The 42,369-nt window shown below is 33.9% G+C and carries 40 protein-coding genes and 1 tRNA gene (1 of these 41 cut by a window edge); 27 read left to right on the top strand and 14 right to left on the bottom strand.

All coding sequences use genetic code 11. The features are described from left to right. The first annotated feature begins 96 nt into the window (after positions 1-96). The 5 genes from ACUSJC_RS11140 (at position 97) to dnaG (ending at position 5,753) form a co-directional block, all read left to right on the top strand. Positions 97-1,077: a polyprenyl synthetase family protein gene (locus ACUSJC_RS11140; RefSeq protein ID WP_449269637.1), complete on the top strand. Its 981-nt coding sequence runs from the start codon at positions 97-99 to the stop codon at positions 1,075-1,077. A gap of 168 nt (positions 1,078-1,245) precedes the next feature. Beyond that, entirely contained in the window at positions 1,246-1,815 is a 570-nt protein-coding gene (locus ACUSJC_RS11135; RefSeq protein ID WP_449269636.1) for an RNA polymerase sigma factor, read from the top strand. After that, positions 1,802-2,506: a hypothetical protein gene (locus ACUSJC_RS11130; RefSeq protein ID WP_449269635.1), complete on the top strand. Its 705-nt coding sequence runs from the start codon at positions 1,802-1,804 to the stop codon at positions 2,504-2,506. Before ACUSJC_RS11135 ends, ACUSJC_RS11130 begins: the two co-directional genes overlap by 14 nt. A gap of 70 nt (positions 2,507-2,576) precedes the next feature. Then, a complete protein-coding gene (locus ACUSJC_RS11125; RefSeq protein WP_449269634.1) occupies positions 2,577-3,677 on the top strand; it encodes a hypothetical protein in 1,101 nt (366 codons plus the stop codon). Between the two features lie 93 nt (positions 3,678-3,770). Next, positions 3,771-5,753 (top strand): DNA primase, encoded by a 1,983-nt coding sequence (gene dnaG / locus ACUSJC_RS11120; RefSeq protein ID WP_449269640.1) that lies wholly within the window; start codon positions 3,771-3,773, stop codon positions 5,751-5,753. On the opposite strand, the gene ACUSJC_RS11115 is transcribed toward dnaG, so the two are convergent. Both ACUSJC_RS11115 and nadE read right to left on the bottom strand, forming a co-directional pair. Next, positions 5,754-6,383, bottom strand: coding sequence for a response regulator transcription factor (locus ACUSJC_RS11115; RefSeq protein ID WP_449269633.1), 630 nt, complete (start codon positions 6,381-6,383; stop codon positions 5,754-5,756). It abuts the gene before it with no gap. 85 nt (positions 6,384-6,468) lie between these two features. Next, complete coding sequence (gene nadE / locus ACUSJC_RS11110) at positions 6,469-7,275, bottom strand: NAD(+) synthase (protein WP_449269632.1); 807 nt, start codon at positions 7,273-7,275, stop codon at positions 6,469-6,471. Between the two features lie 109 nt (positions 7,276-7,384). Here nadE and gldB point away from each other — a divergent pair, with 109 nt between their 5' ends. Both gldB and gldC read left to right on the top strand, forming a co-directional pair. Then, positions 7,385-8,341: a gliding motility lipoprotein GldB gene (gene gldB / locus ACUSJC_RS11105; protein WP_449269631.1), complete on the top strand. Its 957-nt coding sequence runs from the start codon at positions 7,385-7,387 to the stop codon at positions 8,339-8,341. Then, positions 8,341-8,673, top strand: coding sequence for a gliding motility protein GldC (gene gldC / locus ACUSJC_RS11100; protein ID WP_449269630.1), 333 nt, complete (start codon positions 8,341-8,343; stop codon positions 8,671-8,673). The genes gldB and gldC overlap by 1 nt, the downstream gene beginning before the upstream one ends. Here the strand turns inward: gldC and yihA are convergent, their stop codons facing one another. Continuing rightward, a complete protein-coding gene (yihA, locus tag ACUSJC_RS11095) occupies positions 8,674-9,297 on the bottom strand; it encodes a ribosome biogenesis GTP-binding protein YihA/YsxC (RefSeq protein WP_449269629.1) in 624 nt (207 codons plus the stop codon). 35 nt (positions 9,298-9,332) lie between these two features. Then, complete coding sequence (locus ACUSJC_RS11090) at positions 9,333-10,088, bottom strand: alpha/beta fold hydrolase (protein ID WP_449269628.1); 756 nt, start codon at positions 10,086-10,088, stop codon at positions 9,333-9,335. 364 nt (positions 10,089-10,452) lie between these two features. Here ACUSJC_RS11090 and mraZ point away from each other — a divergent pair, with 364 nt between their 5' ends. The 17 genes from mraZ (at position 10,453) to ACUSJC_RS11005 (ending at position 28,159) form a co-directional block, all read left to right on the top strand. Beyond that, positions 10,453-10,923 carry a division/cell wall cluster transcriptional repressor MraZ gene (gene mraZ / locus ACUSJC_RS11085; RefSeq protein WP_449269627.1) on the top strand — a complete coding sequence of 157 codons (471 nt, stop codon included), beginning with the start codon at positions 10,453-10,455 and terminating at the stop codon, positions 10,921-10,923. Then, positions 10,898-11,806 (top strand): 16S rRNA (cytosine(1402)-N(4))-methyltransferase RsmH, encoded by a 909-nt coding sequence (gene rsmH, locus ACUSJC_RS11080; protein ID WP_449269639.1) that lies wholly within the window; start codon positions 10,898-10,900, stop codon positions 11,804-11,806. Before mraZ ends, rsmH begins: the two co-directional genes overlap by 26 nt. A gap of 1 nt (position 11,807) precedes the next feature. After that, positions 11,808-12,167, top strand: a complete 360-nt coding sequence (locus ACUSJC_RS11075) for an FtsL-like putative cell division protein (protein ID WP_449269626.1) — start codon at positions 11,808-11,810, stop codon at positions 12,165-12,167. Then, positions 12,158-14,152, top strand: coding sequence for a penicillin-binding protein (locus ACUSJC_RS11070; protein ID WP_449269625.1), 1,995 nt, complete (start codon positions 12,158-12,160; stop codon positions 14,150-14,152). Before ACUSJC_RS11075 ends, ACUSJC_RS11070 begins: the two co-directional genes overlap by 10 nt. After that, entirely contained in the window at positions 14,149-15,609 is a 1,461-nt protein-coding gene (locus tag ACUSJC_RS11065) for a UDP-N-acetylmuramoyl-L-alanyl-D-glutamate--2,6-diaminopimelate ligase (protein ID WP_449269624.1), read from the top strand. The genes ACUSJC_RS11070 and ACUSJC_RS11065 overlap by 4 nt, the downstream gene beginning before the upstream one ends. 12 nt (positions 15,610-15,621) lie before the next feature. Beyond that, positions 15,622-16,839 (top strand): phospho-N-acetylmuramoyl-pentapeptide-transferase, encoded by a 1,218-nt coding sequence (gene mraY / locus ACUSJC_RS11060; protein ID WP_449269623.1) that lies wholly within the window; start codon positions 15,622-15,624, stop codon positions 16,837-16,839. 1 nt (position 16,840) lies between these two features. Then, a complete protein-coding gene (gene murD / locus ACUSJC_RS11055; RefSeq protein ID WP_449269622.1) occupies positions 16,841-18,172 on the top strand; it encodes a UDP-N-acetylmuramoyl-L-alanine--D-glutamate ligase in 1,332 nt (443 codons plus the stop codon). A gap of 2 nt (positions 18,173-18,174) precedes the next feature. Further along, positions 18,175-19,449 (top strand): FtsW/RodA/SpoVE family cell cycle protein, encoded by a 1,275-nt coding sequence (locus ACUSJC_RS11050; protein WP_449269621.1) that lies wholly within the window; start codon positions 18,175-18,177, stop codon positions 19,447-19,449. Between the two features lies 1 nt (position 19,450). After that, complete coding sequence (gene murG, locus ACUSJC_RS11045) at positions 19,451-20,569, top strand: undecaprenyldiphospho-muramoylpentapeptide beta-N-acetylglucosaminyltransferase (RefSeq protein WP_449269620.1); 1,119 nt, start codon at positions 19,451-19,453, stop codon at positions 20,567-20,569. Positions 20,570-20,612: 43 nt separating this feature from the next. Further along, entirely contained in the window at positions 20,613-21,971 is a 1,359-nt protein-coding gene (gene murC / locus ACUSJC_RS11040; RefSeq protein WP_449269619.1) for a UDP-N-acetylmuramate--L-alanine ligase, read from the top strand. Continuing rightward, the gene (locus tag ACUSJC_RS11035; protein WP_449269618.1) at positions 21,949-22,674 is read left to right on the top strand and encodes a cell division protein FtsQ/DivIB; all 726 of its coding nucleotides are present in this window, start codon (positions 21,949-21,951) and stop codon (positions 22,672-22,674) included. The genes murC and ACUSJC_RS11035 overlap by 23 nt, the downstream gene beginning before the upstream one ends. A 9-nt stretch (positions 22,675-22,683) precedes the next feature. Continuing rightward, a complete protein-coding gene (gene ftsA, locus ACUSJC_RS11030) occupies positions 22,684-24,057 on the top strand; it encodes a cell division protein FtsA (RefSeq protein WP_449269638.1) in 1,374 nt (457 codons plus the stop codon). An 11-nt stretch (positions 24,058-24,068) separates the two neighbouring features. Beyond that, positions 24,069-26,018, top strand: a complete 1,950-nt coding sequence (gene ftsZ / locus ACUSJC_RS11025; protein WP_449269617.1) for a cell division protein FtsZ — start codon at positions 24,069-24,071, stop codon at positions 26,016-26,018. 121 nt (positions 26,019-26,139) lie between these two features. Then, the gene (locus ACUSJC_RS11020; protein WP_449269616.1) at positions 26,140-26,589 is read left to right on the top strand and encodes a GatB/YqeY domain-containing protein; all 450 of its coding nucleotides are present in this window, start codon (positions 26,140-26,142) and stop codon (positions 26,587-26,589) included. Between the two features lie 69 nt (positions 26,590-26,658). Continuing rightward, a tRNA-Arg gene (locus ACUSJC_RS11015) sits at positions 26,659-26,732 on the top strand. A 103-nt stretch (positions 26,733-26,835) separates the two neighbouring features. Then, positions 26,836-27,645, top strand: coding sequence for a zinc-dependent peptidase (locus ACUSJC_RS11010; RefSeq protein ID WP_449269615.1), 810 nt, complete (start codon positions 26,836-26,838; stop codon positions 27,643-27,645). Positions 27,646-27,739: 94 nt separating this feature from the next. Next, positions 27,740-28,159: a CBS domain-containing protein gene (locus tag ACUSJC_RS11005; protein WP_449269614.1), complete on the top strand. Its 420-nt coding sequence runs from the start codon at positions 27,740-27,742 to the stop codon at positions 28,157-28,159. A gap of 108 nt (positions 28,160-28,267) precedes the next feature. Here ACUSJC_RS11005 and rpe read toward each other — a convergent pair whose 3' ends face one another. The 10 genes from rpe to ACUSJC_RS10955 form a co-directional block, all read right to left on the bottom strand. Continuing rightward, positions 28,268-28,930: a ribulose-phosphate 3-epimerase gene (gene rpe / locus ACUSJC_RS11000; RefSeq protein WP_449269613.1), complete on the bottom strand. Its 663-nt coding sequence runs from the start codon at positions 28,928-28,930 to the stop codon at positions 28,268-28,270. Between the two features lie 389 nt (positions 28,931-29,319). Next, the gene (locus ACUSJC_RS10995; protein ID WP_014389330.1) at positions 29,320-30,183 is read right to left on the bottom strand and encodes a sigma-70 family RNA polymerase sigma factor; all 864 of its coding nucleotides are present in this window, start codon (positions 30,181-30,183) and stop codon (positions 29,320-29,322) included. 115 nt (positions 30,184-30,298) lie between these two features. Next, complete coding sequence (locus tag ACUSJC_RS10990) at positions 30,299-31,921, bottom strand: hypothetical protein (RefSeq protein WP_449269612.1); 1,623 nt, start codon at positions 31,919-31,921, stop codon at positions 30,299-30,301. 10 nt (positions 31,922-31,931) lie between these two features. Continuing rightward, on the bottom strand, positions 31,932-33,140 hold the full coding sequence (locus ACUSJC_RS10985) for a DUF4249 domain-containing protein (RefSeq protein WP_449269611.1): 1,209 nt from the start codon (positions 33,138-33,140) through the stop codon (positions 31,932-31,934). 84 nt (positions 33,141-33,224) lie between these two features. Next, positions 33,225-34,376, bottom strand: a complete 1,152-nt coding sequence (locus ACUSJC_RS10980) for a DUF4249 domain-containing protein (RefSeq protein WP_449269610.1) — start codon at positions 34,374-34,376, stop codon at positions 33,225-33,227. A gap of 48 nt (positions 34,377-34,424) precedes the next feature. Continuing rightward, positions 34,425-37,172, bottom strand: a complete 2,748-nt coding sequence (locus ACUSJC_RS10975; protein ID WP_449269609.1) for a TonB-dependent receptor — start codon at positions 37,170-37,172, stop codon at positions 34,425-34,427. Then, positions 37,162-37,842, bottom strand: coding sequence for a hypothetical protein (locus tag ACUSJC_RS10970; RefSeq protein WP_449269608.1), 681 nt, complete (start codon positions 37,840-37,842; stop codon positions 37,162-37,164). The genes ACUSJC_RS10975 and ACUSJC_RS10970 overlap by 11 nt, the downstream gene beginning before the upstream one ends. A gap of 99 nt (positions 37,843-37,941) precedes the next feature. Further along, positions 37,942-40,113, bottom strand: coding sequence for a polyribonucleotide nucleotidyltransferase (locus ACUSJC_RS10965; protein WP_449269607.1), 2,172 nt, complete (start codon positions 40,111-40,113; stop codon positions 37,942-37,944). Positions 40,114-40,251: 138 nt separating this feature from the next. Continuing rightward, positions 40,252-40,521, bottom strand: coding sequence for a 30S ribosomal protein S15 (gene rpsO / locus ACUSJC_RS10960; RefSeq protein ID WP_449269606.1), 270 nt, complete (start codon positions 40,519-40,521; stop codon positions 40,252-40,254). Positions 40,522-40,613: 92 nt separating this feature from the next. After that, positions 40,614-41,069, bottom strand: a complete 456-nt coding sequence (locus ACUSJC_RS10955; RefSeq protein WP_449269605.1) for a GAF domain-containing protein — start codon at positions 41,067-41,069, stop codon at positions 40,614-40,616. Positions 41,070-41,133: 64 nt separating this feature from the next. Here ACUSJC_RS10955 and xrtF point away from each other — a divergent pair, with 64 nt between their 5' ends. The 3 genes in view from xrtF to ACUSJC_RS10940 are tightly spaced (at most 30 nt apart) and all read left to right on the top strand, a layout consistent with a single transcriptional unit that may run on beyond the window. Further along, the gene (gene xrtF / locus ACUSJC_RS10950) at positions 41,134-41,688 is read left to right on the top strand and encodes an exosortase family protein XrtF (RefSeq protein WP_449269604.1); all 555 of its coding nucleotides are present in this window, start codon (positions 41,134-41,136) and stop codon (positions 41,686-41,688) included. Continuing rightward, positions 41,669-42,106 (top strand): exosortase F system-associated membrane protein, encoded by a 438-nt coding sequence (locus tag ACUSJC_RS10945; RefSeq protein ID WP_449269603.1) that lies wholly within the window; start codon positions 41,669-41,671, stop codon positions 42,104-42,106. The genes xrtF and ACUSJC_RS10945 overlap by 20 nt, the downstream gene beginning before the upstream one ends. A gap of 30 nt (positions 42,107-42,136) precedes the next feature. Next, a protein-coding gene (locus tag ACUSJC_RS10940; RefSeq protein ID WP_449269602.1) for a restriction endonuclease crosses the window boundary here: on the top strand, positions 42,137-42,369 show its start. It continues 595 nt past the right edge of the window; only the first 233 of its 828 coding nucleotides appear in the window; it begins with the start codon at positions 42,137-42,139; the stop codon falls past the right edge of the window.

Raw genomic sequence — 42,369 nt, 5'->3', positions numbered from 1 at the left:
TCTTTTAAGATTAAAAGGAAAGGATTTAGAAATAGTTATAAAACTAATCTAAATCCTTTTTTTATGAAGTTAGTTTTGTTTATTTTTGAATCCTAAATGAAAATAGTAGAGCAGATAAAACAACCTATAGCCACTGAGATGGAACTTTTCGAAAAGAAGTTTCTAGAATCGATGTCTTCAAAAGTGGCGCTGCTCAATAGAATTACCTATTACATTGTCAACCGAAAAGGAAAGCAAATGCGTCCGATGTTTGTTTTCTTAACGGCAAAAATGGTTTCCGGAGGAACAATTAACGAAAGAACTTATCGTGGTGCTTCAGTGATCGAATTGATTCACACAGCAACATTAGTTCATGATGATGTGGTGGACGATAGTAATAAACGCAGAGGTTTTTTCTCAATCAACGCACTTTGGAAAAATAAAATTGCGGTTTTAGTAGGTGATTATTTGTTGTCCAAAGGATTATTGCTTTCCATAGACAATGGTGATTTCGATTTATTACGCATTATTTCATTAGCGGTTCGCGAAATGAGCGAAGGCGAATTGTTGCAAATTGAAAAAGCACGCCGATTAGACATTACGGAATATGTATACTACGAAATCATTCGTCAAAAAACCGCCACTTTAATTGCTGCTTGTTGTGCGCTTGGTGCTTGTTCTGTAGATGCTGAAAATACAGAAGTGATCGAAAAAATGCGCAAATTCGGAGAATTAATAGGGATGGCTTTCCAAATTAAAGACGATTTGTTTGATTATACTGATGATGCTATTGGTAAACCAACCGGAATTGATATCAAAGAACAAAAAATGACGTTGCCGTTAATTTATGCACTAAATAATTCGTCTGAAAAAGAAAAATCATGGTTGATTAATTCCGTTAAAAACCATAATAAAGACAAAAAACGAGTGAAAGAAGTGATCGACTTTGTGAAAAAACAAGGTGGATTAACCTATGCCGAAGAAAAAATGATTGCTTTTCAACAAGAAGCATTGGCTTTAATACAAGATTTCCCTTCATCTCCCTACAAAGATTCACTTACTTTGATGGTGAATTATGTTATTGAACGAAAAAAATAATTTTTTTTTCAAACTTCATACAACCATTTTATAACCCATCTCGTCTATACTAATAGAAAGCGGTTTAATAACAATTACAAGAGCAAAAATCAAATTCAACTTGGATTTAAATTTTAAATTGGACTTGTTTTTGATATTGAATTTTGAACTTGATATTGAATTTTGAAAATGAAAGTAATCAACTTACATAGAGACGAAAACAAAATCATTCAGCAGGCTATTGCAAACAATAGACAGGCACAGCGTTTGTTGTATGACAAATATTCGAAAAAGATGTTGAGTGTGTGTCGTCAATACATTAAAGATCTACACCATGCCGAAGATGTAATGATTACTGCTTTCATGAAAGTGTTTACTAATTTAAGCCGATACGAAAATAAAGGAAGTTTTGAAGGATGGATTAGACGAATTATGGTTCATGAATGCATCGATTTTCTAAGAGTGAAGAAAAATTTTATTTCACATGATGATGTTACAGAAATAATTTCTAACGAACAAGAAGCTAGTTTAGAATCACAAGATTTTTCGGTTGACGACATCCAGTTGTTGATAGATAATTTGCCCGATGGTTGCCGAACGGTTTTTAATCTTTACGGAATAGAAGGATATAAACATCAGGAAATTGCCCAAATGTTAAACATAAGCGAGGGAACATCAAAATCGCAATTGGCACATGCTCGCAAATTACTGCAAAACCAAATTAACCAATTAAAAGCTAATGAAAATGGAACCGAATAAATTTGAACAGATTGCAAAGGAAAAGTTAGCAAAAAGGGAAATTCAACCTTCAGTTGCTGCCTGGGATAGACTGGATGCCATGCTAACCGCTCAGGAACAACCTAAAAAGAAGAATAATCTTTGGTTATATATTGCGGCTTCTTTGTTTTTAGTGCTGGGAATTGGATTTTGGAATATGAGAAACGATACAAACTCAATCATTATTCCGAAACAAAAAATGGTAAATTCTGAGGAAAATCAGCAAAGAGATATTGATACTGAAAAGAATCAGAAAGTAATGCAAAGAGTAGATCAATCATCTGAAATTGCTTTTCAAAATAAGACAGAGAAAAAGAGTGGAAGACAAGTTGTTTTAGGAGAAAAGAATAAAGAGATTGAGAAAAAAAATATAATTCAATTAACGGATAAACAGCAGTTGTCTAATCTGGATAAAGAAGCACAAGTTGAGGAAAATAAGTATCAATATGTAACGCCAGAAGAGTTGCTAGCCTCTGTAGATCAAAAATATACCGGGAAAAGCGAAACGCAAAAAACAAGAATTAAAAGCAGCTTAAAAGTGAATCCGGATGAACTTTTAACAGCAGCAGAAGAAGATATAAAAGTAGAATACAGAGAAAATACATTAGATAAATTGCAACGAAATTATAGCAAAGTAAAGTCAGCATTGGCTAGTAGAAATTACCAGGAATAATCATCAAATTTTAATAATCATCAATCCAAAATGCTTATAGCATGGCGGAAAAATCAAAAAACGGACAGTTATGCAAAAAATTATTTTATACACATTAGTTGTGTTGCTTTCAGCAATAGGAAAGTTAAGTGCTCAGGAAACCGATTCGCTTAAAGTGGAATCAAAGAAAAGTTTTGAATTACAAGCTAAAGAAATTGCTAATAATATTCAAACCATTACAGCAGAAGAAAAAAAGGCATTAAAAGAAGAAGTTGCTGCTATTGACAAGCAAATTGAAGACGGAAAAATCTCCAAAGAAGACGGAGAAAAGTTGAAATTAGAAATTGCAAAAGAACGTGCGCAAAATATTGAGACTAAAGTTGCTGCTGAAGAATCAAAGCTTTCGCAATTGGTTCAAGATAAAGTAGATGGAAAAATTAAAGAGAATACAGTAGATCAAGACACAATAGAACTGAAAAAAGGGCGTCTTGTTATTAGTTATCATGCAAAAGCAGATAAGTCAAACAAGGAGCGTAAACCAAAATCTGAAAAAAGAACAACTACACAATTTGTTTTTGCAGCGGGTTTGAATAATGTAATTACCAAAGGGGAAAGCTTAAATGATTCTGATTTCAGGGTTTGGGGTTCGCATTTTTACGAATGGGGTTTGACCTTAAATTCACGAATTCTTAAAGATCATAATTTATTACATGCCAAATACGGTTTATCAGTAATGTATAACAATTTACGCCCAACAGATAATCGTTATTTTGTAAAAAACGGAGAGGTAACCGAATTGCAAGCAGGAGCTGTAGATTTTGACGAGTCAAGATTAAGAAATGTGTATTTAACCGCTCCGGTTCATTTAGAATTCGATTTTACACCGAAAAAAACCAATAAAGACGGAGAAAGTTATTTTAGAACACATGAATCATTCCGTTTAGGAATTGGAGGTTATGCAGGCGTTCGTGTAAAGTCAAAACAAATCTTAAAATACGAAGAAGACGATCAAAAAGTTAAAAACAAACAGAAAGGCGACTTCAATGTTTCGGATTTTAATTACGGATTAAGTGCTTATATCGGTTATGGAGAAATCACTTTGTATGCTAAATACGATATTAATCCACTATTTAAAAACAATGCGGTAGATCAAAACAATATCTCTTTAGGTGTTCGATTTGATTTCAATTAATATTTGGGTTGAGTTTATAAAAACCTGCAAGGATAAAATCTTGCAGGTTTTTTTATGGAACTTCGTATCTTTGAGCTTCTAAAAAAATCCGATTTGATTACGCAAAACACCATAGACAACGTTTTTGAAACTGCCCGAGTAGAGGAAGTAATTGGCGATTTTGTTCAATTGAAACGAGCTGGGAGCAATTTAAAAGGATTGAGTCCGTTTGTGAATGAAAAATCACCTTCGTTTATGGTATCTCCGGTAAAACAGATTTGGAAAGATTTTAGTTCGGGAAAAGGAGGAAATGTGGTGACTTTTTTAATGGAACACGAACATTTCAGTTACCCCGAAGCCATTCGATATTTGGCAAAAAAATACAATATCGAAATCGAAGAAACCGTTCAAACTTCAGAAGATGCAGCTGTTGCCAATGAAAAAGAAAGTATGTATTTGGTTTCCGAATTTGCGAGCCAATATTTTCAAGATGTTCTTCAAAATACGGAAGAAGGAAAAGCAATTGGTTTAACTTATTTTAAAGAACGTGGATTTACGAACGAAATCATCCAAAAATTCAATTTAGGATATTCGCCTGATGTTTGGGATGCTTTTACCAAAGAAGCGTTGGCTAAAGGATATCAACTCGAGTTTTTAGATAAAACCGGTTTGACAATTGTAAAGGAAGACAAGCAGTTTGACCGATTTAAAGGGCGAGTGATGTTTCCGATACAAAGTATGAGTGGACGTGTGCTTGGTTTTGGTGGGCGAATTTTGACCAATGATAAAAAAGCAGCTAAATATCTGAACTCACCGGAAAGCGAGATTTACCACAAGAGTAAGGTTTTATACGGAATTTATCATGCGAAACAAGCTATTGCGAAACAAGATAATTGTTATTTGGTAGAAGGATATACCGATGTAATTCAGTTCAACCAAGCGGGAATTGAAAATGTGGTAGCTTCTTCGGGTACGGCTTTAACTCCTGACCAAATTAATTTGGTAAAAAGGTTAACCAAAAACATGACGGTTCTTTTTGATGGAGATGCAGCCGGTTTGAGAGCTTCTGTTCGTGGTATCGATTTGATTTTGGAAGCTGGTATGAACGTTCGTGTATGTGCTTTCCCGGACGGTGAAGATCCGGATAGTTTTGCTAAAAAAACACCGTATGATGAATTGGTGTTGTATTTAGAAAATAACGCTAAAGATTTTATCCAATTCAAGGCTTCGCTTTTGATGAAAGAAGCCAATAATGACCCAATTAAAAAAGCCGATTTAATTAGGGATATGGTGGTAAGTATTTCTAAAATTTCCGATAGAATTAAGAGAGAAGTGTATATTCAGGAATGTTCCAGAATTATGGATATTTCTGAAGATGTGTTGTTTAATACATTGGCACAAATTGACAAGAAAGAAATTAGTGATGCCAGTAAAAAGTTTAATGCAGAGCAAAAAGAGAAAGCTTTTGAGGTTGTAAGGAATGAAAACTTTCAGCAGCAAACAAAAGTCGATATCCAATATATTTTGGAACAAAAAATAATTGAAATTCTATTGCTTTACGGAAATACAGAAGAAACTTTTGAAGATGTTTTTTTGAAGACTAATGAAGAAGGCGAATTTGTAGAAGTAAAAGAAAATAGAGTATATAAAGTATACCAACGTGTTTATATGAGTTTGCAAGAAGACGAAATTGAGTTAGCAAATCCTGTTTTCAGAGCAATTTATACTGATTTGATTAATTATTACAATCAAACGGAACATTTTCAAACGGAACAATACCTAATGCAATTGGCTCCGGAAATAGCAGGAGAAGTAACGTCTATTTTGATGAATGAAGAACGAGAAGTATTGCACAACTGGGAAGTGAAACAAATTTACGTAAAACAAAAAGATAAAGGAATTGGACAATACGTAACCGAGACTATCTTGTCGTTGCGCTGGTATTGGGTAAATAGTATTGTAGAAGATTTAAAGCAATCCATAGGTCATGAAAATGACAAAGACAATGTCGAAACATTGTCTTTGGTTATGGATTACTTAGGACTCACTAACGTTTTTGCTAAAAAGCTAGGTCGGGTAATGAGTCGCTACAGTTAATTAAATTACGTCTAAAGTCTTAGCTTTGTTTAATAAATCAACTAAGTTGGTTACATTCAACTTCGCCAATAAACGCAATTTGTAAGTACTGATTGTTTTTTCGTCTAAGCCTAAGATCTCAGCGATTTCTTTGTTTTTCTTACCGTCATTTAAATAACGTAAAACTTCAACTTCTCTAGCTGATAATTTTTTGAACAAACGATCACCTTTTTTGCCTTTGCTTAAAACTTCGATTTTCTTTTTAACGTCTTCGCTAACAATTACCTCTCCAGATTTTACTTTGTAAAGGATGTTTTCAAGTTCTTTTAGAGAAATGTTTTTAGAAACATAAGCAGAAACACCAGCTTTAACAGCAGTAGGAGCATACATTTTCTCAGAAACGCTAGTGTAAAGAACGATTCTTGATCCGGGATACTCTTTTAATAAAGCTTTAATGTCGCGAATACTCGTGATACCATTAAGTTCGATGTCTAATAAGATAACATCAATCTTTTTGTCTTCTAAAATGCTCACTAGTTCATCTAAATCAGATGCTTGAGCTACAACCTCGATATCCGCATTTTCTTTGAAATACGTTTTTAGTCCATAACGAACAATAGGTTGATTGTCTGCAGTACAAACTCTAATCATTTTTTAATAATTTGGTTAATAATAGTAAATAGTAGTGGTGCAAAGATAAGAAATAAAATGTAAATTCTTATAAATTAAATGGTTATTATTTCAAATTTTTCGGAATTTGACAAATTGGGATAGGAATCATCTTATGTTGATTCATAGTGTTTAGTCTTTTGTAAATAGCAAAAACATCAGCTAAACGCCCATTGAAATCGTTTGCGGACTTTCCTTGTTCCCCTTGTTCCATAGCCCATTCCAGTTCATCATAACTGGCGCCAATCTGATCTTCATCCGATAAATCATTTTCATATAAACCATCAGAAGGCTTTGCGTTTAAAATACTGTCAGGAACATTTAAGAAATGAGCCAATGCTCTTACTTCGCTTTTTACTAAATCAGCAATTGGACTTAAATCAACTCCACCATCGCCGTATTTAGTATAAAAGCCTACGCCAAAATCTTCCACTTTGTTTCCGGTTCCAGCAACTAGTAACCCTTTAATTCCTGCATGATAATATAAAGTAGTCATTCTTAATCGAGCACGTGTATTGGCTAATGTAATATCAAGTGTTTTACGTTCGTCGTTTTGTTCAACTTCGTTAGCAAAAGCATCAAAAACTGGAGTCAAATCCGTTTTAATACTGGAAACGTTAGAAAACCTCTTTTTTAATTGATCAATATGCTCAATAGCTCGGTTCACATGACTTTGATGTTGGTGAATAGGCATTTCCACACATAAAGTAGGTAAACCGGTTTGGGCACATAAACTAGAAGTTAAAGCACTATCAATTCCGCCGGAAATTCCAACTACAAATCCTTTTGCTTTAGCATTTGTAGCATAATCAGAAAGCCATTTTACAATATGTTCGTTTATCTTTTCTGCATTGAAATTTTTTGAGACACTCATTTTTTTATTTTTTATGTACGATAACTGTATATTTGTCGTTGTTTTTTAGTAGTATAAAAGTAGAAGATTTCTATACTAATTCAAAAATTTTAATAAACTTATAACTATCATGAAGAAACTGTTTGTTTTTTCCTTGTTTTTACTCTTGTTCTCTTGTAAAGAAGAAAGTAAAGTAGATCAGGAAGTTGCAGTAATACCTGTTGAATTTAAAATAGAACGATTTGATCAAATTTTTTACCAATCAAAACCTGAAGATTTAGCAAAAATTAAAGCACAATATCCTTTTTTCTTCCCGCCGGGAAATGAAGATACGGTTTGGACTAACAAATTAAGCGATCCGTTGCTGAAAGAGTTATACGCTGAAGTTCAAAAAAAATATGCTGATTTAGGAGAAGTGAACGAAGAGTTGAAAGATTTTTTTGCTCGTGTCCAATATTATTATCCGAAATACAAAACACCAAGAGTAATTACTCTAATAAGTGAAGTAGACACCGATGCAAAAGCAGTTTATGCTGATACTTTGGCGTTGGTTTCGTTAGATTGTTATCTGGGAGCAAATCACAGATTTTATGTTGATTTTCCGGAATATCAAAGAGTCCGATTCAATGAAGATCAAATTCTTCCTGATCTGGCGTTTAGTTTTGCGCAGCAAAAAGTTCCGGTTCCATCCGATAGAACACTTTTGTCGAGCATGATCTATTTTGGTAAACTATATTATATGGAAGATGCTTTATTACCAAAGGTGGCTGACGAAGCAAAAATAGGATATACTAAAGAACAAGTAGCATGGTGTAAAGAAAATGAAGCGCAAATGTGGAGTTATTTTATCGAAAATAATTTATTGTTTGATACCAACCAAAAGAACGAATTCCGTTTTATCTCAGAAGCGCCATTTTCTAAATTTTATTTAGATATTGATAACGAGTCGCCAGGAAGAACCGGACAATGGATAGGTTGGCAAATTGTGAGAAGTTATATGGGAAATAATAACGTATCTTTGCAAGATATGTTGGCAATGGATGCCAAAACAATTTTTGAACGCTCCAAATATAAACCTGCAAAATAATGACAAACAAAAGATCAGATATAAAAATCTCAGTTGAACTAGACGAAAATCAGATTCCGGAAAAATTAAGATGGACTGCAAAAGATGGCGGTGTTGATCAAGCTGACGCTAAAGCAATGTTGCTTTCTATTTGGGATAGTAAACAAAAAGAAACACTTCGTATCGATTTGTGGACCAAAGATATGCCGGTTGACGAAATGAAACAGTTTTTCCACCAAACATTAGTGGCAATGGCTGATACGTTTGAACGCGCTACAACCGATGAAAAGATGAGTGCAACTATGCGTGATTTTTGTGATTACTTCGCTGAAAAACTAGATTTAAAAGCATAATTATAATAAAGGAGAATTGCTTCCGAAAACGTCTTGATTCACTTGATCAATAAATTGAAGCAATTCTTCTTTTCCTGAAGAATCAAGTGAAGAGGTGATAAAATATTGAGGCATTTCTTCCCAACCGTTAGCTAATACTTTTTTGCGATAAGCAGCCACATTTTGTTGCGCTTTTACCTTTCCTATTTTATCAGCTTTGGTGAAAATAATGCAAAAAGGAATTCCTAATTCTCCCAAATAATTGATAAATTCCAAGTCAATTTTTTGTGCTTCTAGACGAATGTCAATCAAGACAAAACCGCAAACCAATTGCTCTCTGGTTTCGAAATATTCCGTAATAAATTTTTGAAAAGTAGCTTTAGTGGATCTCGAAACTTTGGCATATCCATACCCTGGTAAGTCTACTAAGAACCAATTGTGGTTGATCTTAAAATGATTAATTAATTGTGTTTTTCCGGGTTTTGATGAAGTTTTTGCTAAATTTTTTTGCCCGGTTAGCATATTAATAAGTGAACTTTTGCCAACGTTTGAGCGGCCAATAAAAGCGTATTCAGGAATAGGTTCATTGGGGCATTTTTTAGCATCTGAGTTACTTATAATAAATTCGGCACTGGTAATCTTCATCTTGTATAGAAAAATAATCCCCTTGCGGGGATATGTTATATTTTGTTTTTTTGTAACCAACCAAATAATAAATTGTTGAACTCGTCAGGGTGTTCCATCATGGCAGCGTGACCGCATTTGTCGATCCAGAACAATTCTGAATTAGGTAACAATTGGTTGAATTCTTCAGCAACATCTGGTGGTGTTACTTTGTCGTTTTTACCCCAAATAATACAAGTCGGAGTAGTCATTTTAGGTAAGTCTTTAGCCATGTTATGACGAATAGCACTTTTGGCAATTGTTAAGGTTTTTAAAAGCTTCATACGATCATTTACCGTTGCAAAAACTTCGTCAACAATTTCTTTGGTAGCCACTTTTGGGTCATAAAACACATCTTCACTCTTTTGTTTGATGTATTCATAATTGCCGCGTTTCGGATAGCTTTCTCCCATCCCGCTTTCATACAAACCGGAACTTCCGGTAATAACTAATCCTTTGACTAACTCCGGATGCATATTGGTTAAATAAAGTGCAATATGTCCGCCAAGGGAATTTCCTAATAGAATCACTTTTTCGTAACCTTTAAAAACAATAAAGTCTTTTACAAACTTAGCAAAAGCCTTAACATTGGTTTTTAAAATACTTTGAGTGTATAATGGAAGTTCAGGAATGACCACCTTGTAGCCGTTTTTTGGAAAAAAAGTAGCAACACCATCAAAATTACTTAAACCTCCCATGAGGCCGTGCAAAACGATAATTGGGGTGCCTTCTCCGGCTTCAAAATATGAATATTTCTTGTCTTTTATAAGCATAGTATCAATTTCAATTTAGAAACATGAAATTTTGACAAATATAAGACTTTATGCTGTAATTAAAAGTAAAAAAGCAAAGGGGATTTTCAAAGGCTTAAAAGCTGTTTTTGTAAGGGCTATATGCTTAAAATTCAATGGATTTTAGTGTGATATTATCGGTTTAAATGTTAAAAAAGAGAAGAGGATTAGTGTTAAATTAAAGTTATAAAATCAGTTAGAAGTGTGATGTTAGCTAGTGTTGGCCGAAATAAGAGCTTAAGTATTTGATTGCGAAAGGGTAAAAACTTATCAACAAAGTGGTAATTTGTGGTAAAAAGTGGTGATTTTTTTCTACTTTTGTATAAAACTAACGCAAAAATCAATTTTGAATCCGCTAATTGGAACATATGAATGTAAAGTTGACGCCAAAGGTAGGCTAATGATTCCGGTTGCTTTAAAGAAGCAATTTGGAGAATCTGAGGCGACTTTTGTGTTGAAACGTTCTGTTTTTCAGCCTTGTTTGGAGTTGTATCCAATGGACGAGTGGAATAAAATGATGGCTGAAATCAACAAGCTGAATCGCTTTGTGAAAAAGAATAACGATTTTATCCGTCGCTTTACTGCTGGAGTAAAGGTGATAGAAATTGATTCGACCGGGCGCTTATTGATTCCGAAAGATTTAGTGGTTTTTGCAAAAATTGACAAAGAGGTGGTGCTTTCTTCTGCGGTTTCCATTGTAGAGATTTGGGATAAAGAATTGTATGAAAATGCAATTGATGATTCGGCTCAGGATTTCTCGGATTTAGCAGAAGAGGTAATGGGTAATTTTAATTTTGATGAAGATGGAATATCATAATCCGGTTTTATTAAAAGAAACGGTTGATGGTTTAAATATTAAGCCAGATGGAATTTACGTAGATGTGACTTTCGGTGGCGGCGGGCATTCGAGAGAAATTATGTCTCGTTTGGGAGAAGGCGGAAAATTGTTTGCTTTTGATCAGGATGAAGATGCATTGCGAAATGCAATTGACGATGACCGTTTTGTATTGATTAATGAGAATTTTAGAAATATAAAAAGGTTCTTGCGTTTTCATGGAATAAAAAAAGTGGACGGAATTTTAGCTGATTTGGGGGTTTCTTCTCATCAATTTGATGTGGCGGAAAGAGGTTTTTCAACGCGTTTTGATGCAGAATTAGATATGCGAATGAATCAAAAAGGCGATTTGAGTGCGTTTCACGTAGTAAATGAATATGACGAACAAGATTTGAAACGTGTTTTTGTTCAATATGGTGAATTGAAAAACGGCGGAGCAATGGCAAATGTGATTGTTTTGGCAAGAAAGGACAAACAAATCCGTAACACCGAACAATTAAAGCAAGTGTTGTCCAAGTTTTTGCCGGCGCACAAAAGCAATAAAATATTAGCACAAATCTATCAAGCTATCCGAATTGAAGTCAATCAGGAAATTCAAGTCTTGAAAGAATTCTTAGAGCAGTCGTTGGAATTATTGAATCCCAGCGGACGCTTAAGTGTTATTTCATATCATTCGTTAGAAGATCGTTTGGTAAAACGCTTCATGAGAAACGGAATGTTTGAAGGGGAACCTGAACGTGATTTTTTTGGAAATTTTGAAGTTCCTTTTAAAAGTATTGAGCGTTTGATTGTGCCAACAGAAGAAGAAATTGCTCAAAACAACAGAGCAAGAAGTGCTAAGTTGAGAGTAGCTGAAAAAATATAAAATGAAAAACGGTATTTATAGTTTATTAAAAGCAAAGTTTCTGGTTAGTGATGATGCGTTGAAGAACTGGAAATTTATAGTATTTCTGGTTTTTTTAGCCATGATGGCTATCGCAAACAACCATAGATATGATGCTAAAAACTATAAAATAACCGAATTGACCAATAGGGTAAAAGAGTTGCGTTCGGAATTTGTAGATAAACGCTCCGAGTTGATGAAATTAAAAATGGAATCGACAGTAGCGAAAAAAATGGAAGAAAGAGAAATTTATCCGGCCAATGTGCCACCGACAAAAATAATAGTTAAGCAAAGTAAAAAAGAAGAAAAAAGTTTTTTTGACCGATTCAAATTATGGCAGTAAAACCCAAAAATACAAACTATAGAATGTATGGAGTAGCTTTCACAATCTTCGTGATAGCTATTTTGGTTTTGGTCAAGTTGAATAATATACAGTGGGTTGAAGGTGAATATTACCGAAAACTAGCCAAAGAACGTACGGTTAAAAACTTTACTATTCCTGCCAATAAAGGAAACGTGTATTCGGCTGATGGTAGTCTTTTAGCAACTTCAATTCCTGAGTATACCGTTCGCTTTGATGCTTTGTCGCCTTCTCAAGAAAATTTCACCAATCTAATCAAACCTTTAAGTGATTCACTTTCGGTAATGTTTGGCAATACGCCAGGCTATTATCAGGCACAATTGCAAAAAGCGAGAGCCAATAAAAACCGCTATTTCCTAATTGCTCGAAAATTGAGTTATACCGAATATATGCGGATAAAAAGTTTTCCGCTTTTCAATAAAGGGGCTTATAAAGGAGGAATTATTATTGAGCAAAAAACGGTTCGCGAACACCCTATTGGTCTAGTGGCACAAAGAACTATCGGTTACGAAAGAGCAAATGCAGATGGTTCGCCTAACGGAAAAGGATTAGAATATGCTTTCCGTAAATATATCAACGGTAAAAACGGGCATCGTATGATGCAAAAGATAGCTAAAAGTCAGTGGAAACCAATTAGTGATAATAACGAATTAGATCCGCAAGACGGTTTTGATATTGTCTCTACAATTGATGTGTATATTCAGGATATTGCACATCATGCTTTGTTAAAACAATTGGAGCATTATCAGGCAGATCATGGTTGTGTAGTGGTGATGGAAACCAAAACCGGCGAAATTAAAGCCATTTCAAATTTGGGAAGAGCTTCTGACGGAAGTTATTATGAATCTCAAAATTATGCCGTGGCCGAATCGCATGAACCGGGTTCTACATTCAAATTGTTTGATTTAATCGCTCTGCTTGACGATCATAAAATTGATACCAGTAAAGTATTTGATACGCACGATGGTGTAGTGGAATATTACAAAAGAAAAGTGCGCGATTCTAAAAAAGGAGGCTACGGAAAAATTTCTTTAGCTAAAGGATTTGAATTGTCGTCTAATACAGTATTAGTACAGGCGGTTTATGATAATTACAAAGACAATCCAAAAGAATTTATAGATAGAATTAATAGTTACGGATTAAACAAACCTTTGGGATTGCAATTAGTAGGAGAAGGGAAGCCAATTATTCCGCAACCGGGTACAAAAAGTTGGAGTGGTACCACTTTGCCATGGATGGCATTTGGTTATAATATCGCTATGACTCCTTTGCAAACCTTGACCTTGTACAATGCAGTTGCAAATGATGGTGTAATGGTAAAACCACTCTTTGTAAAAGAAATTAAAGAGTGGAATAAAACCATAGAAAAATTTGAACCGGAAGTGATCAACCCGAAAATAGCATCTGATGAAGCTTTGAAAAAAGTTCGTACCGTTTTAGAAAATGTAGTAAAACGCGGAACGGGTTCAAGATTGTATTCGAAAGATTTTTCAATGGCTGGTAAAACAGGAACAGCTCAGGCAAATTACCGTGACAAGTCAAAATTACATTATGTGTCTTCTTTTGCAGGATATTTTCCGGCAAATGATCCCAAATATTCTTGTATTGTAGTTGTTCATAAACCCAACGTTGCAGCAGGATATTATGGTGCCGATGTGGCCGGACCGGTTTTCAAAAGAATTGCACAGAAAATTTATACCGATTCGCCACCAACAAATCATATTAAAGATATTAATGAGAAGATCAATTCAGTTGAAAAACAATATGCTTCTTATTACAAAAAGGTTCAGGACGAAACCAATAAAGTGCCTAATGTAAAGGGAATGCAAGCAATGGATGCTGTGGCGCTTTTGGAAAATTTAGGATTACATGTTGAAATTAAAGGCATTGGAAAAGTTAAAAACCAATCGGTTAAAGCGGGCGAAAAAATCAATAAAAATGCAACTATTATTTTAGAATTATCGTGAAATCATTAAAAGACATATTATATAAAGTTCATATCGAAGCCGTAAAAGGAACGACTGATGTGGCTATTGATAAAATTGAATTCGATTCTAGAAAAGTTCAGTTGAATGATGCTTTTGTAGCGATACGTGGTGTCGTTGCCGACGGACATCAATTTATTGATACTGCTGTAAATCAAGGTGCAGTTGCTGTGATCTGTGAAGAATTTCCGGAGCGAATTGTAAACGGTGTCACGTATATTCAGGTGCAAAATACACATGAGGCTTTGGCTTTCATGGCAGCAAATTATTACGATAATCCATCGGCACAGATTAAGTTGGTTGGCGTAACCGGAACCAATGGAAAAACAACCGTTGCTTCTTTGTTGTACCAAATGTTTAAACGTGCAGGTTACAAAGTAGGTTTGCTTTCTACGGTTAAAATTTTGGTAGACGAAATCGAATTCAAAGCGACGCACACTACGCCTGATTCGTTGACGATCAATTATTATTTGAACGAAATGACTGCTGCGGGTTGTGAATTTTGTTTCATGGAAGTGAGTTCACACGGAATTCATCAAAAAAGAACAGAAGGACTTCATTTTGCAGGAGGAATTTTTACCAATTTGACGCACGATCATTTAGATTATCATAAAACTTTCGCCGAATACCGAGATGTAAAAAAATCATTTTTCGATCATTTGCCAAAAACAGCTTTTGCAATCACTAATGTAGATGATAAAAACGGAACGGTAATGGTACAAAATACGGTAGCGAAGAAAGTGACGTATGCTATTAAATCGTATGCGGATTATAAAGCGCAAATTTTAGAAAATCAATTCAGTGGTTTGTTGTTGAAAGTGAATAACCATGAAGTTTGGACCAAATTGATCGGAGCTTTCAACGCTTATAATTTGTTGGCTATTTACGCAACTGGTGTTGAATTAGGTTTAGAAAGTAACGAAGTGCTACGTTTGCTTTCCGAATTGGAAAGTGTTTCGGGAAGATTTCAATATTTTGTTTCTGCCAATGGAATTACAGCAGTCGTAGATTATGCACACACGCCGGATGCGTTGGAAAACGTATTGAAAACCATCAACGAAATCAGAACTAAAAATGAAACTTTGATAACTGTTGTGGGCTGTGGAGGCGATCGCGATAAAACAAAACGTCCCGAAATGGCACAAATAGCTTCTGAGCTAAGCAATAAAGTGATTTTTACCTCAGATAATCCACGTTCAGAAGATCCGCAAACGATCATTGACGAAATGGAAAAAGGGGTAGAACCTCAAAATTTCAAAAAAACACTATCTATTTTAGATAGAAAACAAGCGATAAAAACAGCGTGCCAAATGGCGCAGCCAAGAGATATTATATTAATTGCCGGAAAAGGTCACGAAACCTATCAGGAAATTAAAGGAGTTCGTCATGATTTTGACGATATGAAAGTGGTAAAAGAATTTTTAAACCAACTAAGCTAAAACTAACTGACGATGCTATATTATTTATTTCAATATTTAGATAAAACTTTAGATTTTCCGGGAGCTGGAGTGTTTCAATACATCACGTTCCGTTCGGCAATGGCTTTTATTTTGTCGTTAGCGATAGCTACTATTTACGGAAAGAAAATCATCAACTTTTTGAGAAATCAACAAGTGGGTGAAACGGTTCGGGAGTTAGGTTTAGAAGGCCAAATGCAAAAAGCAGGAACGCCAACAATGGGTGGAATTATCATCATTTTGGCAACTTTGGTTCCGGTGTTTTTATTTGCCCGATTAGAAAATATTTACATTGTTCTGTTAGTCGTGACTACTTTATGGATGGGAACTATCGGATTCATCGACGACTATATTAAAATCTTCAAAAAAGATAAAGAAGGATTAAAAGGGCGGTTTAAAGTTATTGGTCAGGTTGGTTTAGGTTTAATCGTTGGTTCTGTATTATACTTTCATCCGGCAGTAACCGTGAGAAAAGATACTATGGGGACTCGAGTAAAAACGGAAAGTGTAAATACGACCGTGTTACAGGAAAAATCAACAGCAACCACAATTCCGTTCCTTAAAAATAATGAATTTGATTATGCTAAAGTGCTTTCGTTTATGGGCGAAGGATACGAAAAGTGGGCTTGGTTAATATTTATCCCGGTAGTGATTTTCATTATTACTGCGGTTTCAAATGGTGCTAATTTAACCGACGGAATCGATGGTTTAGCAGCCGGAACTTCAGCTATTTCGGTACTCACCTTGGGGATTTTTACCTTCCTTTCCGGAAATATCATCTTTTCAGATTATCTGAATATTATGTATATCCCAAATTCGGGTGAAATGACCATTTACATTGCCGCTTTTGTTGGAGCATTGGTTGGTTTTCTTTGGTACAACACTTATCCGGCAACCGTTTTTATGGGCGATACAGGGAGTTTAACTATTGGCGGAATTATTGCAGTAATCGCAATTGCTATTCGTAAAGAGTTGATGATCCCAATTTTATGCGGGATTTTCTTAGCCGAAAACTTGTCGGTAGTCTTACAAGTCAGCTATTTTAAATACACCAAAAAGAAATTTGGCGAAGGTCGTCGTATTTTCTTAATGTCGCCGTTACACCATCATTACCAGAAAAAAGGATATCACGAAAGTAAGATTGTAACCCGATTCTGGATTGTCGGAATCTTGTTAGCCATTTTCGCTTTAGTGTCATTAAAACTAAGATAAGATGAGATTAGTTGTATTAGGAGGAGGCGAAAGCGGTGTTGGAACCGCAATCTTAGGTAAAAAGAAAGGATACGATGTTTTTCTTTCCGATTTTGGGAAAATAAAACATAATTATAGAGAAGTTCTTTTGCTTAATGGGATAGAATGGGAAGACGAAAAGCATACCGAAGAATTGATTCTGAATGCCGATGTAGTGATGAAAAGCCCGGGGATTCCAGATAAAGCACCGATTGTAAAAAAGCTGAAGAAAAAAGGTGTTCCGGTAATTTCAGAGATCGAGTTTGCCATACAGTTTACTGATGCGCTGACTATAGGAATCACAGGAAGTAATGGGAAAACAACTACGACGCTTCTAACCTATCATTTGTTGAAACAAGCAGGTTTAAGTGTGGGCTTGGCAGGAAACATCGGAAAAAGTTTTGCTTGGCAAGTTGCAGAAAATAGACATGAAGTCTATGTGTTGGAATTGAGCAGTTTTCAGTTAGACGGCATTATCAATTACAAACCGCATATTGCAATCATAACGAATCTGAGTCCGGATCATTTAGACCGATACAATTACGATTACAACCAGTATATCGCAGCTAAGTTTCGAATTACGATGAATCAAACAGCAGACGATTATTTGATTGTAGATAGCGATGATGTTGAAATCCAAAAATGGTTAGAAAACCATTCAATTAAAGCAAATTTAATTCCGTTTTCATTAACCAAAACGATTGAAAACGGAGCAAGTATAAAAGATAACAATATAGAAATTAACATAAACAACGATTTATTTACCATGCCAATAAATGAATTATCATTAGAAGGAAAACACAACGTTAAAAACGCTATGGCGGCAACTGCTGTAGCTCAGTTGATGAAAGTTAGAAAACAAACCATACGTGAAAGTTTAACTAATTTTCAAGGAGTTGAGCATCGTTTAGAAAAAGTGTTGAAAATTCAAGGCGTGCAATATATTAATGATTCTAAAGCAACGAATGTTAATTCGGTTTTTTATGCTTTAGATAGTATGAATACACCAACGGTTTGGATTGTAGGTGGTGTGGATAAAGGAAATGATTATGACGAATTAATGCCTTTGGTGCGCGAAAAAGTAAAAGGAATTGTTTGTCTTGGAGTAGATAATCAAAAAATTATTAATGCTTTCAACGGAGTTGTAGATGTAATGATAGAAACAACGTCAATGAGTGAAGCAGTAAAAATTGCACAAAAAATGGCTGAAAAAGGCGATACAGTTTTGTTGTCACCGGCTTGTGCAAGTTTTGATTTATTTGAAAGTTACGAAGACAGAGGTCGTCAATTTAAACAAGCCGTACATAATTTATAAAAATGACACAGTTAGTAAACAGATTAAGAGGAGATAAAGTGATTTGGGCAATAGTTTTTCTATTGGCTCTCATATCCTTTTTGCCTGTTTACAGTGCCAGTACCAATTTAGTTTATGTTATCGGAAAAGGGTCAACCATTGGGTATTTAATCAAACATTTGGTGCATTTGTTCATTGGTTTTGTTGTGATTTATTGGGTGCATAAAGTACCATATCATTATTTCAGAGCCATATCTATTTTAGGTATTCCGTTTGTAATAGTGTTGTTGGTGTACACTTTGTTTCAAGGAACAACTATTGGCGGAGCCAATGCCAGTCGGTGGATTCAAATTCCTTTTGTAGGCATCGGATTTCAGACATCAACCTTAGCCTTTACTGTATTAATGGTGTATGTAGCCCGATATTTAGCAAAAGTAGACGATAAACAATATACATTTCAGGAATCCTTATTAGAACTTTGGTTACCTGTTTTTGGTGTTTTGGCTTTGGTTTTGCCAGCCAATTTCTCAACAACAGCCCTAATTTTCTCCATGGTATGTATGTTGGTCTATATTGGATATTATCCGGTGAAATATTTGGCTTTGATTATTGGAGCAGGAGTAATTGCATTGACGTTTTTTATTTTGGTAGCCAAAGCATTTCCGGGAGCGATGCCTAACCGTGTGGATACTTGGATTAGTCGTGTAGATAGTTTCTTAGATAAAAGTGAAGACTCAAAAGATGATGATTACCAAATTGAAAAAGCAAAAATAGCCATAGCTTCTGGTAAAATTTACGGATTAGGTCCGGGAAAAAGCGTTCAAAAAAACTTTTTACCACAATCTTCTTCCGATTTTATTTTTGCCATTATTGTCGAAGAATATGGTTTGATAGGAGCTTTGGGAATCGTCTTTTTATACATGCTGCTTTTTATTCGATTTATTATTAATGCGCAAAAAGCCACTACATTATTCGGAAAACTGTTAATTGTCGGGCTAGGATTCCCGATTATTTTCCAAGCCTTAGTGAATATGGCAGTAGCGGTAGAATTATTACCGGTAACCGGTCAAACATTGCCATTGATCAGTGCCGGAGGAACATCAATTTGGATGACCTGTGTTTCTATCGGCATAATATTAAGTGTGACCAAAAAAGAAGAAGAAGTAGCTCAAGATGAAGAAGAACGCAAGAAAAGGGATGAAGCGCTACAGCGCATTATAGATAGAGAAGTAAAAATAGAAGAAGAAACGAACGAAGAATCAGAAACGAATCCATTAGAACCTATATTAAATCAGTAGTATGGAGCAAAAACCAAAATTTATCATCAGTGGAGGTGGAACAGGAGGACATATTTATCCTGCAATTGCTATTGCAAACGAATTAAAAACTCGTTTTCCCAAAGCTGATTTTTTATTTGTTGGAGCCAAAGATAAAATGGAAATGCAAAAAGTTCCGCAAGCAGGCTATGCTATTGAAGGACTTTGGATTTCCGGAATTCAAAGAAAATTGACGCTTCAAAACCTATTATTTCCTTTCAAATTGTTGTCCAGTTTATGGAAATCGTATCGCATTTTAAAGAAATTTAAACCCGATGTAGTTATAGGAACCGGAGGTTTTGCCAGTGGAGCAGTAATGAAAATGGCAAACATGATTGGAATTCCGACCGTTATTCAAGAACAAAATTCTTATCCGGGAATAACCAATAAATTATTAGCCGATAAAGCAAAATCAATTTGTGTCGCTTACGAAGGAATGGAAAAATTCTTTCCAAAAGATAAAATCAAATTAACCGGAAATCCGGTACGTCAGGATCTGATTTTTGTTGACGATAAACGAATTGAAGGATTGACCTATTTTGAAGTAAATGCAGATAAACGTACACTATTAGTTTTAGGCGGAAGTTTAGGAGCTAAACGTATCAACGAATTAATTGCAAGCGAACTTGATTTTATACTTCAGTTAGGAATTCAGGTGATTTGGCAATGTGGTAAGTTGTACTATGATCAATATAAACATTTTAACGAAAGAGAAAATGTTCATGTTTTTGCTTTTATTGACCGAATGGATTTGGCTTACGCCACTGCTGATTTTATTATTTCGCGTTCAGGTGCTTCTTCCATTTCGGAATTATGTATCGTTGGAAAACCAACAATTTTGATTCCTTCGCCTAATGTAGCTGAGGATCACCAAACTAAGAATGCACTAGCTTTAGCTGAAAAAAAAGCTGCAATTTTATTGAAAGAAAATGAGCTAAATGAGAATTTCAAACGTACCTTTGCGGACTTGATTTCTAACGACGAAAAGCAGGCAAAACTGAGTAAAAAAATACATAAAAAAGCGTTGCCGAATGCTACGCAACAAATTGTAGATGAAATAGTTAATTTGATCGATTGGAGTAAAAAAGAACATCAAATTTAGGAAAGCAAGAAGTTGTAATTAGATTGAAAAACAAAGCATTAAAATGAATATTAACCAAATACAAAGCGTTTATTTTATAGGTATCGGAGGCATTGGCATGAGTGCTTTAGCGAGATACTTCATGCATGTTGGTAAAAATGTTGCCGGATACGATAAAACGCATACTCAACTTACCGATGAGTTGGAAGCTTTGGGAATGGATATTCATTTTGAAGATAATGTCAATTTAATCGATAAAAAATATTTAGATAAAGAAACTACCTTAATTGTAATTACACCGGCAATTCCGAAAGAACATTCCGAATGGAATTATTTTCTAACGAATGGTTTTGAAGTTAAAAAACGAGCAGAAGTTTTAGGAATCATCACTCATGGTTCATTCTGTTTTGCAGTTGCCGGAACACACGGAAAAACAACTACATCAAGTATACTGGGACATGTTTTGTTTCAAAGCGGTTTAGATGTTACGGCGTTTTTGGGCGGAATTGTAGAAGGGTACGATTCCAATCTTATAGGAACAGGAAAAACCATTACAGTTGTTGAAGCCGATGAGTTTGATCGTTCGTTTTTACACTTGCATCCTAATTTAGCTTGTGTAACGTCAATGGATGCCGATCATTTGGATATTTATGGAAATGCAGCTTCGGTAGAAGAATCATTCCGTTTATTTGCCGATAAAGTAGATGCTGATCATTTATTTGTTCCCTTAAAAGTGCAATTAACTGGAAATACTATCGGGATTGAGGAACAGGCAAATTACGAAGTAAAAAATATCCGAATTATAGATGGTTTCTATCATTTTAATGTACAAACGCCTTCAGAATGGATTGAAGATGTCAAATTCGGGTTGCCAGGAAGACATAACTTGTCAAATGCAGTAATTGCATTGGCAATGGCTAATAAATATGGAGTTTCTAACGAAAAAATAAAAGCTGCTTTAGCAACATTCCCGGGAGTTAGAAGACGATTTTCGTTTCAGTTGCGCAACGAGAAATGTGTGTATATCGATGATTATGCTCATCATCCAACTGAAATTGAAGCCGTTTATCAAGCGGTTCGTGAGTTGTATTCGGGGAAAAAAGTTTTGGCCGTTTTTCAACCGCATCTGTTTTCAAGAACAAGAGATTTTATAGACGGTTTTGCCGAAAGCTTATCAAAATTTGACGAAATAGTTCTTTTAGATATTTATCCGGCGAGAGAATTGCCGATTGAAGGAATAACTTCTGAGGTGTTGTTAGAAAAAATTTCTAATACCCATAAGAAGTTGGTGTCAAAAGAAATATTATTTAGTGTTTTTCAACAATCTGATGCAGAAGTGTTTATAACTATAGGCGCCGGAGACATCGGAGAAATGGTAAAAGATTTAAAAAAAGTATTGGATGAAAAGGCTCAAATGGCATAATATTCGTTTGGTTGTTATCGTTCTTTTAATGGTCTTTTTATATTCTTTTTCATCTAAAAGAAACGGTAATCGGCTAATAAAAGAAGTAAATATTACATTTTATGAGGGACAAGAGAATATGTTCATAACTCACGAAATGGTTAATAACTTGTTGAAACAAAATTTGGGAGGGTCTTTATCAATTCAAAAAGATGCGGTAGCTTTGAATACTTTAGAAACTGTTCTCGATGATCACGGGATGATTGAAAAAGCAGAGGTTTTTTCGACAGTAGATGGTTCTCTAAATGCGCATATAAAACAAAAGTCCCCAACTGTAAGATTTATATCGGCAAATACTTCGTATTATGTTGATAGAAAAGGCACTACGATGCCGTTGTCCGAAAATTTTTCTGCAAGAGTTCCCCTTGTAGTAGGTTCTTATGCTGAAAAAGATAAGAACGATTACATATCGCTCTTTAACGAAATTAGCGATGATGAATTTTTGAGCAAAGACATCACCGGAATTAAAATTTTACCTTCAGGTAACGTTTTAATGGAAAGTAGAAACTATGATTATACCATAGTTTTCGGTAAGCCTGTGCTTATCGATAAAAAATTGAAGAATTACAAAGCATTTTTTCATCACGCGATGAAAGATACTTTGATAAAGCAATATAAAGAAGTAAACTTAATGTTTACACAACAAGTAGTTTGTAAGAAATAGATTTGAATGATGAACAGAGATAACATTGCAGTAGGTTTAGATATCGGGACTACAAAAATTGTAGCCATGATAGGTAAAAAGAACGAATATGGGAAGCTGGAAATTCTTGGAGTAGGAAAGTCTAAGAGTTTAGGTGTTCATAGAGGTGTGGTTAATAATATTACCCAGACCATTCAGTCTATTCAACAAGCGGTTATAGAAGCTGAAAACGATTCAGGTTATAAAATCAATGATGTGGTGGTCGGTATTGCCGGACAGCACATTCGTAGTATTCAACACAGTGATTACATCAGCCGTCAAAATGCGGAAGAGGTAATCGGTGATATGGATATTGATATGTTGATAGGTCAGGTACATAAATTGGCAATGTTACCAGGAGAGGAAATCATTCATGTACTGCCACAAGAGTTCAAAATCGACGGACAAACCGAAACGAAAGAACCGGTTGGTATGTCAGGTGGACGGTTAGAGGCTAGTTTTCATGTAGTGGTTGGTCAAGCAGCATCCATTCGTAATATTGGTCGTTGTGTAAAAAGTTCTGGTTTAGAACTTTCAGGATTAACATTAGAACCTTTAGCATCAGCAGATGCGGTATTAAGTCAAGAAGAAAAAGAAGCCGGTGTGGCTTTAATTGATATAGGTGGCGGAACAACTGATCTAGCTATTTTTAAAGATGGAATCATTCGTCATACAGCAGTTATTCCTTTCGGAGGAAATGTAATTACGGAAGACATCAAAGAAGGTTGTTCGATTATCGAAAAACAAGCAGAATTACTTAAAGTAAAATTCGGATCGGCTTGGCCTGGAGAAAATAAAGACAACGAAATTGTGTCTATTCCCGGTTTAAGAGGACGTGAACCTAAAGAAATTTCGTTGAAAAACTTGTCTAAAATCATCCACGCGCGTGTAGTGGAAATTATTGAGCAAGTATATGCCGAAATCAAATTGTATGGACACGAGAATCCGAAGAAAAAGTTAATCGCAGGAATTGTGTTAACAGGAGGTGGTGCCCAATTGAACCACATCAAACAATTGGTGGAATACATCACAGGTATGGATACGAGAATTGGATATCCAAACGAACATTTAGCGGGTAATTCAGATGAAGAATTATCAAGCCCATTATACGCAACAGCTGTAGGTTTAGTAATGAACAGCATTCGTAACAATACCAAAAGTGCTACTCCTTTTATAGAAATGAAAAAAGAAGAGCCGGTTGTTGTGACTAAACCTGTAGTAGTAGAAGAGATAAAGGAAGTAGTAGAGGATACGGTTGAAGAAATTCAGAAACCCGAACCCGAGACTACTGAAGATAAAATCAAAAAGTCATTTTTTGATAAGTATATAGAGAAGATTAAAGAATTTTTAGATAACGCCGAATAAAAAGTACCATTATGTCAGAATTTACAAGTATTTCTTTTGATTTACCGAAAAACCAGTCAAACGTTATCAAAGTGATTGGAGTTGGAGGTGGTGGTAGTAATGCTATTAACCACATGTTCAAACAAGGAATCAAAGGTGTTGATTTTGTTGTTTGTAATACCGATTCTCAAGCTTTACAAAACAGCTCTGTGCCCAATAAGGTTCAGTTAGGGGTAACTCTTACTGAAGGTTTAGGTGCAGGGGCAAACCCTGAAGTTGGACAGCAATCTGCTATTGAAAGTATTGCTGAAATTGAAAAAATGTTAGATACTAACACAAAAATGCTCTTCATTACCGCAGGTATGGGTGGAGGTACAGGTACTGGTGCTGCTCCCGTAATTGCTCAATTGGCTAAAGAAAGAGACATTTTAACCGTTGGTATTGTAACTATTCCATTCCAGTTTGAAGGGAAAATTCGTTCAGAACAAGCCATGAACGGAGTAGAAAGATTACGTAAACAAGTCGACTCTTTAATCGTAATCAACAACAATAAATTGAGAGAAGTGTATGGAAATTTAGGTTTTAAAGCCGGATTTTCAAAAGCGGATGAAGTGTTAGCTACTGCTGCTAAAGGAATTGCAGAAGTAATTACACATCACTATACTCAAAATATTGACTTGCGCGATGCTAAAACTGTTTTGGCAAATAGTGGAACAGCAATAATGGGTTCTGCTATGGCTGACGGTGAAGATCGTGCAAAACAAGCTATTGTTAGTGCATTAGATTCTCCATTGTTAAATGATAATAAAATTAACGGTGCTAAAAACGTATTGTTGTTAATCGTTTCCGGAACTACCGAAATTACATTAGACGAAATCGGAGAGATCAACGACCATATTCAAACAGAAGCAGGGTTCAATGCGAACATCATCATGGGTGTTGGTGAAGATGAAACTTTAGGAGATGCTGTTGCAGTTACTGTAATTGCTACGGGGTTTAATATTGAGCAACAAGCTGAAATTGTAAATACCGAGCCTAAAAAAATCATTCACTCATTGGAAGACGAACAACGAATTGTTCACGATTTAAGCCAAAAAATACAAGCAAGTTATTCGGCTCCCATTCAAAATGAAGTAAAAGCGGAATCACCTAAACAAGATATTATTAATCCTATTGCTGATCAGGTAAAAGAAGAAAAGATTGTTTTTTCTTTAGAGGAAGAACCAAAACCTTTTGAGATTCATGAAAAACCATCGATGGATTTGGTTGCAACTACTGATGCTATCAAAAATATTGATGTAACATTTGAAATTGTTGCTCCAAAAGCGGAAGCTGCTCCAAGTTTTGAAATCATTACTTCTGAAGTAAAAAATATGGAAGTAGTAGAACCTGAATTTGTGGTAGAGAAAAAAGAGTTTAATTATTCTTTTGACTTGTTTGAAGAGCCAAAAGCGGCACAAAAAACCATCTTTGATGTTTCTGATGAAACTAAGAAAATGGAAGTGAAAGAGCCTATTCATGTAGTGCCTGTAACGGAAGTATCACAATCGGGAGTGATTAAATATTCTTTAGAAGATTTCGAAGAAAAAGAGGAAATTAAAGAAGTGGTTAAGCCTGTAGCTCAAGTTCAACAACCGGTTGACGAATCGTTGAATATTGTAGTAAAGCAAAAGGAAAATCCACACGCTAATTTTGCTAGCCAAGAAGAAAATGTTTCGCCTTTTGAAATGTCAATTGAAGAAACGCTTAAAGCCAGAGCAGAAGAGCGCAAAAGAAAAATGAAAGAGTTCAACTATAAATTCAATACTAGTGCTGCTAATATTGATAAAATAGAAAATGAACCTGCTTATAAGCGTATGGGAATTGACGTTACATCTACGCCGCAAATCAACAATACATCTAGAATGTCCTTAGGAACAGATAGTAATGATGATTTGCAGTTGCGTTCAAATAATTCTTTTCTACACGACAATGTAGACTAATCTATAGACTCCCTACCTACTCATTAAAACCCGGATTTTTTCGGGTTTTTTTATTATTTTTGCACGAGAAATTTTGGGATTAGTTCCAATGAGAAAAAATTAATATTCAAAAGATAAAGATATGAGCTTAGAAAAACAAATTATGGATCAAATGAAAGAAGCTATGAAAGCAAAAGATGCAGTAGCTTTAGAAGCTTTAAGAGCCATAAAATCAGGAATTATTTTAGCAAAAACAGAATCAGGAGCTAAAGATGAATTAGCTGCTGATGATGAAATAAAATTATTGCAAAAATTAGTAAAACAACGCAAAGACAGTGCTGCGATCTACACAGAACAAGGTAGAGCTGACTTAGCAGAACCGGAATTGGCTCAAGTAGCAGTAATTGAGAAGTTTTTACCGGCTCAGTTGTCAGAAGCAGAAGTAGAAGTTGCGGTGGCAAAAATTATTGCTGACGGCGGTTTTTCAGGAATGGCTGCTATGGGACAAGTAATGGGAGCTGCTTCAAAAGAATTAGCAGGACAAGCTGACGGAAAAACCATTTCTACTGTAGTTAAAAAACTTTTAGCATAGTATTAGCAAATGGAAGAAAGAATAAAACAAAGTCTTTTCTCTAGCTTCTTTCTTCTATTTTCTTAAAATGGCTCTGTAGCTCAATTGGATAGAGCACTGGATTTCGGCTCCAGCGGTTGGGGGTTCGACTCCCTTCAGGGTCACAAAATCAAATTAAACAAAGAAGTCTAAGTTTTTTACTTAGACTTTTTCTGTTTAAAACCTCATTTTTTATAGTTACATTAGCCAAAACACAATTACAGGCTTTTGGAATATACACTACTTTTTTTAGGCATACTTTTTACGCTTTTTTTTGCATTCAATGTTGTTGTTGAGCCTATATATGCTTATTTTTTTAGAAAGCCTATTTACATTCATTTCTATCTGTTTCCTAAAAGATTGAGTTTCGTACAATTGGACATTTTACAACAACAATTTGAATTTTACCAGAAACTAAAACCTAAACAAAAACAGTATTTCGAACATCGGGTGGCTACATTTATCAATAAATACCCTTTTTATGGTAAAGAAGGAGTTGAAGTAACGGACGAAATGAAAGTGTTGATTTCAGCTACGGCTGTGATGTTGACTTTTGGAATGCGTCGGTTTACATTTGATGTTATTGATAAAATAATTGTGTTTCCTGATGTGTATTATTCGGCCATGAATGAGAATTACCATAAAGGAGAATTCAATCCATTGATAAAAGCTATTGTCTTTTCTTGGAAACATTTTAAGGAGGGATACAAGATTACTACTGATAATTTGAATCTTGGGCTACACGAATTTGGACATGTACTCCATTATCAAGGATTAAAAAGTACGGATACCTCATCTACTATTTTTTCGGTGACGTATGATGAAATTATGCAGCAAGTCAAACATCCGCCTAATCATAAAAGACTGGTGGAATCTAATTACTTCAGAATTTATGCCTATACCAACGATTTTGAATTTATAGCGGTAATTTTGGAACATTTTTTTGAAACGCCAAACCAATTTCAAGCGGAATTCCCCGAATTGTATTTAAAAGTGAAAACAATGATTAATTATAATCCGGAATTGATTAGCTTATAAAATACAAAAAAAACGATTCATTTCCAATGATTTAAGGTTTAAAACTAAAGTTTTTTTATGCTTAACTTTGAGAAGTAATCAAAAATTAAGTATCATGAAACAAAGAGTTCCTGTTTCAACTATAATGACCACAAATGTAATTAAGTTGAATGTTTCCGATGATTTGACTAAAGCGGAACAATTATTTAAGAAAAACCATATTCGTCATATTCCGGTGGTGAGTGGAAATAAGATTTTAGGAATGTTAAGCTATACCGATTTACTTCGGATTTCATTTGCCGATGCGGTGGATGACGACGATGAAGTGGTAGATACAACCGTTTATAATATGTTTACGGTAGAACAAGTGATGGCTAAAAACTTGATTTCGATTGCTCCGGAGACTACGATTAAAGAAGCTGCAGAAATATTAGCTTCCAAAGAATTTCATGCGCTTCCGGTTTGTGAAGGAAATTTGCTTGTAGGGATTTTAACCACAACGGATTTGATTAAATATTTAATAAACCAATATTAGAAATTCAATATAAAAGATACTTTGTCATTTCGACCAAAGGGAGAAATCTCATAAAAACAAATTAGGAGACATCTCTCTTTGTTCGAAGTAGTGGTTTTGGACTGAATTTTATTTTGTAATAGCTTTTAAGTCGGCTATAGTAGCAATCGGATCTTGAGCGCCGAAAACATAACTTCCGGCCACTAAAATATCTGCGCCAGCATCAACTAGAGCTTTCGCGTTTTTATTGGTTACACCGCCGTCAATTTCGATAACCGTCGATGCATTTTTACTTTCAATAAGTTGTTTTAGCTTTCTTACTTTATCATACGTATTTTCAATGAAAGATTGTCCGCCAAAACCCGGGTTAACACTCATGACACAAACTAAGTCGATGTCTTGAATTATATCTTCTAAAAGCATGATATTAGTATGAGGATTAATAGCAACTCCGGCTTTCATTCCTTCTGCTTTTATAGCTTGAAGTGTGCGATGCAAGTGCGTGCAAGCTTCGTAATGAACCGTTAGGATGTTTGCTCCTAATTTTTTAAAAGTCGAAATGTAACGATCAGGGTCAACAATCATTAAGTGTACATCAATAGTTTTTTTAGCGTGTTTGTTGATGGCATCTAAAACCGGCATACCAAAAGAAATATTCGGTACAAAAACGCCGTCCATAATATCAATATGAAACCAATCGGCTTCACTTTGATTAATCATTTCGATGTCGCGTTGCAAATTAGCAAAGTCGGCTGCTAAAACTGAAGGGGCAATAAGTGTGTTTTTGCTCATAGTAGTTAGTTCAAAATTTGTTAATCAAAATTCAAAAATGAATAGTGAATTAATCTGTTGTTATGTTGTTTCGGCAAAGGTACGATAAATAAAAATATTTCATCATTCAAAATTTTAGCATTTAAATTTTGAATAATCAACATGGAACTTGGAATGTTGAACTTTGTAAAAAACAAAACCTCGGACACTCGAGCAAAGCGAACAGACCGAGTTTTTGTTTGCCTTGTAAAAAACAAAACCTCGGACACTCGAGCAAAGCGAACAGACCGAGTTTTTGTTTGCCTTGTAAAAAACAAAACCTCGGTAATCAGCCGAGGTTTCAATCATCAATCAAAAAACGAACAGTTATTGAACTGTTGTTGCGTTTGCTAGTGTAATACTAAAAAGTATTATCCTAAATATGTTTTTAAAATTTTACTTCTAGAAGTATGTTTTAGTCTGCGAATTGCTTTTTCTTTAATTTGACGAACACGCTCGCGAGTTAAATCAAAAGTTTCTCCGATTTCCTCTAAAGTCATTGGATGTTGATCCCCTAAACCAAAATATAAACGAACAACATCTGCTTCTCTAGGAGTTAAAGTTTCTAAAGCTCTTTCGATTTCCGTTTGTAAAGATTCGTGAATTAACTCTCTGTCTGGGTTCGGAGATTCTCCGGAACGCAATACATCATATAAGTTAGAGTCTTCACCTTCAACAAGTGGAGCATCCATTGATAAGTGACGTCCAGAGTTTTTCATGGACTCTTTTACGTCATTTACCGTCATGTCAAGCTCTTTAGCAATTTCTTCAGCAGAAGGAGCACGTTCGTTAGATTGCTCTAACAAAGCATACATTTTGTTGATTTTGTTGATAGAACCAATTTTATTTAATGGTAAACGTACAATACGTGATTGTTCTGCCAATGCTTGTAGAATAGATTGACGAATCCACCAAACTGCATACGAAATGAATTTGAAACCACGAGTTTCGTCAAAACGTTGAGCGGCTTTAATCAAACCTAAGTTACCTTCATTAATTAAATCGGGAAGTGTAAGTCCTTGATTTTGGTATTGTTTTGCAACAGATACTACGAAACGCAAGTTAGCTTTGGTTAATTTTTCAAGTGCTCTTTGGTCACCGGCTTTAATTCTTTGAGCTAATTCTACCTCTTCATCAGCAGTAATAAGATCAACTTTACCAATCTCTTGAAGATATTTGTCTAATGAAGCAGTTTCACGGTTAGTTACCTGCTTCGTAATTTTGAGCTGTCTCATTTATTTCTCTCCTTTGTTCTTTTAAGTTCAGTACTTATACGTAACGAGTATACAAAAAGTTACAAAAAAATGTTTTTTTTCTTTTTTATACTTTTGATAGGACTAAAAAAGCCAGCTATTTCCTTTCTACAGTAAAACTTTGAGTATATGTTTTTTTTGCCCCATTCTGATTCATTACATCAATAGTTATTAAAAATGATCCTTCAACATCGGAAGTGAAAAATGAAATTTCAGAATTAGAGCGAACATTAGGATTCCAATACAGATTATAACGTTGGTCCGGAATACGATTCTTCTTGTTCTTAGAATAATCTTCTTTATAATATTTCTTTTCTTGTAATGTTGGAGTAATTTTTATGATTTGATATGGTGAAAAGTTCACATCAAGTACATTGTTTTCAGAAATAAAATTTATTAAACCATCATAAGTTTTTGCTCCTAAATAAAATTTGTCTTCAATTAATTCAATACGATCGATTTTTTTTGCGTTCAATTTAAACAGAACATCATAATCTTGAACAATTATTCCATTGAGTAAAACAAGAGCAGGTAAGTTTCTTAGAGGATTGGTAATTGGGTTAAAGATATAAATGTAGTTTGTACCATCTATTTTTTTTGTAACAACTCTATCTAAAACTTCAACGATGACTTCTTTTACAGTATTAAACCTAGTGTAATCATCTAGTTTAATTTCTTTGTAATTAGGGTAATAAAAATAGGATTTCTTTGTGTTTTGAAGAATAGTGTCTTTTTTTGAATTATAATAGGCTATTTCAATTTGATTAGAAATTGCTCTGTCATTAATATTAGATAAATTCTTTCTAGGGATTTTTAAATGGGTATTCCAAATTAGTTTAGAATAATCAAATGAAATAGCGTCTAATTGGATATTAAAAGAAGTATTTTCGAATAATGGCTGTAACAAGATTTCATCTGAGTAGATGGGTTGCTCTAATTGAAAGATGAAACTTCCGTCTTTCTCTATTTTTGATATTTTTGTTGCAACATCATTGTTCAAAGTTGAAAGACTTATATAGTCAGTAATTTTATCTTTAGGCTCATAATTTACTACTTTACCGCTAATTATTTCTCCTCTGACCTCAGGTAGATTGGCATAATTTAAAGTTGGAGAAGTACTTTTTAGGGATCTGTTTTCGGATTTAGAAGGATTTAAAAGCGAATAACGATTGTCTTTTTTAACAGAGACAGAAATATTATTAGAGTTAAACTCAGGGATCTTTATGTTAATTTTTTCTCTAGGATTAAATTTTTCATTATGGATTAATTGAATGTTATTCTCAGTTAATATAGTATCATTTGTTTCTACAAAAAACGAGTCATTAGACTGATAAGGATTGATTATAGAAATTTCTATTTCAGAAAAATTAGTATTATTCTGTAGTAATGATTTCTTAGAGTACACTATCAATTTATAAATTCCTGTTTCTAAGTCTGTTTTTAAAAAGATATCTCCTTTAATATGATTATTTTTTGTTTCTTTTTGTTGTTTAATTGTTTGTTTCTTTTGATTGATTAACTCAATATAAACAATTTTGCTTGATAGGGTGTCTGTTGTATTGTTTATCATTAAATCATAGAATAATGTTTCACCTGTTATATAAGTGTCATCATTAGTCTGGATATAAAAAGTTTCATTACTTGTACTAAAGATATCTGAATTTTGTGAATGTAAATTCAGTACTACAAGAAAGAAAAAAAGGAAAAAAGTTATTTTCATATGTATAATTTTAAGGCCAAAAAGGAGGTTGAACATTTGATCCAAGTATTCTACAGTCGGTACATTCAGTTAATACCATATCATAGTAAGGATGATTACCTAAAAATAAGGATATATTTTTTCCTCTAGTTAAGCTTCCTAAGTTGTATTTTCCATAAGTATCATTACAATTACTACCTCCAGGCGGACAAACAAGTGTAGCATCATATGTTGAAACAGTGCATTCAAAAGGGTATTGAGGATGGGGCTCACTTGGGAAAATGTCTTCAAAATCGAAATAAACTCTTGACTCGGAATAAAAGGACATGTCAAAAAAACCTACGACCTTCTTATTACTGTTTGTCGTACAGGATAGATTTCCGTATAGAAAACCGGGTTGCATAGGAGATAGGATTTCTCCGGAAGCATTGATGTCGTTTAAAGTTTTATAATAAAAATAGGAAGAGGAGGATTGTATGTATTGTTTTGCCAGAATACTATAGCCATTAGCAATAGTATAATCATCCTTACTTATAAATCTAATTATAAAAGCATTAACACGATCTTCATTTTGGTCAACAGTACTGTATTGTAAAATATCATTAGAGTTGACCGTTTTAAAGCAGGTTTTTGATTCTGATGTTCTTTGGTCAATACTAAATGTATATGTGTTTTCATCATAGCCTGATACGACTAAGCTGTCATTGCTTGGTTTTGGGACAACAATTTTACTAGTTTCTTCGTATTCATATCTATAAAATTGAGATGCATTATTTGGGTCATAGCTATTAACAAGAATTGCAACACCATCTACACCATAATAATTCATTCGTACAGCATTTACTGAACTTAAAGAGGTTGCAGTTGTTAATTGAACATTTTCAGATACATACTCTTCACCATCTGTAGTTTTTATATGTAGTGTATAGCTTTTACCAGCTTCGGCGCTAAATTCGGTTTCAGAAATATAACTATTGTCTTCTTCATCGAAGTTTATACTGTTTCCTTCTGAATCAGAGATATACACAGTTGCATTATGTTCATAAGGAATATCTTCATTCTCAAGAGGAAATGTTCTGGTCAATGTTATTTTATGATGCTTATACTCATTAGTTATGGTTGCTTCCACTACTAAGTAATCCTCGAAGTTCTCAGTATTTAGAGAATATGGTTCGGTACATCTGATTGCTAATGCTATTAACATTAAGCAAAGTATTATATGTTTAATTATTTTAGTCATATTTTTTTAAGTTAAGCAAAGGAACTTTTTATTTTGTTTAGATTTTGTTCATTATTATCAAATATACTTTCATGTATAATAATTTTAAGGCCAAAAAGAGGGTTGATTAATTGAGCCAAGTTCTCTGCAATCACTACATTCGAATAAAGCCATATCAAAATAAGGAAAGGTTCCTGATACATAAGCTATGACTTTTTCGTTAGTCCACGATCCTAAATTACCTTTACATTCTGGTGGACATTCTGCACAGCAAATAAATGTTGCATCGAAAGTCCGTATAGAGCAATCGTAAGGATATTGAGGATAGGTCTCATCTGGAAAAATGTCTTCAAAGTCGAAATAAACTCTTGATTCGGAATAAAAAGATATATCAAAGAATCCTACAACTTTCTTATTTTCATTTGTAGTACACGATAAGTTTCCATACAAAAAACCGGGTTGTGTAGGGGAGAGGATTTCTCCTGAAGAATTGATGTTATTTAATGTTTTGTAATAAAAATAAGAAGAAGGGGATTGAATGTATTGTTTGACCAAAATGCTAAAGCCATTGGCAATAATATAATCATCTTTACTTATAAATCGTACTACAAAATCCTCAACACGATCTTCGTTTTGGTCAACCGTGCTGTACTGTAAAATGTCATTAGAATTAACAGTCTTAAAACAAGTTCTCGAATTTTCTGTTTTAGGGACAACTGTAAATATATAAGAAAGTTCGTCGTATCCAGAGACAGCTAAACTATCAAAAATCAATAAAGGAGTTACAATTTTGTTTGTTTCTTCATATTCATATCTGTAAAATTTAGAGGTGTTGTTTGGGTCATAACTGTTTGCAATAATAGCGACACCATCAACGTCGTAATAATTCATTCGTACAGCATTTACTGAACTTAGTGAAGTAGCAGTTGTTAATTGAACATTTTCAGATACATACTCTTCACCATCTGTAGTTTTTATATGTAGTGTATAGCTTTTACCAGTTTCGGCGCTAAATTCGGTTTCAGAAATATAACTATTGTCTTCTTCATTGAAATTTATAACGTTTCCTTCCGAATCAGAGATGTACACAGTTGCATTACGCTCATAAGGAATGTTGTCATTCTCAAGAGGAAATGTTCTGGTTAACGTTATTTCATGATGCTTATATTCATTAGTTATTGTTGCTTCCACCACTAAGTAATCTTCAAAATTTTCAGTATTTAGAGAATATGGCTCGGTACATCTGATTCCTAGCATTATTAATATTAAGCAACATGTAATATGTTTGATTTTTTTAGACATTTCTTAAAATTTAAAATTATAAGTTAATGTAGGGATAGGAATGCTAAAAATAGATGTTTTATATGCTTTTACATCGCCGTTCTCAGTTACAAAATAAATTGAGTAAGGATTGTTTCTTCCTAGTAAGTTGTAAACAGAAAAGTTCCAAAAGCTATGTGCTAATTTTTTTCGTTTATGATTACCTTCAATATTAACTCCTACATCCAGTCTGTAATAATCCGGAATCCTGAAAGCATTTCGGTCACTATATAGGACATATTCAGAATTTGAAAAAACATATTTTCCAACAGGATAAGTTATCGGTCTTCCCGTTTGATAATTAAAATTCATTGAAAAACTATAGCGTTGTGTGAATTTATAATTTAAGACCAAACTTAAATCATGAGGTTTATCAAAATTTGCAGGATAATATTCACCATTATTTATTTGGTCTTTAGGAAACTGACTCTGTATTTTAACAAAAGTTCTAGAATAGGTATACCCTAAGAAACCGTTCAATTTACCAACTTGTTTTTTAACTAAAAACTCTATTCCATAAGCTTTACCCTTACCGCTCAATAGCTCTGTTTCTATAGCGTTATTTAAAAAGAGATCTGCGCCAGTTTTATAATCTAAAATATTGTGTATTTTTTTATAGTAACTTTCTAAACTTAGTTCTAAGTTAGATTGGGATAGGTTACTATAGATACCAATAGAGAATTGATCAGCATTTTGAGGTTTTATATTATTATCTGATGTTTTCCATGTGTCTAAAGGCGATTGAGTAGTGTTACTAGACATCAAATGAATGTATTGATTTGTTCTGTCATAGCTGCCTTTTACAGCAATATTTTCAGTGATTTTATATCGTAAAGAAAGACGAGGTTCAAAACCGTAATAAGACTTGATAATGCCATTGTTTGCATATTGTTTAGATTCTAATAAGGAACCTTCATCTCTTGGATAATTACTGTCGTAAAAGTTAACAGTTCTTTCTCCTAAAGCTAAATAATTACTTATTCTTAATCCCGAATTAATAGTTAAGTCTTCATTTAAATTATAGATAGTAGAGAAATAAATACCGGATTCAAGTCCTTTCTCTTTTTGAATATTTATAGTTTGTAAAATGCTGTTTTCGTCTTTAGGAGATAGCTCCCCGGGATTTAAATTATACAATTTAGAACTTAATCCATATGATATTTTTATTTTTTCACTTACATTTTTATTTAGTTTTGCCCCCAATTCATTTTGTCTGATGCTAAACAGATAATCAAAAGAGTTGTCATAAAGGCCGTTGTATTCTAAATTAAAACGATAGTTACTATAAGAATAAAAAACATTCAAATTGGTTTTGTCATTTATTTCGTTAGACCATTTTACAGCAACGAAAGAGTTCTTATGATTATACAAAGAGTCTCTTGAAATGTTAAAATTATCATTGCTTAGATAAGAAGAAACATCAACTCTGTTTTTTGAATTTATTTTATGAGAATACTTTAGATAAAGGTCATAGAAAGAAGCCTTGCTGTTTTTTAGATCTTCATTGTCAAGAGATTTTAATATCCAATCAGAATAAGAAGATCGAGCAGCAATCATCAAGTCTGATTTTTCTTTTATAATGGGAGTTTTCACCATTAGATTTCCTGTAACAGGACCTATACTTCCTTCTCCGTTAATTTTAGATTCAATTTTGTTTTTTGTAGAGATGTCAAAAACAGAGGAAAGACGCCCTCCATATTCCGCAGGAATTCCGCTTTTATAAACATTAACATTGCTAACAATATAAGGGTTAACAGAAGAGAATAAACCAAATAGGTGAGTTGGGTTATAAATCGTTGCGTTATCTAATAAAAAAAGATTTTGATCAGTGCGGCCACCTCTAACATTAATACCGGAGCTCCCTTCTCCGGCTGTTTTGAAGCCAGGCATAGTTGTAGTGACTTTAATAATGTCACGCTCTCCTAAAACCATCGGAATGTTTTTTATTTCTTCGGCAGTATAGCTTACCTTTCCGGTAGTTGAAGAATTTAAATTGTTGTTTAAATTTTTAGTAAGGATTATTTCGTTGAGGAAATTAATTTTTTCATGTAAAAAGAAAGTGTGTTCGGCGTCGCTATAAATAGTTACTTCTAAAGTAGTTGTTTCATAATTAAGGGATTTAACTTCAATAATGTTTTTTCCCTTAGTCAATTCTATGCTGAAATTACCTTCAAAATCAGAGTATGCTATTTTATCACCGCATTTCAGAACTAAATTGTCGATAGGAGAATTGGTAACTGTATTTACTAATTTCCCCTTTAGTTTAACTTTTTGCTTCTGTGTTTTGAAATTTTCTTTTCCTAAAGTAATTTTTTGAATGGAGTTATTAGCTTGAGGTGTTTCTTTTTGAATAGAGCTTATCGTTGCAATTTCATTTACTATAATAGAGTCTTTTTTTACTTCTAGAATTTCAAAATTATTGAAAATAGCAATGTTTTTAGTTAAAAAGATACTTTTGTCTTTGATGAAAAAATTAAGATTGGTTTCAGAAAATATATCACCAAGAATTTCATCAATTGTAGCATTTTCATAGTTCTTATTTACAACGATATTATTTGGGTTGTTAAACCAAGATTCTTCATAAAAGAAATTATAATGTTCTTGTCCTTCAATTTTATTGATGCATTCTTGTAATGTTGAATTATCAAAAGATATAGAAAAAGTATTGGATTGACAATAAGCTCCAAGGGAGAGCAGAAAAAACAGAAAGGAGATTATTATTTTAGTTTTCATAAAGTGATTGGAATAATTTTTTGTAAAAATCAGTTTTGTCGTTTTTTAATAACAAGTCGTTATTCTTGTAAAAATGAGATATTTCTTCTTTTTTCTTTGGGAATAACTTTGTTACTGATTTTTTATTCTTAATAAGAAAAAGTCCCTCGTTGTTTTCGAAATAAAAATAAGATTTGTTCTGAAAATACCAACTAATTCCTTTTGAATTAACCCTTTCTAATTTTCCTTTGAAATGTTTTATGAGAAGTTTACTGTTATTTTTAAAATTAAATTTTAATTCCATATAGCCCAAAGAATCATTCTTTATAAAGTGGTAATCTTCTAAAAAAAACTCCTTTATCTTAGTTCTCTCAAGAACAATTCCTCCATTTGTGGCAGTATTTGAATGATAATATACTAATTGGTCATTATAGACGTCATATTTTAGATTTAAATCCGAATATAATTGATTGTTGTAAATAAATGCTCCGAGTTTTATTTCGGATAGAAAATAAATGTCTGTTGGAGAATCTGAAGAAGGCTTCAAGACATCTAGATGGAATATTCCACTATGGAAAGGTAGGTTTTCGATACCGATAGAACTGTCTAATTCGGTTAAATATTTGGCTTCTTGACAGAAAGCAAGAACACAGTAATTTAAGGTAAGTAACAGTAGAGTTATTTTTTTCATCAAGAAAATTATTTAAGAATTTCAAACATACGAAAAATAATAAAAAAAAACTCTCCATTAAGAAGGAGAGTTTTCTGGTATTTGAATTAATTAAATAAATTAACCTTGTGGATTTTCTTTTTTCTCTATTGGTTTTTTATCCTCTCTAGGCGGTCTTGGTAATAATTGTTTTCTAGAAACTTTTTCTTTTCTAGTTTTAGGATCAATACCTAAATATTTTACCATAAACACGTCGCCCATGTTAACCACATCGCTCGGTTTTTCAGTTCTTTCCCAAGCTAATTCGGAAACGTGTAATAAAACTTCTTGACCAGGAGCTCTAGTGTATTCTACTACAGCACCGAAGTCTAACATTTTTATAACTTTTACTTCGTAGGCTTCACCAACTTCAGGTTTGAAAATCATAGCTTCAATTTTTGCTAAAACAGCATCGATACCTGCTTGATTTGTTCCTAAAATTTCTACAATACCTCTGTCTCCATCTTCGTTAAGAACGATAGTCGTTTCCGTATTTTTCTGTAATTCTTGAATATTTTTTCCTCCAGGACCAATGAATGCACCGATCATACTTGCAGGAATAGAACTCATTACAATTTTTGGAGCCTTAGGTTTAACGTTAGCATTTGGCTTAGCAATAGTATCTGTTAAAATTCCTAAGATATGTAAACGTCCATCACGAGCTTGAGCTAAAGCTTGCTCCATAATGTCGTAACGCAATCCTTCGATTTTAATGTCCATTTGACATGCAGTAATACCATCGGCAGTACCTGTAACTTTAAAATCCATATCTCCTAAGTGATCTTCGTCCCCTAAGATATCTGATAATACGGCAAATTTATCGCCATCTGTAATCAATCCCATAGCAATACCAGAAACCGGTTTTACCATTTGAATTCCAGCATCCATTAAAGCTAATGTTCCCGAACAAACAGTAGCCATTGAAGACGAACCGTTAGATTCTAATACTTCAGAAACCACACGAATGGTGTAAGGACAATCTGCAGGAACCATATTTTTAAGAGCGCGTTGTGCCAAGTTTCCGTGACCAACTTCTCTTCTTGAAGTTCCTCTTAATGGTTTTGCTTCTCCGGTTGAGAATGGAGGGAAGTTATAATGTAAATAGAATTTTTCTTCTCCTTGTTCTGATGGTAAATCAATTACGTTAGCTTCTCTTGATGTACCTAATGTTACCGTAGCTAGAGCTTGAGTTTCACCACGTGTAAAAATTGCTGAACCGTGAGCAGAAGGTAAATAGTCAACTTCACACCAAATTGGGCGAATTTCAGTTGTTTTTCTACCATCTAAACGAATTCCTTTTTCAAGAATTACGTTACGAACAGCTTCTTTTTGTACTTTGTAGTTGTATTTAGAAACCAATTCTGATAAATTTTCATTTTCAGCATACTCTTCTTCTGTATACAACGCTTTTACTTCTTCTTTTACTTCTGCGAATTTTTCGCCACGTTCTTGTTTTGAAGAAGCTTCTTGAGCAATAGCATAATACTTGTCGTATGCTGCTGCTTTTACTTTTGCTTTAACAGCTTCATCTTCAATTTCGCCTTCATATTCTCTATAAGCTGGCGTACCTAAAGCAGCTCTTAATTTTTCTTGTGCTTCAATTTGTACTTTGATGGCATCATGAGCAAATTTAATAGCTTCAACCATTTCGGCTTCAGAGATTTCTTTCATTTCTCCTTCCACCATACAAACAGAATCTTTAGAAGCTCCGATCATCATGTCGATGTCAGATTGTTCTAATTCTTCGCGACTAGGATTGATGATTAATTTACCATCAACTCTACCTACACGAACTTCTGAAATAAGGTTGTAAAAGGGAATGTCAGAAACAGCTAAAGCGGCAGAAGCGGCTAAACCTGTTAAAGCATCAGGCATAACATTATCATCATGAGACATTAATTGAATCATGATTTGTGTTTCTGCATGATAATCATCCGGAAATAAAGGACGTAATACGCGGTCAACAAGACGCATAGTTAAAATTTCCTGATCACTTGGGCGCGCTTCTCTCTTGAAAAAACCACCTGGAAAACGTCCTGCGGCTGCAAATTTTTCTCTGTAATCTACGGTTAGCGGAAGAAAGTCAACTCCCGGATTGGCCGTACGGGCTGATACTGCAGTTGCTAGTAACATAGCGTCGCCCATACGAACCACGACAGAACCGTCTGCTTGTTTGGCTAGTTTACCTGTTTCGATAGTGATGGTTCTTCCATCACCCAAATCGATAATTTCTTGGGTTACTTTAGGAATCATAAAATTTTAATTCTTAATTAAACAAAGGGTAGTTGTGTTGTTGTGTGTTGTTGTTAGTTGTTTGAAACCCAATGAAAAACCAAACTTTTTTCTGTCTTTTATTGTAAACAAAAAGGGGCGTAAAGCCCCTTTAGTTGATTATTTTCTAATACCTAATTCTTTGATAATCTCACGATATCTGTTGATATCTTTTTTCTTTAAGTAATCTAAAAGACTTCTTCTTTTACCTACTAATTTCACTAATGAACGCTCAGTGTTGTAATCATGACGATTTTGTTTTAAGTGTTCAGTTAAGTGGTTGATTCTAAAAGTAAACAATGCAATTTGTCCTTCTGATGAACCGGTGTTTTCTGCTTTTCCTCCGTGTTTTGCGAAGATCTCAGCTTTAACTTCTTTAGTTAAATACATGCCAATATTATTTTTTAAATGATTTTTATGTACAATTGAGTGTTTCTCAATTCGGGTGCAAAGATAAGTTTATTTTTCTATAAAACAAATACTTACTGAAATAAAAGAGCAACTTGTTCATTTACAAACTCTAAAAATCTCTCGTCATCTTCTGTAAACGGATTAATAACATGGGAGTCAATATCTATTTGTCCGATATTTACGCCATCTACAAATAAAGGTACTACAATCTCTGATTTTACAGTCAAACTACAAGCAATGTAATTGTCTTGTGCTTTAACATCAGGAACAACAAAATTCTGATGAGATTCTGCTACCTGACCGCAAATTCCTTTTCCGAAAGGAATAACCGTGTGATCCGTTGGGTCACCTACATAAGGACCCAAATGAAGTGTTCGGGTTTCTTGCTGCGCAAAATAGAATCCTACCCAATTATAATAAGAGACAGAATCATGTAGCAATTGACAAACGGCTAACAATTTTTCTTCTCTGTTTTTGTCCTCTAAAATGATTTTTTTAATCTTCGGTTTTAAATCTTCAAAACTCATGGAAATATTTTTTACAAAAATATTTATTATAAAGTATTGAAAAATATATATTTTTGTTAAAAAAATGATGAAGGTGCTATTAGCTCAGTACAGGTCTTTTTTTCTTTTTTTGATTAAGTTTCTGTTGTTTTACTTTGTATGCACTTTTGTGTATAAAATGTATTTAAACCAGTACAATCCCGATTTGAATGAAGTGGATGGTATCTCAAAAACAGTTGCAGAGCAAGCAAAATATGTTTTTGATTTATTTGGACAGAAGGCTCAAATTTTGAAACATGAAAAAGAACCGTCAATAAAGATTTTTTATAAGGGAGTTTACATTTCTAGAATTATAGAAGGATGTAATGCGGTAAGTATTATAATTTTGTTTGCCGCTTTTGTATTTGCTTTTTCTAGTAGTTTTAAAAAAACATTGATTTTTATAATTTCAGGTGTAATATTTATTTATGCACTCAATATAGTCAGAATAGTACTCTTAATATTGGCGTTATACTATAATCCTGAATATGAAGGGCTTTTACATGGAACTGTTTTTCCGCTTTTCATTTATGGTGTAGTTTTCTTGCTCTGGGTATTTTGGGTAACTAAGGTTTCGGGATATGCCAAAAAAGATGTTTAAAGATAAAATAGGAATTTTAATGATACTGCTACTACTTTTATTATTGGTAGGAGTAAGAGCTTACGAAAACAAACTTTTCTATGATCCGTTTTTAGACTTCTTTAAAACAGAATTTCAACATCAGGATTTGCCTCAATTTGATGCTCTTCAATTATTTTTAGGATTATTGTTTCGTTACGTTATAAATATGATACTGTCATTAGGAGTGTTGTATTTTTTATTTAGAGAAAAACAAATTATGGTTGTCGCATTCTGGATGTATGTTTTCTTTTTTAGTGTATTGATTTTTTCTTTTTTCCTTCTTCTTTTCTATAATCCCGATTACATGATGTTGTTTTATGTTAGACGTTTTCTGATTCAACCTTTATTCTTGATTTTGTTCGTTCCTGCTTTTTATTATCAAAAGTTCGTCAAATAATTCGTAAATTAGTGTTTCTATTGAAATGCTATGAAAATTAGAAAACATTCCGGGGAAGAAGTTCAATTTGATCAGGAAAAACTCATTCGCTCCTTAACGTCATCCGGTGCTACCAGAGAAGTAGCTTTGCAAATTATCGATGAAATTACACCTAAACTTTATGAAGGTATAACTTCTCGAAAAATATTCAGATTAGCATTCCAATGTTTAAAAAACAGATCCAAATCTACAGCCGCACGTTATAATCTCAAAGCAGGAATTAT

The organism is Flavobacterium sp. U410 (assembly GCF_053570605.1).
The sequence above is the reverse complement of the archived record's forward strand: the minus strand, read 5'-3'. Positions and strand labels throughout refer to the sequence as shown.

What these genes read in the sequence shown, in the direction of transcription:
- ACUSJC_RS11140 (WP_449269637.1), top strand. Translation starts at nt 97, where the DNA reads ATGAAAATAGTAGAGCAGATAAAACAACCTATAGCCACTGAGATGGAA.
- ACUSJC_RS11135 (WP_449269636.1), top strand. Translation starts at nt 1,246, where the DNA reads ATGAAAGTAATCAACTTACATAGAGACGAAAACAAAATCATTCAGCAG.
- ACUSJC_RS11130 (WP_449269635.1), top strand. Translation starts at nt 1,802, where the DNA reads ATGGAACCGAATAAATTTGAACAGATTGCAAAGGAAAAGTTAGCAAAA.
- ACUSJC_RS11125 (WP_449269634.1), top strand. Translation starts at nt 2,577, where the DNA reads ATGCAAAAAATTATTTTATACACATTAGTTGTGTTGCTTTCAGCAATA.
- ACUSJC_RS11115 (WP_449269633.1), bottom strand. Translation starts at nt 6,383, where the DNA reads ATGATTAGAGTTTGTACTGCAGACAATCAACCTATTGTTCGTTATGGA.
- nadE (WP_449269632.1), bottom strand. Translation starts at nt 7,275, where the DNA reads ATGAGTGTCTCAAAAAATTTCAATGCAGAAAAGATAAACGAACATATT.
- gldB (WP_449269631.1), top strand. Translation starts at nt 7,385, where the DNA reads ATGAAGAAACTGTTTGTTTTTTCCTTGTTTTTACTCTTGTTCTCTTGT.
- gldC (WP_449269630.1), top strand. Translation starts at nt 8,341, where the DNA reads ATGACAAACAAAAGATCAGATATAAAAATCTCAGTTGAACTAGACGAA.
- yihA (WP_449269629.1), bottom strand. Translation starts at nt 9,297, where the DNA reads ATGAAGATTACCAGTGCCGAATTTATTATAAGTAACTCAGATGCTAAA.
- ACUSJC_RS11090 (WP_449269628.1), bottom strand. Translation starts at nt 10,088, where the DNA reads ATGCTTATAAAAGACAAGAAATATTCATATTTTGAAGCCGGAGAAGGC.
- ACUSJC_RS11075 (WP_449269626.1), top strand. Translation starts at nt 11,808, where the DNA reads ATGAAAAACGGTATTTATAGTTTATTAAAAGCAAAGTTTCTGGTTAGT.
- ACUSJC_RS11070 (WP_449269625.1), top strand. Translation starts at nt 12,158, where the DNA reads ATGGCAGTAAAACCCAAAAATACAAACTATAGAATGTATGGAGTAGCT.
- mraY (WP_449269623.1), top strand. Translation starts at nt 15,622, where the DNA reads ATGCTATATTATTTATTTCAATATTTAGATAAAACTTTAGATTTTCCG.
- murD (WP_449269622.1), top strand. Translation starts at nt 16,841, where the DNA reads ATGAGATTAGTTGTATTAGGAGGAGGCGAAAGCGGTGTTGGAACCGCA.
- ACUSJC_RS11050 (WP_449269621.1), top strand. Translation starts at nt 18,175, where the DNA reads ATGACACAGTTAGTAAACAGATTAAGAGGAGATAAAGTGATTTGGGCA.
- murG (WP_449269620.1), top strand. Translation starts at nt 19,451, where the DNA reads ATGGAGCAAAAACCAAAATTTATCATCAGTGGAGGTGGAACAGGAGGA.
- murC (WP_449269619.1), top strand. Translation starts at nt 20,613, where the DNA reads ATGAATATTAACCAAATACAAAGCGTTTATTTTATAGGTATCGGAGGC.
- ACUSJC_RS11035 (WP_449269618.1), top strand. Translation starts at nt 21,949, where the DNA reads ATGAAAAGGCTCAAATGGCATAATATTCGTTTGGTTGTTATCGTTCTT.
- ftsA (WP_449269638.1), top strand. Translation starts at nt 22,684, where the DNA reads ATGAACAGAGATAACATTGCAGTAGGTTTAGATATCGGGACTACAAAA.
- ftsZ (WP_449269617.1), top strand. Translation starts at nt 24,069, where the DNA reads ATGTCAGAATTTACAAGTATTTCTTTTGATTTACCGAAAAACCAGTCA.
- ACUSJC_RS11020 (WP_449269616.1), top strand. Translation starts at nt 26,140, where the DNA reads ATGAGCTTAGAAAAACAAATTATGGATCAAATGAAAGAAGCTATGAAA.
- ACUSJC_RS11005 (WP_449269614.1), top strand. Translation starts at nt 27,740, where the DNA reads ATGAAACAAAGAGTTCCTGTTTCAACTATAATGACCACAAATGTAATT.
- rpe (WP_449269613.1), bottom strand. Translation starts at nt 28,930, where the DNA reads ATGAGCAAAAACACACTTATTGCCCCTTCAGTTTTAGCAGCCGACTTT.
- ACUSJC_RS10995 (WP_014389330.1), bottom strand. Translation starts at nt 30,183, where the DNA reads ATGAGACAGCTCAAAATTACGAAGCAGGTAACTAACCGTGAAACTGCT.
- ACUSJC_RS10990 (WP_449269612.1), bottom strand. Translation starts at nt 31,921, where the DNA reads ATGAAAATAACTTTTTTCCTTTTTTTCTTTCTTGTAGTACTGAATTTA.
- ACUSJC_RS10985 (WP_449269611.1), bottom strand. Translation starts at nt 33,140, where the DNA reads ATGACTAAAATAATTAAACATATAATACTTTGCTTAATGTTAATAGCA.
- ACUSJC_RS10980 (WP_449269610.1), bottom strand. Translation starts at nt 34,376, where the DNA reads ATGCTAGGAATCAGATGTACCGAGCCATATTCTCTAAATACTGAAAAT.
- ACUSJC_RS10975 (WP_449269609.1), bottom strand. Translation starts at nt 37,172, where the DNA reads ATGAAAACTAAAATAATAATCTCCTTTCTGTTTTTTCTGCTCTCCCTT.
- ACUSJC_RS10970 (WP_449269608.1), bottom strand. Translation starts at nt 37,842, where the DNA reads ATGAAAAAAATAACTCTACTGTTACTTACCTTAAATTACTGTGTTCTT.
- ACUSJC_RS10965 (WP_449269607.1), bottom strand. Translation starts at nt 40,113, where the DNA reads ATGATTCCTAAAGTAACCCAAGAAATTATCGATTTGGGTGATGGAAGA.
- rpsO (WP_449269606.1), bottom strand. Translation starts at nt 40,521, where the DNA reads ATGTATTTAACTAAAGAAGTTAAAGCTGAGATCTTCGCAAAACACGGA.
- ACUSJC_RS10955 (WP_449269605.1), bottom strand. Translation starts at nt 41,069, where the DNA reads ATGAGTTTTGAAGATTTAAAACCGAAGATTAAAAAAATCATTTTAGAG.
- xrtF (WP_449269604.1), top strand. Translation starts at nt 41,134, where the DNA reads ATGATGAAGGTGCTATTAGCTCAGTACAGGTCTTTTTTTCTTTTTTTG.
- ACUSJC_RS10945 (WP_449269603.1), top strand. Translation starts at nt 41,669, where the DNA reads ATGCCAAAAAAGATGTTTAAAGATAAAATAGGAATTTTAATGATACTG.